Source organism: Arthrobacter sp. Y3221157, from assembly GCF_059089865.1.
In genome coordinates this window covers 1-53,801 of the sequence record NZ_JBNHFD010000002.1, presented here as the reverse complement: position 1 = coordinate 53,801, position 53,801 = coordinate 1, and the positions used below count along the sequence as shown (strand labels likewise).

The window sequence follows — 53,801 nt, the reverse complement described above, 5'->3', positions numbered from 1 at the left end:
TCCGGGGACTTGCCAGGGCAACAAACGCCACGGGTCCCGCCGTCACGGTCGCCACCGACGCGAGCAGGACGGCGAGGGCCAGGACAACCAGGCGGACCGCGCCGATCCGGGCACCGAGCCCGACGGCGGTGTCCTCACCCAGGCTGGTGAGCAGCAGCCACCGGCCGCTTAGCATCGCAGCCAGGAGCAGCACTGCAGCACTGAGTGCCATGGGCTGGACGGTTTCCCAGTCCTTTCCATTGAGCGAGCCCATCATCCACGTGAGCGCCTGGGCGGCGCTTGTCACGTCGCCCAGGGTGAGGATCCACGTGGTGAGGCTGGCTGCCAGGCCGGAGATGCCCAGGCCGGCCAGCACCAGCCGGTAGCTGTCCAGCCCGCGCCGGTAGGAGAGCAGGTAGACGGCGACTCCGCTGATAATGCCTGCGGCGAACGCCGCGGCGGGCATGCCCACCGTCGCGGCCAGCCCGCTCAGGCCCGCGTGGCCCCCGCCCGCAATGACCAGCACGGCCACTGCCCCCAGCGAGGCGCCGGCCGTTACTCCCAGCAGGTCCGGACTTGCCAGCGGGTTGCGCGCTAGGGACTGCGTGATGGCGCCGGCGGCGGCCAGGCAGGCTCCCACTACGACGGCGGCCACCATCCGCGGTGCGCGGAACTCCGTTACTGCCAGGTGGATCCGGGTGTTGGAGTCGTCGCCCAGCAGGGCCCGGAGGACGTCCGGGTAGGCCATGGGTGTGCCGCCGAAGGCAACGTGCAGCGCCATGGCGGCCACCGTTGCCAGAACCAACAGGACCGCCACCACCAGCACGCGGACGTTGAAGCGGACGGAAACGGGGCCTGCCCGCAGCGCCCTGATGCCCGTGGGGCTCGGGGAAGTTTTCCGGAGCTGCGCCTTCTGGAGGACGGTCATAGCGTCTGCAGCCTCTTACGCCGGGCGAGGTAGATGAAGAAGGGTGCGCCCACCACGGCAAGGACCACCGCGACCGAGAGTTCGCCGGGCCTGGCGATCAGGCGTCCCGCCGTATCAGCGAGCAGCACCACGGTGGCGCCGGTGAAGAGCGAAACCGGCACCAGCCAGCGGTAGTCCGGGCCGGTGATGGTACGGGTCAGGTGTGGAACCAGGAGTCCGGCGAAGGCGATGGGGCCTGCCAGGGTCACGGCAGTACCGGCAAGGAGGGTGACCGCGCCAATGCCCACGGCGCGTGCCCGCAGCACCGGGATGCCGAGCGAGACGGCGGTGTCCGTTCCCAGCGCCAGGGCGTTCAGGGCGCGGATGTTGAGCAGGGCAAGCAGCACTCCGGCCGCGATGAACGGCCACACCAGCTCGAGGACGCCGGTCCTGCCGGCCAGGGAGCCCACCTGCCAGAACCGCAGGGTGTCCAGGGCATGGTCGTTGAGCAGGACGATTCCGGCCACAAGTCCGGAGCACAACGCAGTGACGGCGGCACCTGCGAGCACCAGCGTCACGGGGGTGGCCCCGTAGCGGGCCGCTGAGCCGATCATGAACACCAGGACGCTGGCGGCGAGGGCACCGGCGAAGGCCAGCAGTGCCTGGGCCAGGGCGGGAAGGTCACCGGCAAGGGCGGTGGCGGCCACGATGGCCAACGCGGCTCCCTGGTTGATCCCTAGCAGGCCGGGGTCCGCCACGGGATTCCGGGTGTGGCCCTGGACCAGGGTTCCCGCCAGGCCGAGGCAGATACCGGCGCAGATTCCCAGCACGGTGCGGGGCCAGCGAAGTTCCCGGACGGTCACGTCCATGACGTCGCCAGTGGGAGTGAACAGGGCGTGCCAGGCTTCCTGCAGCGAGGAGGGCTGCCCTCCGATGCAGATGCTGAGCACGCTGGCCAGGAACAGGGCCAGCACCGAAGCCAGGAACCAGGCGGCCCGGTTCCGGGGAGCCTTCCGCGGCGGGGAAACGGGCGCAACGGCTTCTGCCGGCGCCCGTTCCAGCGTGGGGCCCGGCTCAAGGTTCAGCGTTTTCACATCGGACTTTCTATTACGTCACGGGTTTGTGAGCTATTTCTCCAAATGCTGCTACAGTCTACGGCAGACGCAGGTAAGCCTTACCTAATGCGTCGCACACCCGTTCCGTTTATGAAGGCATCCCCGTGAAAACTCGCATCTCCAGGCAGCTCACTGCTGCCGCCGCCGGCCTGGTCCTCCTGGCCACCGCGGCCTGCGGCTCCCCGGCCGCCACCACCAGCAGCACCGCCACCACCGCCGCTGCCGAAGCCGCCGGATTCCCGCTGACCATGGAGCACACCATGGGCTCCACCACCATCGAAGAGGTCCCGAAGCGCGTGGTTGCGCTTGACCCCAGCTACATCGACGCGGCGCTCCTGCTCGAGGCTGACCTGGTGGGCTACGTGCAGTACCGGCAGGACCCCAAGGCCCCCTTCGCCCCTTACCTCGGCGACGTTGCCGACGCCACCAAGGATGCGGTGAACGTTGGAACCCTGGCCGAACCCAACCTGGAAAAGATCCTGGAACTGCAGCCGGACCTGATCGTGTCCGCGAAGGTCCGCCACGAGGCGCTCTACTCGCAGCTGTCCAAGATCGCGCCCACCATCTTCTCCGTGAGCACCGGTCCCACCTGGAAGGAGAACGTTGTTTTCCTCGGTGAGGCACTGGGCAAGAAGGCCAAAGCCGAGGAACTGGTCAAGGCGTACGAGGACCGTGCGGCAAAGGTCGGCGCCGAGATCCTGGCAAAGAAGCCGGACGCCACCTACTCGCTGATCCGCTTCACCGGCGGTGACACCGCACGCCTGTACTCCTCGAATTCCTTCATCGGCGAGATCATGGCGGACATGAACATCCCGCGGCCCAAGGACCAGCCGGACAGCGACAAGGAGATCTTCGTCCCGCTCTCCGCCGAGCAGATCCTGCAGGGCGACGCCGGCCTGGTGATGGTCAGCGCCTTCACCCCCGCCGGCGCCGAGGGCGACAAGGCCCGCGCACAGCAGGAGGCCTTCCAGTCCAACCCGCTGTGGCAGCGCCTCCAGGGCGAGGTCAAGAACGTTGACGACGCCACGTTCCTGGCGTCGGTCAGCATCCAGGGCGCCCACGCCGTGATCACCGAGCTGGCCAACCACTACGGCGTGGATCCCCAGCTGCCGTAAGGCCCCTGATGGCTGCTTCAGCACCGGTTTCCGGGCACCCTGTGCGGGTGTTCGAAGCAGTGGTGGCGGAATTGCGGGACCTGTCCCCGCACTTCCGCCCTCCGGCACCAACGCCGGATACCCCTCTATGCCTGGGTGGGCGCCGAAGCGGCAACGGTCAAATCCCTCCGCCGGTGCCTCACGGATTCGAGCGTGGACCCCAGGGCGTCGGAGTTCCGGGGCTACTGGAGTCTTGGCAAGGCCGGCTCGGGCGTCAACGGGATTCCCGTGCCCAAGCCCTGAACCACCGGAACTGTTCGTCGAAGCAGGCAGGGCGGGTTCCCTTGAGCCCACAAAGGGGCGGCGCCTTTTCCCGGCGGACAGTAAGATGGGCCCATGTCGACTTCCGCGGATAACGAGTCAGTACTGCAGCTGCAGGAAGTCCTGGTGGGCGCAGAGAACGCGGTGGAATTCCTCTCCGGACTTTCCGGGTTGGCGGCAGCCGCGGTATCGGAAGCGGCCAACGACCAGATTGAATGCGCGGTCACCCTCAAGCTGCGGCGCAGGCCTGCCACGGCTGCCGGGAGCAGTCCGCGGGCCGTGGAGCTTGACCGTATAGAGCAGGCGTTGGGCGATGGTCCTTGCATCAAAGCACTGCGCGAGATGTCCCCGGTGATAATCGATGACGTTTCCGAGGACCCCCGGTGGCCGGAGTTGAACCAGAAGTTCAAGGAGCACGGCGTGCACAGCAGTTTGGGGGTGCCGCTGGAAATCAGCGGGGACTCCCGTGCGGCCCTCAACTTCTTTGCTGCGAAACCGCGCGCCTTCAACGCGGACGTCTATGACAAGGCTTTGGGATTCGCCGCCGCCGCCCACAACACACTGAATCTCTCCGTCCGGATCAACACTGCCCAGAACCGGGCGGAGGACCTCGAGGCAGCCTTGCAGAGCAGGACCGCAATCAATCTGGCCTGCGGTGTCATCATGGCGCAGAACCGCTGCTCCCAGGCCGAAGCCATGGACATTCTTACCAAGGTCTCCAGCAACCGGAACCGCAAGCTGCGTGACGTTGCCGCCGAACTGATCGAACAACTGTCCGGCGACAGCATCCAGACCCACTTCGACGGGTAGCCGCAGCCCGCTGTCAGCCCGCCCGCAGGACAGAAACGACGGCGGATCCGCCGGCCGCGTTTGCGTCGCCTGACCCACGTCCCCGCACATCCCAGCAATTGCCGCTGCCGATCACCTCGAAGTCCTCCGAGCCCGCCGCGGGCAGGATGAGGGCCGTGCTTTCGTCAATGGCAACAGTCCTCGCCACCAGGCCTGCCGCCACGGCACCGACAGCCCGTCCAAGTGTTCCGGCCTGCGCCGCATGGACGTCCACGGAAAAGGGGGCAAGGCCAAGACCCTCGCGGATGTCCAGCGCGTCCAGTCCTTCCGAGCACTCTTCACCGCACACCTCGATGCCATGCACCCGGTAGCCGCCGATCAGCGCCCGGTCCGGCGCCACCATGGTGCCCGCGGAAAAGCCAAGGTAGGAAGCGCCGCCGGCAACAATGCGGGTAAGTGCCGGCATCGCGGGATCAAGACCCGCCAGGTAGGCCGGCGTCAGTCCGCCGCCCACCACCACCGCATCCACGCCGTCGAACAGCGCCGGGTCCGCGGTCCGCAGCTCGCCAAGGAGCACCGGAACCAGTTCGAACGGCAGCCGTGCACGCAGCGGCTCAACATACTCGGCCAGTCGGCCGGCGGGGTTGCGGGCCTGGTCATGGACCACCACGGCAATCCTCGCGGAGCGGGCAGCGCCCGATTTCTGTGACACTTCCGCGGCAAAGCGGTCAAACACTTCTGGAAAGGCCAACGGGTCCGGCCCGGCACCGGCGAGGAAAATGCTCATGGGCTTCAACCTACCCGCCGGGCGGTGTGGGGACGGCGCAAAAGAGGGGGAAAAGCCTCTTGACCCGCGCCCCGGACGGGAATATCGTACAACCAAATGGTTGTAGATCAGCTCCGTGATTCCGAACTGGACCGCCTCTTCCAGGCGTTCGCCGATTCCACCCGCCGGGACATTGTTCGGCGCGTGACAGTGGGCGAGTATTCCGTCTCGGGTCTCGCGGCCCTCTACGCCATGAGTTTCGCCGCAGTCCAGAAGCATGTGGCGGTGTTGGAGCGCGCTTCCCTGGTCACCAAGGAAAAGCGCGGAAGGGAGCAGATTGTGCGGGGTGACCATGATGGCCTGCAGAAAGCCCGGCGGCTGCTCGACGAATACGAACAAATCTGGCGGCAGCGTGCCGCCCGGATGGCCCACATTCTCACTGAAGGTTAGGAAGGCATCGCCATGACAGTCATCAGTATGGACAAGAATCCCGAGGCCCTGAGCATGACGCTCGTTGCCGAGTTTGATGCCGGCGTGGATCGGGTCTGGCAGCTCTGGGAGGACCCGCGCCAGCTTGAGCGCTGGTGGGGTCCGCCCACGTACCCGGCCACGTTCCACAAGCACGAGTTCGTGCCGGGCGGCAAAGCCAACTACTACATGACAAGCCCCGAGGGGGAGAAGTTCCACGGCTGGTGGGAGTTCACCGCCATCGAAGCGCCGCGGCAGCTGGAATACAACGACGGCTTCGCGGACAGCGACGGCAACCCCACTGGCGAGCATGGCACCTCGCACGCCCTGGTCACGATTGAACCGCTGGGCGAGCGGACCCGGATGACCATCCTGTCCACGTTCGAGTCCGAAGAACAGCTGGAACAGATGGTGGCCATGGGCATGATGGAGGGCATGAGGGAAGCAGCCGGCCAGATCGATGCGATCCTCGCCGAGCACGCCAACGCCTGACGAAAGGAAAGCGTACGACGGCGGGACCTCCCGCCGTCGTACGCTATGCCTTGGGTGCCGCCTGCTTTGGCGCGGCGGCGGCGAAAACCAGGAGCGAACTGGTGGCGGTGGCCAGCAGGCCGCCGTCCGGAGCGAAGACGCGGCCCTCGGCAAAGATGACCCGGGACCCCGACTTCACCACCGATCCTTCGGCGCGCAGGACGGCATGCTGCAGCGTGATGGGGCGCAGATAGCTGATCGAGAGGTCAATGGACGTGTAGCCGAAGCCGGCAGCCAGCGTGCTGTGCGCCGCGCACCCCACCACGGTGTCCAGCAGGGTGCACGCCAGGCCGCCGTGCACCACACCCAGCGGGTTGTAGTGTGCCTCGGCCGGCCGGCACTCGAACTCCACCCGCCCATGTTCAACCGACACCAGGCGCAGGTTCATCAGCGAAGCCATGGGCGGTCGCGGAATGCTGCCGTCCCGCATGCCGGACAGGAAGTCCAGCCCGGACATGGTCGGCAGGTGCGCCAGACCCACTCTCGGATCCGTCCAGCTGAAAGTCTCCGAGCGTTCCGCCTGCCCGCTGGTGTCCATGGGCTTCTCCTCCGCCGTGGCCGCGTTTGTGTGCCAGCTTAGGCGCTGCCCGGGTTAGCCGGCAGGGCGTTCGGCCCTCTCCTGCCATCCCGTCCAGCGCACCATCGCGGGGAACCCTGCAGTAGTGCAGTTCGCCGGACACCGGAATTGCCTGCTGCCCACTCAGGTCGACGTAGCGGCTGGTGATCCGGAACCTTTCGTGGTGGTCCTCCGTGTTGCTCATTGCAGGCAGGGTGAGCGGTGGGTAGCGCTTTCTTGTGCTGTAGCTCAGGAGGCGTTGAACCGTCCGAGGGGCTTCGAAATACTTGAAGAAGGGCGTTGAAGGGCGGTGGACAGGGTGAGCAGCGGGTCAGGAGAATTCCGGAAGCGGCTGGAGCGTGCCGCCGAGGTGCGGTCCTACCGGGGAGCCGGCATCAGCGCCGAAGAGGAAGCAGCCCTTGCTGCCCTTGAAGCCAAGGAACGGGAGAAGCGCCGCAAGGTGGGCGATGCCGCCAGGGCGGACTACCTGATTCGCGACGCCATGGCCCAGGGCAAGTTCGACAACCTCAAGTACGCCGGCAAGCCCATCCCGGGGCTGGGTGAATCCTATGACCCCGACTGGTGGGTCAAGGGCCTGCTACAGCGCGAGAACATCAGCGGCCTCGGCCCGCCGGCCATCCTCCTGCGCACTGAGGACGCGGAGCTGGACGCCAAGCTTGACGCCCAGTACACCGAACAGCAGGTCCGCGACATCCTGCAGGACTTCAACCGCCGGGTGGTCGATGCGCGGCGGCAGCTGCAGGGCGGGCCGCCGGTCATCACCAAGCTCCGGGATGTCGAGGAGGAAGTGGTCCGCTGGCGGCAGCGGCGGGCCTCCCGGACCGTCGAGCCACCGCCGGCGCCTGAAGCGCCGCGTTCGTGGTGGCAGAAGCTGTGGAAGGGCGCGGGTTAGGCAGTCCGCTCGAACAGCTCGCAGAGGGCGTTGTAGTAGCGCCCGGTCTGCCCCTTGTGGACCAGCCCAATCCGGGTGCACACCCTCTGTGAGGCAGTGTTGGCCGGCGCCGTGACTGCCACTACCTTCTGCAGGCCGCTTTCAAAGGCGTAGGCGAGGACCGCGGCCGCCGCCTCGCTCGCGTAGCCGTTGCCCCAGAAACCGGGGTGGAAGTGCCAGCCGATCTCAGTGTCCCCGGAAGGCTGCAGGGGAAGGGAGCCGCCCGACGCCGGGATGGACTTCAGGAGCAGCGTGCCGGCCAACTCCCCGGTGTCTTTGATTTGAACGGCCCAGACTCCATGGACGGGGTAGTCCATCGCCCGCCACACGCGGATCCGTTCCTCCGCCTGCGCCAGGTCCGTCATGACCTGGGGCGGATTGCCGATGAACTGCTGCACCTCCCAGCGCGAGTAGAGATCCAGCACAAAAGTGGCATCCGCCGGCCCCCACTGGCGGAGGACCAGCCGCTCAGTTTCGAGGCTCTTCACGCCGTTCATTGTTGCAGGCCGGGCCCTCAGGATGACTGAGGCTTGGCGTGGAATCAGGGCTTGGGTGTCGGATTTGGTCCGATCATCGATGGGGGAGGGCCAGGGAAGGGCGCTGCCGGGTACAGCGGCGCCACCTTCAGCATGTAGTTGGCCCACTGTGGTCCTGCGATCATGTAGCCGTCGAGCCGGGGGTAGAACGTCCCGTTGATGGTGACGTTCTGGCCGGGGCGCTTCTGGCTTTCCAGGGGGTCTCCGAAGAAGGATGCGGTGGATAGTCCAGTGGTGTAGCCGACGATCCAGGTGGCCCCGTTGTTGTTGGACGTTCCGGTCTTGGCGGCCGTGGGCCACTTGTCATGGACCTTGGGATTGATCCAGAAACCCGATCCCTTTACCAGCACGTCCTGCAGCACCGAATTGACGCCCCGCGCTACGTCGGGCTTCACGGCATCCCGGCACTCGACATTCTGCGCCGGCAGCTTGCCGCCGGCGGCATCCGTGATCTCCACCAGCGCGATCGGGGTGCAGTAGCGGCCGTCATTGGCGAAGGTCGCGAAAGCGTTCGCCATATGCAGCGGAGCCACGTTGGTGGCACCGAGCAGGTTGCCCAGCTGGTGCATGTTGATCGGTGACCCGTCCAGCCCGTTGTGCAGGCCCACGCTGTCCACCATCTTCTGGATGCCGCAGAAATCCAGCTGCGTGGCTGATGCGAAGGTGGCCGTGTTGATGGAGTTGTACAGGCCGTAGTTGATGGCCATCTTCCGGTAGAAGCCCTCTTCGGCGTTCTGCAGGTCATCCGCGGCGCCCAGTTCAGGGTTGTTCTGCGCCGTACTGTAGGCACCCAGCACCTTGCCGCAGCTCGACCGCCACGGGAAGCCCAACGGGTAGACGCGGCGTGAGGCGTCCACCTCCGCGGTGAGCGGCTTGCCCTCGTTCAGCCACTGGGCGAACGTGAACGGCTTCATGGTGGAACCCGTCTGGAACCCGCCCGCACCGTTCAGGTTGTTGCCCTGGGGGTCCTTGGCGTCCACATTGAAGTTCAGGTGGGTGTCGAACTTTCCCGGCTCTGCCAGGAACACCGTGTTCTGGGCCATTGCGAGGATCTTGCCGGTTCCCGGCTGGACCGTGACCAGCGCGGCGCCCCACCGGTCGGGGTTGGCCCCGGCGGTGCCGTCCACCTGCGCCTGGGCAGCGGCCTGCAACCGGCTGTCCAGGGTGGTGATGATGGTCAGGCCCCCGCGGTACAGTTTGCGCTGGCGTTCGGCCTCGTTCTGCCCGAACGCAGGATTGTTCAGGATCAGGTGCGAAATGTAGTCGCAGAAGTACGGGGCCATGGTGGCGTTCGCGCAGCCCTGTCGCTCCGGACTGATCTTGAGTTCAATCGGGGTGGCAACCGCCTGGTCGTGCTCAGCCGGGGTGATCATGCCGAGGTTGCGCATCTCGCCCAAAACCTGGTTGCGGCGGGCCATGGAATTGTCCGGGTTGAGCGCCGGGTTATAGAACGTGGGACTGTTCACCAGCCCGGCCAGCAGGGCCGCCTGGGGGAGGTTAAGGTCCTTGGCGGTGGTGCTGAAGAAATAGCGCGCGGCGGCCTCAACACCGTAGGCGTCACTGTTGAAGAACACGATGTTCAGGTAGCCCTCAAGGATCTGCTCCTTGCTGAACTTCTTCTCCAGGGCTATGGCCAGCTTCATCTCGCGCAGCTTGTCGCCCATGTCCTTCTGGCCGCTGAGGACCACCTCGTCGGGCCGGTCCTGGGACACCCGCGACTCGTTGATGACATTGGTGACGTACTGCTGGGTGATGGTTGAAGCACCTTGCTGGTCGCCCTTAGTCAGGTTGGCCACCACAGCCCGGAGGATGCCCTGCGGGTCCACGCCGGCGTGGTCGTAGAACCTGCTGTCCTCGATGGCGATGACGGCGTCCTTGATGTACGGCGACATCTGGTCCAGCGGGATCCGGACCCGGTTCTCCGCATAGAACGTGGCAATCGGCTGGCCGTCGGAGGTCAGCACCTTGGTGGATTGCGACGGCGGCTCCACGGTCAGTTCCTCGGGCAGGCTTTCAAAGAACCCGATGGAGTTGCTGACGCCGAATCCTGCGGCAGCTACTGCCGGGACCACCAGGCTCGCCACCAGGACACCGCACATGGCAGACGCGGCCAGGAACCCCAGGAGTCGTCCCACGGCACTGCCGTTACCGCGCCTGCGCTTCCTTCTTTTCACCATTTTTCAGCCCTCGGAGCTTGGAGGTGTGAAAAGACTACGCCCGGGTAAGGGGGTCTTCCAGAGCCCGGCAGGTCAGGATTTGGTCACACTTCTCCATTGACGTGTCGATAGTTACCGACATATCGTTAACTATCGCTGAATTGGTCAGTGAAGATAATGATTCTTTGAAAGGACGAGCCACCATGAAAGGCATTGCCGACGAAAAATTCCCCCACCGCGATGTGGGCCGGGGCAGGTTTGAGCGGGGTAGGGGCCGCCGCGGGCCGCACGGCCACCGCGGCGGCGGATTTGGCCCGGTCTTTGGATCCGGTTTCGGCCCGGGCTTCGGTCCGGGATTTGGCCGCGGCTCGAGGCGGGCAAACCGCGGTGATGTCCGCGCAGCCATCCTCTCGCTCCTGGCCGAATCGCCGTCGAATGGTTACGGCTTGATCAAGACCATCGCCGAAAAGACGGACGGCGCGTGGCGCCCGAGCCCCGGTTCCATCTACCCGACGCTGCAGCAGCTCGTGGACGAGGGCCTCATCGAGCCGCTGAGTGAAGGGCGCGGCACCGAGTTTGCCCTGGCCGACGCCGGCAGGGCCTACGTTGCAGAGCACGCCGAGGAGATGGAGAACGCATGGAATGCCGGTCCGGACAGCTCGGACCGGGAATTCCACCAGAGCATCGGCAAGCTGATGGGCGTTATCCACCAGTTCCGCAGCGGCGTCTCGGAGGAGCAGCGTGCAGCGGCGATCGAAAAGCTGGATGAAACCCGCCGTGCCCTGTACAAAATCCTGGCGGACTAGGTAGGGAAGCCCGGCGGCGCCGACACCCTAGGCGAACGCATCCTCCTTGGCCCGCCGGATAACAGCGTCCTTGGTTGTGCCATGAAGTTCGGCAGAACCGGGCCGCAGCGGGTTGAACCCGGCGCCCAGCTCACCGAAGGCGTAGGCGCTCTCTGCGTGCTCGGACAGGTCCACGCCGGCAGTCTCCGCTTCGTGGCTGACCCGGAACCCCATGGTCTTGTTGATGGCCCGGCCGATGACCAAGGTGCCGAGTCCGGAGAGCAGCATGGTGACGACGACGGCCGCCGTCTGGGCAACGAGCTGCTGGACGCCGCCGCCGTAGAAGAGCCCGCCGCCCTGGCCGTCAACGGGCAGGGCAATGAAGCCAAGGGCCAAGGTGCCGATCAGCCCGGCACCGAGGTGGACGCCCACTACATCCAGGGAGTCATCCAGTCCGAACCGGTACTTGAGGTCAACGAAGACGGCGCAGGCCGCACCGGCCACCAGGCCCAGGCCGATTGCGGCCACCGGGCTGATGTTGGCGCAGGACGGGGTGATGGCCACAAGTCCGGCCACCACACCTGATGCCGCCCCCACGGATGTGGGGTGGCCGTGCCGGATCTTTTCCGTGACCAACCAGCTGAGCATGGCCGCGGCCGGGGTCACCAGCGTGTTGACCCAGATCAGGCCTGCCTGTTCGGCCGTGGTGGCAGCGCCGCCGTTGAAACCGAACCAGCCGAACCAGAGGATGGCCGCACCCAGCATGATGAAGGGCACGTTGTGCGGGCGGTGGTTCGGGTCCTTGGCGAAGCCGTGCCGCTGCCCGACGATGAGGGCGAGGACCAGGGCCGCTGTTCCGGAGCTGATCTCCACCACGGCGCCGCCGGCGAAATCAATGACCTGGCCGAAGACCGCGGTGAGGGCGCCGCCAGGGCTCAGGAGCCCGCCGCCCCAGATCATGTAGGCGAGGGGGCAGTAGACCACCGTGATCCAGAGCGGCACGAAAAACGCCCAAGCGCCGAACTTCGCCCGGTCGGCAATGGCGCCGCTGATCAGGGCCACGGTAATGATGGCGAACGTGGAGCTGAAGCCGGCCTTGATCAGGTCCGGGGAGCCCATCAGGTTCTGGAGCCCGAAGCTGGTGAAGGGGTTTCCGAAGAGGCCCAGCACGCCGTCGCCGGTGGTCATCGAGTAGCCCCACAGCACCCACACCACCCCGACGATGCCGGCGGAGATGAAGCTCATCATGATCATGTTGAGGGCGGCTTTGGCGCGCGTCATGCCGCCGTAGAAGAGACCCAGTCCCGGAGTCATCAGCAGTACCATCGCGGCCGACATCATCAACCAGACGTGTTGGGCAGAAATTTCCACCGGCGGTCCCTTCGCACAAGATCCTCCCGGGACGATTCTGACGTCCCGGCAATTCCCCCGGGGACCAATCTTTCGTTGCCTGTGTTTCGGTTACTGCCCTGGAAAGTTGCGGCGAGGTTACGCAATCCGCTTCGGCGTGAAGTTCGCGTGTCGAAGATGTTTCAGCTGTGTTAACGGGCACCCTCCCGGTCTGCGCCGGGAATGAGGTGGGCGGCTCTCGCGCCCCGGAATGGCGGGGAAGGTCCGGGGGAAAAGGTGAGGAACGCCGTCGTATGCTTCCGCCGCCACGTTTCCTGGCCGTGAACGGCGGCTCACTGCCGTGGGCTAGAACTGCCGGGCGTTGGTGAGGACCGGGAGCTTGGCGCGTACGTCCTCAACCGTGGAGGGATCGATGTCCACGACGGCGAGTTCTGGCCTGCCACCAAGCGATGCCAGGGTGGAGCCCAGCGGGGAGATGACGGCGCTGTGGCCGATTCCGGTGGGGGCGCTGCCGGCCGGTCCTGCGCCGGTGGTCTCGGGGTCGCCCTGGCCGCAGGCCACCACGAAGGTGGTGCTGTCCAGTGCCCGGGCGCGGACCAGGAGGTCCCACTGTTCCGCCTTGCCTTCACCGGCACCCCAGGAGGCGCACACGATATTCACCTGGGCGCCGGCCTTCGCATTGGCCGTAAACAGGGCCGGGAACCGGACGTCGTAGCACGTGGCCAGGCCGAAGACGGTTCCGTCCACCTCGAACGTGACGGGGCTTTCCCCGGCGTCCACAGTCTTGGATTCGGTGAAGCCGAAGGCGTCGAAGAGGTGGACCTTGTCATAGGACGTGTCCACGCCGGGGCCGGTCACCAGCAGGGTATTGCGGACCCGGCCGTCTTTCCCGGGGGTGAACATCCCCGCCACAATCACAATCTGGAGTTCCCTGGCGATACCCCTGACCTTGTCGGCCCACGGGCCGTCCAGCGGTTCCGCAATGTCCTTCAGGGAGTGACCAAAGGCCCGCATCGCCGCCTCGGGGAAGACCACTAGTTCCGCGCCGGCCGCCTTGGCCTGTGCGGCATAGTCCCGGATCAGCTCCAGGTTGGCCGCCGGATCGGCGCTGCTGATGATCTGGGCGACTGCAAGACGCATGGAAGAACTCCAATCTGGTGCCGCAGGCAGGTGCGCCGAGCGGGGGGACATTCCCAGCTTATCGAGCTACTGCTTGTAGCCCTCCACCTCGCTGACGGGCCTCGGTTCGGCCTCATTGGGGTTCTCCCCGGAGTCCGACTTCGCCCTGCGCTGGCGCAGCAGGTCCCAGCACTGGTCCAGGCTTTCCTCCACCTGCCTGAGCCGGGCCTGGTCCGGCACTTGCCCGTCACCGGCTGCCTCGCGGAGGGAATGCTCCTCCTCCACCAGGGCCTGGATGCGCGCCAAAATGTCCTGATCGTTCATCATTCCCTCTTTCCCTTGCCTGTCCCTCCGGTCCCCTCAGGGTACGTAGTCGCTGCAGAACCCACCACCCCCTGCGCGGTACCATCAGGTTCATGCCCACTGTGCTTGATATGGCCGGTCCAATCCTGGAAATGCTCACCTGGATGTGCCTGCCCACCGGCCTGGGCCTGCTGTTCTACACCGGATTCCTCCGCCGCTTCGTGCACCCCTGGGCAGTGGCCGACGCCGTGGTGTACTCGGACAGCACCGGCGTGGGTTTCCGCTGGCTGGACCGGAAGCAGCAGATGCACCGGGCACCCATGTCGCCCCATGACATCAAGCACCTAACCGAGGGCGATACGCTGCCCATTTACTACCATCCCAAGCGTCCCACCCAGTGGCAGACCGTGGAGCCGGAGGACGCTGGCCGGACGGCTGCGGTGCTGGGGCGTGTGCTGAGCGGCATCGGGGCCGTGGCCCTGCTGGCCGGTTTTGTCCTGCCGATGTTCTGAGAGCCCGACGGCCGGCAGCTAAGCGGCGAGGACCACGCCGATGCCCAGGCCGCCCAGCACAACCCCCGCGAAAGCCGTCCACAGCACCGCGGCGATGTCGGCGTCGACACGTTCCCGGGCTATGCCGCGGGAGCTGGTGCTGTAGCGCCGGCGCTGGGTGAGGTAGATGGCCAGAGCGGCAGCCGAGGAAACGGCGAACAGCAGCAGGATGGGGAAGCCGTGCACCGGAAGCCAGCGCAGGAAAATCGCGCTGACCGTTACCAGCGCCATCATGGTGCGGCCCCACGCAAGGCTGGTTCGTTCAGGCTGCAGGCCCGGATCACCGTGGGGACCGGGGCGGGAACGTGCCATCGGTCAGCGCCAGAGGATGAAGACAAGCACGACGGCGGCCGCCAGGGCGCCTGCCCCGGCAAGCAGCGGCACAATGAGGGGCAGCGGCAGGGGTGCTTTGTTGCGCATGCTCCGTTCCACCCGGAGCCACCGAACGGCCGCCCCCGCGCTGAGCAGCATGCCCAACAGCAGCAGGACTACGGCCAGGCCCTTGCGGACCGGCTCCACGAACAGGTCGGCGGTGAACGCCTCAATGGCGATCCCGCCCGCCAGCAGCGCCAGGGATGTGCGGATCCAGGCAAGGAAGGTGCGCTCGTTGGCGAGGGTGAACCGGGGGTCCGGTTCCTCCCCGCCCGGCAGCAGCCGCTCCGCGATCTTTCCGCGCGGCGGCGGCGTAGGTTCGCTGGATGCCGGCTGGGAGTTGGTCACGGTGCCAGTTTAGGCGGCGGCCGGACCTCCTTTAACTGCCGCTCCTAACTGCCGCCCCGTGGTGCGAACATGATCACGGCCACGCCCAGCAGGCAGATGAGGGAACCGGCGATGTCCCAGCGGTCGGGCCGGAAACCGTCGAAGACCATGCCCCAGACGAGGGAACCGGCAACGAACACGCCCCCGTAGGCTGCCAGGATCCGGCCGAAGTGGGCGTCCGGCTGCAAGGTGGCCACAAAGCCGTAAGCGCCCAGGGCGATGACGCCCAGCCCTGCCCACCACCAGTCCTTGCCTTCCCGCACGGATTGCCACACAAGCCAGGCCCCGCCAATTTCCGCTGCGGCGGCCAGTGCGAACAGCAGGACGGCCTTGCCGATGGTCAATGTCGTGTCAGGAGTACCCACGCAGCAATCATGCCAGCCGGGAACGCCGCCGGGGTCCCGGAGGTTGGGGACAGGTATGGAGCGCATTGGATTCTTGTCATTCGGCCACTGGGGTCCCGGCCAGGGCTCCCTCACAAGGACCGCGGGTGAGGCGCTGCTCCAAGGCATCGAACTGGCCGTGGCCGCGGAGGAGCTTGGTGTGGACGGCGCGTTCTTCCGCGTCCACCACTTCGCCCGCCAGCAGGCCTCCCCGTTCCCGCTGCTGTCCGCCATCGCGGCCCGCACCAGCCGGATTCAAATCGGCACCGGGGTCATCGACATGCGCTACGAAAACCCCCTTTACATGGCAGAAGAGGCCGCAGCCGCCGACCTGATCAGCGGCGGCCGGCTCCAGCTGGGCATCAGCCGGGGATCACCCGAGCCGGCCCGGCAGGGCGCAGCAGCCTTCGGCTACGTGCCGCAACCGGGTGAAACCGACGCCGATATGGCCCGGCGGCACACGGCCCTTTTCCGGAAGGCGATCAGCGGCGCCGGTGTGGCAGAGGCTGATCCGCGGTACGCCGGCGGTGCCACGGGACTGCTGCCGGTCCAGCCCCAGTCGCCCGGCCTCGCCGAACGCATCTGGTGGGGAGCAGGAAGCCGCAAGACCGCCGTCTGGGCTGCGGAGCAGGGCATGAACCTGATGAGTTCCACCCTGCTGACCGAGGACACCGGCATTCCGTTCCACGAACTGCAGGCCGAGCAGATCCGGCTGTTCCGGGATGCGTGGGCCGCGGCCGCCCACCGGCACGAGCCCCGGATCTCCGTCAGCCGCAGCGTGCTGCCCATCGTGGATGCCGAGGACAGCCGCTACTTCGCGGGCAGCGCCCTGCGGGACAGCCGGGACCAGGTGGGGATCATCGACGGACTCACCGCCAGGTTCGGCAAGAGCTATGTGGGCGAACCCGACCAGCTGGCAGAAGAACTGGCCGCAGACACCGCCGTCCAGGCAGCGGACACCCTGCTGCTGACGGTCCCCAACCAGCTGGGCGTGGAGTTCAACGCCAAACTTCTGAATAACGTGGCCAGGCACATCGCCCCGGCGCTGGGATGGAGCCCCTCCCGCTCCTGACCGGCCGTAATCTCTCCCGGTTGGCACGTAATGTCCGCCCGCCAGAGCCTCGCCAGGGTATATACTAAGCATGCTTACGATAAACGCGGGAACCGTCTGCGCACGCCAACCGTTACTCTTAGAGTGCGGCTTGGGGGCTTAGCGCCCCTTTTACAGCGTGACTGCGGAACGGTCATATGACGGAGAGAGAGAAATATGGCTCGCGCCGCTCTAGGCTTAATCGCATGATCCGGCTAAGACAGCTGGCCCAGGCGGCCTCAGTACTCACCACGCCCCTGGCGCCCGAGGACATCCTTGCCCTGTTCAACCCGGTGTACTCCGCCCGGCAGCTGCGCGGGGTGGTTACGCGCGTGGTGCAGGAAACCGCGCAGTCGGCCACCATCTTCTTCCGGCCCGGCCGCGGCTGGCACTCCCACCTCGCGGGGCAGTGGGCGCGTATCGGCGTCGAACTCAACGGCGTGCGGCACTGGCGCTCCTACTCCCTCAGCGCTCCCGCCGGCAAGGACCCGGCCATCACCGTCACGGACGTGGGCGCCGTGTCCGGAACGTTGGTGCGCACCACGCGTCCCGGCGATGTCCTCTTCCTGGCACCGCCGCAGGGCGACTTCGTGCTCCCGGAGCACCCGCGGCCCCTGCTGATGGTCACAGCGGGCAGCGGCATCACTCCGGTGATGTCCATGATCCGCACGCTTGTTCCGCGGCGCCCGGATGCCGACGTCGTGCTGGTCCACTCGGCCAAGACGCCCGGCGACAGCCTGTTCCGTGAGGAACTTGCCGAGCTTGCCGACCAGTTCCCCAACTTCAGGCTGGCCCACTGGTTCACCGGTGAGCAGGGGCGCATGGACCTCACCAGCACAGACCAGCTGGACGAGCTCTGCCCGGACTGGAGGGAACGCGCGGCCTACGCCTGCGGGCCGGACAGCTTCCTGGATGACGCCGAAGCGCTCTGGAAGCGGGCAGCGCTCACCACCGCGGCGCCCGGCTCCGAGATAGCCGTGGCCGGTAGTGCAGGCAACCTGATGATCGAACGGTTCAACACCACGTTCAATGTCGGTGTAGGACATGACGGCGGCTTGGTCACCTTCGAAACGTCCGACCGGGAAGTGGAAGCCGACGGCGACACCCCCCTCCTGGACGTGGGCGAGGACGCCGGAATCCTGATGCCCAGCGGCTGCCGGATGGGCATCTGCCACAGCTGCCTCACCCCGCTCCGGGCCGGCCAGGTCCGCGACCTCCGCACCGGGGAAGTCCACGGCGAACCCGGCCAACTGATCCAAACGTGTGTCTCGGCAGCCGCCGGACCCGTCAACCTCGAACTCTGAGGAGCATCACGGTATGTCTGTAATTTCACCCAGCAAAGCCACTCCCTCGTCCACCCAGGGCAGCGCCGCCGGCGGGTCCAGGACGCGCCCCGGAAAGCTGGCTGAGTCCGGCAGCCCCACCGTCCGGCCGCCTGCAGCGGCGCACCTGAGCGACGAGCAGGTAGCCGAGCTGGGCCGTGAACTCGACGCCATCCGCGACGAAATCCTGGCCAAGCGCGGCGCCGAAGACGCGGCCTACATCCGCCGGATGATCAAGATCCAGCGCGGACTCGAAATCTCCGGCCGCGCCGCGCTGCTGGTCAGCAAGAACAAGGCCGCCTGGGTCACCGGCACCACCCTGCTCAGCCTCGCCAAGATCCTGGAGAACATGGAGCTGGGCCACAACATCCTCCACGGCCAGTGGGACTGGATGCGCGATCCGGACATCCACTCCACCACCTGGGAATGGGACTTCGTCACCCCCTCGCGCTCCTGGCAGCACACCCACAACGACCTGCACCACCGCTGGACCAACGTGGTGGGCAAGGACAACGACGTCGGATACAACCTCCTGCGCATGGACGAAGCCCAGCCGTGGAAGCCCATCAACCTGGCCAACCCGCTGTTCAACGCCATCCTGGCACCGGTCTTCGAGTGGGGCATCGCCATCTACGACCTCGAACTGACCGAGTATAAGGAAGGCACCAAGTCCAAGGAAGCCCTGCTCAAGGACCTCAAGGCTTTGGGCAAGAAGGTGGTCACGCAGTTCACCAAGGACTACGCGGCCACCCCTGCCGTGGCAATGCTGACCGGTTCCGGGAAACAGGCCCTCTACGGCACCATCACAGCCAACGCCATCCGCAACGTCTGGGCTCATGCGGTGATCTTCTGCGGCCACTTCCCCGAAGGTACCGACACCTTCACTGAGGAAATGGTGGAAGGCGAAACCCGCGGCGACTGGTACGTCCGCCAGATGATCGGCTCGGCCAACATCTCGGGCTCCAAGTTCATGCACATCATGACCGGCAACCTGTCACACCAGATCGAGCACCACCTGTTCCCGGACCTGCCCTCCAGCCGGTATGCAGAGGTGGCTCCGCGCGTCCGCGAAATCTGCCAGCGCTACGGGCTGAAGTACACCACCGGACCGCTGATCAAGCAGGTGGGCTCTTCCTGGGCCAAGGTGTTCAAGCTGGCACTGCCGGGCAAAACCGCCAAGGCCTGACCGTAACCCGGGCCTGATTTCCTTATTGCCGCAGGCTGGGCGACAGGACCATGTCGTCCAGCTTAGGCAGGGCCTGCCGCAGCCGGTGGCCCGCCTGGTCCATGATGCGGGCCGCCGCCGAGAGGGTGGTGTCCTCCAGCAGCACCGTGGCGGCGCCCTGCAGCCGGTGCCCGTTCCAGCGCAATTGCAGCCGCTCTACGGCCAGCACGCCGGGGGTGTCCTCCAGGGCGTGATGGGCCTGCGATACCAGTTCGGGCTCGATGCCGTCCATCAGCCGGCGGCCGATGCTCCGGATGGTGCCCCACAGAAGCACCATGATGGCTGCGGAAATCAGTAGCCCAACAATCGGGTCTGCCAGCGGGAACCCGAGCATGACGCCCACGGCGCCGAGCACCACGGCCAGTGAAGTGAACCCGTCCGTGCGGGCGTGCACGCCGTCGGCCACGAGCGCAGCAGACCCGATCCTGCGGCCCACCTTGATGCGGTACATGGCCACCGCCTCGTTGCCGGCGAAACCGATCAGCCCGGCCGCCACCACCCAGCCCAGGTTTTGGAGGGGCTGCGGGTTCACCAGCCGGTCCACCGACTGCCAGCCGGCAACAACCGCTGAAAGCGCCACCACGCCCACGATGAACAGTCCCGCCAGATCCTCGGCACGCCCGAAACCATAGGTGTACCGGCGCGTGGCGGCCTTCCGTCCCAGGAGGAAGGCCACCCAGAGCGGCACCGCTGTGAGGGCATCCGAGAAGTTGTGGATGGTGTCCGCGAGCAGGGCCACTGAGCCACTGAACAGGACCACCACGAACTGCAGCACGGTGGTGGCCAGCAGTACGAAAAGGCTGACCTTCAGGGCGCGGATGCCCTCGCTGCTTGCTTCCATGGCGTCGTCGATGGAGTCGGCGGCATCGTGGGTGTGCGGCACGAACAGCTCCCTCAGCCAGCCCTTGAAACCCCCTTGATGGTGGTGCCCACGGCCGTGGTCATGGCTGTGGTGGTGGTCATGCTCTGCGGTGTGCCCTTGGTGGTGGTCATGGCCAACTCCGTGGTGACTGCTCACTGCTTCTCACGGCCCAGGCGGTGGTGGGCCGGCTGCCCGCCCAGGGCGTGTTCGGCCTGGAAGATTGCGTCCGCCACGAGCTGCCGGGCGTGTTCGTTCTCCAGCCGGTACAGGACCCGGGTCCCGTCCTGCCGTGTGGAGACCATCCTGGCCAGCCGCATCTTGGCCAGGTGCTGGGAGACGGCGGCGGGTGATTTCCCCACCACGTCGGCCAAGGCTCCCACAGCCATTTCGCCATCGCGGAGGGCCAGGATGATGCGCACCCTGGTGGCATCCGCCAGCATCGAAAACACCTCCACGGCAAGCTCCACGAACTGGCTGTCCGTCCCCAGCGAGCAAATACTCTTATCTGCGTTCATGCGCATATAGTGACACAGCAGCGGCTGCGGCCGCCACTATGGCGGCCGCAGCCGCCGTCGCATAATTGATCCCACAGCCGCCGCGGCCTACGGAGGAATCATGCGGTTCTTGGGAGCACTTCTTGTCATCTGGCTGATCATCGGCGGGGTGGCCGCCTGGCAGCGCGGCTACTTCGGCGGGGCACCGGGAAACTGTGCCGAGGCGGGAACGGTGCTCGTCACCATCGTGGCCGGGCCCTTGAATTACATGGGGGTCAACCCGCAGATCTCCTGCGAGCTGCCACAGCCGTCGCAGTAGCAGGATCGGCACCCAACGCCATTCGCGGCCCTAGAGTAGGGAGTGCGCGGGCTCCGCACAACGTTGCCCGCACCGACCAGCCTCGAAAGGAATCTGCCCGTTATGGCTTTCATCACCGTTGGGACCGAGAACAGCACTGATATCGAGCTCTACTACGAGGACCACGGCTCGGGCCAGCCCGTTGTTCTGATCCACGGCTACCCCCTGGACGGCTCGTCGTGGGAGAAGCAGACAGCTGCCCTGCTGGACGCCGGCTACCGGGTCATCACCTATGACCGCCGCGGCTTTGGCAAGTCCAGCAAGCCCACCGAAGGCTACGACTACGACACGTTCGCTGCCGACCTCAACGAGCTGCTGACCTCGCTGAACCTGAATGACGTGGTGCTGGTGGGCTTCTCCATGGGCACCGGCGAGGTGGCGCGCTACCTGGGCACCTACGGTTCCGCCCGCGTGGCACGTGCTGCCTTCCTCGGTTCCCTGGAGCCGTTCCTGCTCAAGACCGACGACAACCCGGAGGGCGTCCCGCAGGAAGTCTTCGATGGCCTGATGGAAGCGGTGAAAGCGGACCGCTACGCCTTCTTCACCGAGTTCTTCAAGAACTTCTACAACACGGACACCTTCCTGGGCACCCCGAGGCTCAGCCAGGAGGCCGTGAGCGCCAGCTGGAACCTGGCCTCCAGCTCAGGGGCAACGGCATCCGTTGAGGCCCAGCCCACCTGGATCACGGACTTCCGCCAGGACATCCCCAAGATCGACGTTCCGGCTCTCATCCTGCACGGCACCGCGGACAACATCCTCCCCATCGACTCCACCGGCCGCCTCTTCGCGAAGGCACTGCCCAGCGCCGAGTACGTGGAGATCGAGGGCGCCCCGCACGGCCTGCTCTGGACCCACGGCGCCGAGGTGAATGAAGCACTGCTCCGCTTCCTCGCCAAGTAGCGCCCCGAGCAAACAACTTTCGACGACGGCGGGAGGCCGCCGTCGTCGAAAGTGCGCGAGCGTTGGCCTGTCCGGCAGTAAGTCGCCGAAGAATTCGCCCTATATGCGAGGGGCCTGTGAAACGGGAGCGGGCGACAGCTGCAGAGCCAGGTCCCGGAGCTCCGTGGGCCGGAACGGTTTGGTGAGGTACGCCGCGGCACCGGAAGCCATCCCGGCCAGCAGGTCGTCATTTTCAGACCGGGCCGTCAGGAACAGCAGGGGGGCCTGGCTGAACTCCCGGATGGCGCGTGCCACAATATGGCCGTCCATGTCCGGCAGGCCAAGGTCCAAGGTGACAAGGGTAATAGCCGGATCTTCGGCCGCGGCTATGGCCTCGGCGCCGGTCGGGACCGAAAGCACCTCGAATCCGGCGCGCGAAAGCACCACGGTGATCAGTCCAGAGATGTCTTTGTCGTCTTCCACGACAAGGCAGACCCTTTTATTTTCCATCAAAGCCCCCCGGCGAAAGTTTGCCTTATTCTACCTGCGCCGCGGTGCTTTGCGGATGTGTTAATTAGCCGTCGTAATGTGTGCGCGCCGGGCCCTGGCCCAGAGCGTTGACGACGGCGGCCGCCACGTCATGCAGCTTCGAGTTGCGGGTGCTGGACGCGGTCTTGAGGATCTCAAAGGCGTCAAGCTGGCTGCAGCGGTTCTGGGCCATGATGATGCCCACGGCCATGTCGATGACGGTGCGGGATTCCAGCGTGGCGCGCAGGTTGGCTGCCGTCTCGCTGTAATGGGCGAAACGCACGGCCAGGCGGAGCGCGAGCGACGTCTGGCTGACGAAATCCTCAGCGAATTCGAGGACCCGGCTGTCAAAGCGGTTCGGCCTGCGTGAATACAGCAGCAGGGCAGCCTTCGTCTCGCCTTCCAGGTGGAACGGCAGCGCCACCACGGAGCGGACCCCCTCTGCGGCCATGGCGGCGGAATACTCGGGCCACCGACCGTCCGCTTCGAGATCCGGAACGTGCACGGTCTCCCGGGTGGTGGAAGCAGTCAGGTTGGGAGCTTCTGAGAACTGGTGCTCAAGGAGGCCAAGGGCCTTGGCCTCCGGGCTGCTGCTGGCCACCGTGGCGGCCTTGCGCTGCCGGAGCAGGGTGATGGCGCACAGCATTTCGTCGCCGGGCTCGGAAAGATTGCGGGCAGACACCTGCGCCAGTTCGTTGAGGAAATCCTCGACGTCCGAGCTGTTCAGGACCAGCTCGTGCAGGTGCTCTTTGATGGATGTATCGGTTTTTGCTGTTGACTCGCTGGCCACGGTTTTTCTGGTGCCATTCGCTCAGGTCAAAACAACCCGGCAACACACACCGGCCCTGCCGCGAAGACGGGAACCGGTGGAGGTCGCTGGATCGATGAACTGTCCAACGGCCTGCTGCTAAACCGATATTCCGAGTATATACATCCCGGCGTCCGCCCGGGCGTCACATTCACCCGCGCCGGAACACGCCACTCTGGCGCACTGCCGGTGTTCCCGGCAGAATGAAGCAGGTGCCGGCGCCCCGGCGGCAGGCCGGCAGGCCCGCGCCAGCTTCCCCGGAAGGGACACGAACATGCCCAGGCTACTCATCATCGGTCCGCCCGGCTCGGGCAAGGGGACCCAGGCCGAACACCTGGCCAGGCACTTCGGTGTCCCGGCCGTCTCCACCGGGGACATCTTCCGCAGCAACGTGAGCCGGGGGACGGACCTGGGTGCCCAGGCGGCCAGGTACCTCGACGGCGGCGACTTCGTTCCGGACCACCTCACCAACGCCTTGGTAAAAGACCGGCTGCTTGACAGCGACGTCCGGTCCGGCTTCCTGCTGGACGGGTATCCGCGCACGGCCCCCCAAGTGGTGGAACTGGACAACCTGCTCGGCTCCCAGGGACTGGCCCTGGACGCCGTCATCGAACTGCGGGCACCGGACGCCGAACTCGAGCAGCGGATGCGCGGGCGCGCCGATGAACAGGGGCGGACCGATGACACGGTGGACGTGTTTCGCCGCCGGCTGGACCTCTACCACCGCGAGACCCACGAGGTGGTCTCTGTCTATGCGGGCAGGGGGATCCTGGTCTCAGTGGACGGCAGCGGCGACCCAGCGGACATCACCACGCTGGCGATCGCCGCCGTCGAAAAGTTCCTTGCTACACCCCGGGCCTGATTCCGGCCCATCCAACCAACCGAAGGACATCCCGATGAGAATTGCCGTCACCGGCGGAAGCGGAAAACTAGGCCGGCACGTGGTCCGCCGGCTCACCGACGACGGACACCAGGTCCTCAACCTGGACCGGGAAGGAGCCCGGAGCCCCGGACTGCTGGTGGTGGACCTGCGCAACTACGGCCAGGTGGTGGATGCGCTGCTCGGGGTGGACGACAGGCACACCGGGTTCGACGCCGTGGTGCACCTGGGCGCCATCCCCGCGCCGGGCATCCTTCCGGACGCGGCGACGTTCGAAAACAACATGCTCTCCACCTACAACGTCTTCCAGGCGGCCCGGCGCGCGCGCATCAAGAAAGTGGTCTACGCCTCCAGCGAGACGGTGCTGGGACTGCCGTTCGACGTCGATCCGCCTTACATCCCGGTGGACGAGGAATACCCTGCCCGGCCGGAAAGCACCTACTCCCTGGTCAAGCACCTGGAAGAGCAGATGGCGGTGGAGCTGACGCGCTGGGACCCGGAACTGAGCATCGTAGGCTTGCGCTTCTCCAACGTCATGGACGTGGAGGACTACGCCAGCTTTCCCTCGTTCGACGCCGATGCAATGCTGCGGAAGTGGAACCTCTGGGGCTACATCGACGGCCGGGATGGTGCCCAGGCCGTGGCGCGGGCGCTGGAGAACGGCAGGCCCGGGTTCGAAGCGTTCATCATCGCCAATGCAGACACGGTCATGGACCGGTCGAGTGCCAGCCTCGCCGCCGAGGTTTTCCCGGCAGTGAAGGTGACCAAGGAACTGGGCGAGCACGAAACCATGCTGTCCATTGACAAGGCCAGGCGGCTCCTGGGATTCGAACCTGTTCACAGCTGGCGGGACCACCGGCCGTAGCCCCGCGGGCTTGGTCCGGCGCCGGAAAACACGGCGCGCGCAGGAATGCCCAAGGGTTCCCGCAGGATCCTGCGAAGACCCGCCTGCGGGCCTATCCGGGCTCCTATTCTGGTGGTGACAGCGGTGGTTCCCCCGCCCCCGCACCCCCTACGCCATCACCAAGGACCCCAAAATTCGCACCCCATCTCTTGTGCTGTCCGCAGCCGCAGCACTGGTCTCAGCCGTCGCCCTGACCGCCACGTCCGTCCCTGCCACAGCGGCACCCAAAGAGGATACGGGCACCGCGGGCCGCTACATCGTCCAGTTCGCGGCGAATGCCAATGTGGAAGCCGAGGCGGCAAACCTGCGCGGGCAAGGGCTCGCCGTCGGCCGTACCTTCAAAAACGCGCTCCGCGGCGCGGTGATCACGGCCAACCCCGCCCAGGCCGAGGCGCTGGGCCGGTCCGCCCGCGTCCTGTCGGTGGAGGCGGACGCCCCCGTCAGCATCTCCGGCACCCAGCAGCCCTCGCCCTGGGGCCTTGACCGGGTGGACCAGCGCGGTCTGCCGCTGTCCGGCTCCTACTCGTGGACCGCTGCCGGGACCGGCGTGACCGCCTACGTGGTGGATACCGGCGTCCTGGCCTCCCACGCCGATTTCGGCGGCCGGGTGACCCCAGGCTGGAGCGCGGTGACTGACGGCCTGGGCTCCGGCGACTGCAACGGCCACGGCACCCACGTTGCCGGAACCGTGGCGGGATCCACCTATGGCGTGGCAAAGGCCGCAACCGTGGTGCCCGTCCGGGTGCTCGACTGCAAGGGCTCCGGCTACAACTCGGACGTGGTGGCCGGACTGGACTGGATCGCGGCCCACCACCCGGCAGGCGTGCCGGCGGTGGCCAACCTCAGCCTCGGCGGCCCCGCCAGCACGGCGGTGGACACGGCCATCCAGGCAGTGATGAACGACGGCGTCTCCGCAGTGGTTGCCGCCGGCAACTCCGCAGTGGACGCGTGCGGCAGTTCACCTGCCCGGGTGTCCGCGGCCGTCACCGTGGCTGCCAGCGATTCGGCAGACCGGCAGGCCTCCTTCTCCAACTACGGCTCCTGCGTGGACCTGTACGCCCCAGGCGTGGGCATCACGTCCACGTACTACACCTCCGCCACGGCAACCGCCTCCATGTCCGGTACATCCATGGCCGCGCCCCACGCCGCCGGCGCTGCCGCCGTGCTGCTCTCGCAGAACCCGGCCCTCACTCCGGCCCAGGTAGCCGGTTCACTCGTGTCCAACGCGACCGCCGGCGTCATCACCGGCGCCACCGGCGGAACCCCGAACCGGCTGCTGTACGCCGGTAGCGTGGCTGCCGCGCCCGCGCCTGCTCCCGCGCCAGCTCCCGCGCCCGCGCCTGCTCCTGCTCCCACGCCCGCGCCTGCGCCCACCGTCACGGCCGTAGCTCCCGGCGCGAACGCCACCTCGGTGGGGACCGGCAGCAACGTGACGGCCACCTTCAGCACTGCAGTGCAGGGCGTCTCAGCCGCCACCTTCGTGCTCAAGAACGCGGCCGGCAGCAGCATTCCCGCCACCGTCACCTACAACGCCACCACCCGGACCGCAACCCTGGACCCCTCTGCCAGCCTCGCCGCCGACACCATGTACACGGCTTCGCTGGTGGGTGGCTCCGCTGCCATCCGGGATGCGGCCGGAACCCCGCTGGCTTCCGCCAGCTGGAGCTTCCTGTCCGGACCGGCCCCGGTGGTTACCGGCACCACCCCGGGCAGCAATGCTTCACTGGTGCGCCGCGGCAACAACATCAGCGTGAGCTTCAGCGAGGCGGTCCAGGGCGTTAACGGCACCACCTTCACCGTGAAGAACTCCGCCACGGGGGCAGAGGTACCGGCCACCGTTTTCCGGAACGGCACCACCAACCAGTGGATCCTGGACCCACAGCAGGCCCTGGCCGCCAAAACCAAGTACACCGTGACGGTCACCGGCGGCGGGACGGCCGTCCGCGACCTGGCCGGAAACCAGCTGGCCACCCGCACCTGGCAGTTCACCACCGGCTCGTTCTAAGGCGGGGAGGGTTAGGGGATTATCCCGCCCTGCGGGGATAATCTTCACCCTAGGCAATCTTCACGGCGCAGGGATGGCAGAGTGGCACAGCAGGAACCAGCAGGCTCCGGAACAGCTTCCGGAAGAACGGGGAAGCACGCCGGCAAGTGGCGGGCCTTCCACGACAAGTTCGTGGTGGAGGAACGCTACCTGGATCCTGCCGACCGGCGGGGCCTTTACCGGGCGGCTGTCATCCTTGTGACTGCCGGCGTGGCGCTCTTCGTGGCCACCCTCATCAGCGTGCTGCAGGCGGACGGGCTCTCCGCGGCAGACGGCCCGGTCCGCGACTGGCTGCTCGGCCTGAGGTCCGACACCCTGACGGTCATCATGATCTTCCTGGCCGTGGTGTTCGGGCCCATCGCCCTTCCCATCATCATCCTGATAGTCGTTCTCGCGTGGGGCTTCGCCGCCAAGCATGCCTGGCGGCCCATCCTGCTGGCGTCCGCGATGCTGACGGGCGTTATCGTCTCGCAGATCATCCTCCAGATCGTCCGGCGCTCGCGGCCACCCGTGGACCAGATGCTCTTCGGCATCGACCACACTTTTTCGTTCCCCTCCGGCCACGTCCTGGGGGCATGCGACTTCCTGCTGGTGGGTGCCTTCCTGATCTTCTCCCGGCGGAAAAACACCCGCGCCGCGGTATGGGGCTTTATTGGGGCGGGCTTCGGCATTGTCCTCGCGGCGCTGAGCCGGCTGTACCTGGGGTACCACTGGCTCAGCGATGCGCTCGCCTCTGTCTCCCTCTCGCTCATCATCCTGGGCTGCGTGATTGCCGTGGACACCTGGCGGACTGCGCGGATCCCGGGGGAGCGGATCACCGGGGAGCTGTCCAAGGCGGAGACGCAGGGCGAGTAACCCCGCCTATTCAGGCGGGCGGCCGGGACCGGGCCCGCTTCAGGGCGCGGTGCAGTTTCACGTTGGCAGCCTCCAGTTCCAGCACCTTGGCCACGCCTGCAAGGTTCAGGCCCTGTTCCAGGAGTTCGCCAATGCGCAGCAGCACGGCGATGTCGTCGTCGCTGTACTGGCGGGTGCCGCCAGCGGTCCGGGACGGGGTCAGCAATCCCTTGGTCTCGTACAACCGGATGTTCTGCTGGCCCGTTCCCGCCAGCTTGGCCGCAACCGAAATGGCGTAGAGCGCACGCCCGCTGGCTGGGCGCGGCGCCCGTCCTGCTGCGTCTGCCATGGGGCCTCCAAAATCGTCGTGCGCGGTATTGCCTCAGTTTCCCACGGGTGCTATAAAAAATCTATATCCACCACCATAGATCGGCGGGGGATACAGAACCGATCCAACACTTACAAGCTGAAGGAGTGGGAAAAATGATGTTGATGCGTACGGACCCGTTCCGCGAGCTGGACCGGCTCACGCAGCAGGTCTTTGGAACCGCCGCCCGCCCGGCCGCCATGCCCATGGACGCCTGGCAGGAAGACGGTGAATTCGTTGTGGCATTTGACCTCCCGGGCGTCAAGGTTGACTCGCTGGACCTCAATGTCGAACGCAACGTCCTCACCGTCCGGGCCGAGCGCCAGGACCCCACGCAGCCGAACGTTGAGCTGGTGGCTGCGGAGCGTCCCCGCGGTGTCTTCAGCCGCCAGCTGATCCTCGGCGACACGCTGAACACGGACAACATCAAGGCAAGCTACGACCAGGGTGTCCTGACCTTGCGCATTCCCGTCGCCGAGCAGGCAAAGCCGCGCAAGATCGAGATCGACACGCAGCAGGGCCAGAGGCAGCAGATCTCAACCTAGCTCCCGGACACCACCAGGCACGCGCACGGCGCCGCCCTGGCGGCGAAGTCCATGTCCGAAACGGCGGCACCCGGGCCTTTCGTGCCCAGGCGCCGCCGCTGCGGAGGCCAAGATGACTGACACTCCCGATTACTACGCCACCCTGCACGTCCGGCCGGACGCCAGCCAGCAGGAAATATCCAGGGCATACCGGGCCCTGATGCGCAGCCACCATCCCGACATGGAGGGCGCCAGTGACCCGGAGGGTGAACTGCTGCGGATCATGCAGGCGTTCAGTGTCCTGCGCGATCCGCAGCGGCGCGCCGCCTACGACAAACAGCAGGCGGCCTCCGGTCCGCGGGTGATTCCCGTGCGGAAAGTGCCTGCCCGCGGCGGAGACCCCGGACCTGCGTTCAGGGTTACCCCCGTCCGCTGGGAGAGCGGGCCCTGGTCCTAGCAAACGGCGTGCAGGCAGTGTTGCGGGTGTCACCAACGGAAAAGCGGCAGCAACGAAAACCGCGAGGAGGCGGAGATCTGCATGAGCGATTGGCGGCGCTACGATTCACACCTGATTCCGGCATTCCATGAGCGCTTCGAGCAGCGGTGGGGTGTTGGGACGGCACCTTTCCTCGACCCGGAAGCGCATGAGGAACCCCTGCCCCGGGCCCAATGGATCAATCCGGCCACGGGTGCGGCGCTGGCCGTGGTGCCGGTGTGGACGGCCGAAGAGAAGCAGCAAAGGTCGTTTGGCGTGTTCTACCTTCCGCCGGGCGGGGACATCTGGGTCCTGCGCCCCGGCTATACCGGCTACCTGGAACCGGCGGACGGCGAGCCGGAACATCTGGTGACGCTCCGCAATGACGCTTTCCGCAAAGCCGTGGCGCACGCCAAGGAGTTCCTCTTCGGATCCCTGTAGTTGCTGGCCACAGCGGCTGCGGGCAACGGTTTCGCGCCGGAGGCAGGCCTGCTCGTCAGCAGGCTTACTGTATGCCATCCTGAGACGTACTTATTCGACCGTGACGAAGGCCCGCCCCATGCACATCACCGCCAAGGAACTCGCAGCCCTCATCCCTCCGGGGTTCACGCTGGGTGTTGCCACCGCTGCGTTCCAGATCGAAGGGGCACTGGACGAGGACGGCCGCGGACGCGCCGGCTGGGACGTGTTTGCCGCCAAGCCCGGCGCCATCGTGGAGGACCACAGCCCGGTGGTTGCCTGCGACCACTACCACCGGATGCCCCAGGACGTTGCCCTGATGAAGCAGCTGGGCGTGGATTCCTACCGGTTCTCGTTCGCGTGGCCGCGCATCCAGCCCACAGGGAGCGGGCCAGGCAACAAAGCGGGCCTGGCTTTCTACGACAGGCTCCTCGACGAGTTGCTGGCCAATGGCATTTCGCCGATGGCCACTATCTACCACTGGGACACCCCGCTCGCGCTGGACGAGGCGGACGGCTGGCTGAACCGGGACACCGCCTACCGGCTGGGGGAGTACGCCGGGATCCTGGCCGATGCCTTCGGTGACCGGGTTGCCCGGTGGGTCACCATCAACGAGCCCGCAACCGTCAGCACCAACGGCTACTCCCTGGGCCTGCACTCACCGGGCAAGGAGTTGCTCCTGGGCGCCTTTCCCACTGTCCACCACCAGCTGCTGGGGCACGGTTTGGCCGTGCAGGCACTGCGGGCCGCCAAAGTTGCGGGCGAGATCGGCATGACCAATGTCTACTCACCCATGGTCCCCAACTCGATCAACCCGCTGGACCGCATCAGTGCCGGGCTAATGGACCTGGCCCAGAACCGGCTCTACGCGGACCCCGTGCTCACGGGCAAGTATCCAGACCTGATCCGGGCCGCGAAGTTCTTCTCCTCCTTCGACCACCCGGAGGAGGACATGGCAGTCATTTCCCAGCCGCTGGATTTCTACGGCCTCAACTACTACATGCCCACCAAGGTGGCGGTGGGCCCGGGCGGCGGCGCGGTGCCCGCGAGCATGGCCGAAGCCATGGGCAGCGACCTCAGCGCGGCCGGCAGCGGCGGCACCCCCTTCCACGTGGAGACCTGGCCGGAGGCGGACATCACGTCCTACGGCTGGCCGGTGAAGCCGGAGTACATGGCGGTGGCCCTGAAGGAGATGGCCGAGCGATACCCCAACCTGCCGCCGGTGATCCTTACCGAGGGCGGTGCCAGCTTCGAGGACATCATTGTCCGGGACAAGTCCACCAACACCCGGTTCATCCCGGATGAGCGCCGGCTGAAATACCTCTCGGACCACCTGGAAACGGCGCTGCGGGCAACCTCCCCGGGCGGCGAGGCGGAGTCCGTGGACCTGCGCGGCTACTACGTCTGGTCACTGCTGGACAACTTCGAGTGGTCCGCTGGCTACAACCAGCCGTTCGGGCTCCTGCACGTTGACTTCGAGACGCTGGAGCGGACGCCGAAGGCCTCGTACTTCTGGCTCCAGGAGCTGATCGAGGAACGCGACCTGGCCGTGGCGGCAGATGCTCTCATCGCGCAGGCCGTGGTGCCGGAGGAGTTTGAAGCGGAAGCGCCCGACGACGGCGTGTCCCCGCTGGGTGCCAGCGCCTAGGCCTGCACCGGTTTCAGAGCATTCCCAGCATGGCCAGCTGCTTGGCCATTCCGGCGCCGTCCGGGGAGTAGATCCACGGGACCTTGGAAGCGGTGTGGTCGCCGTCCTCCGAGTGGCCGCCGGCAAACACGGACTCGCTGACGGAGAGCTGGCGGATGGCAATGGCCGCCACCTTGTCCGGGTTATCGCTGGCAAAGCCCGAATAGATGGCTTCGTCATGCTGGCCGTTGTCTCCGATCAGGAGCCACTGCATGTCCGGAAACTCCTTGCTCAGCCGTTCCAGGTTGCGGCGCTTGTGCTCCTGCCCGCTGCGGAACCAGCGGTCCTGGGTCAGGCCCCAGTCGGTCAGCAGCAGGGCCCCCTTCGGGTACATGTTGCGGTTCAGGAACCGTGCCAGCGTGGGAGCAGCGTTCCATGGGCCGGTGGACAGGTACACCACCGGCGCGTCGGGGTGTTCAATGGTCAGCCGGTCCAGCAGGACTGCCATGCCGGGGGTAGCCATACGGGCCCGTTCGCTGAGCACGAAGGTGTTCCAGAGGGCCAGGAACGGGCGGGGCAGGGCCGTCACCATGACGGTGTCGTCAATGTCCGAAACGATGCCGAATTTCACGTCGGGGGCGATCACCTGGATAAGGGCCTCGGCGGGCTCCGTCCCTTCGGCCCGCAGCACGGCGGTGTGCCAGCCGGGGGACAGCTGGACGCTGACCTCGGTGTCAATGATCCCGCCCCGGTCCGCACGCACGTGGGTGACAACATCGCCAATGGTGATTTCGACGTCGATGAACTGCAGCGGCACACCGGTGAACGCCCGCCAGCCGCGGATATTCTGGTTACCGTTCTTTGCAGCGGTTTCGGCCTTGCTGCCCGGGAGCGGCTTTTGCGTCATCAGGACCCTGCCCAGCACCCGGACCAGGGTGGTGGACCCGTAACCCTGGTAGGCGATGGTCTGGGGTACGAACTTCCAGCGCCTGGCCAGCTTGAGCCGGACCCCGTTGAAGGCGTCGGAGATTCGGTGGGCCAGGCGGAAAACCTGGTTGCCTGACAGTCCAAGCCGATTGTTTATGTCCTGGCTGGAAGGGTTGGCGGGGTTCCGGTGCGAGTCCTGCGGAGCGGTGTCCATGGCTCCACTCTGCCACAGGGCGCCGGTCGGCGAGGAGGCCGTGGTAACGTGACGCCGCTCCGCGGCGCTGCCCTGCGGCGTTAACCCGTGCCAAGGATGCCGCGCAGGGTCTCCGCGTTCCGCACTGCGTTGCCGCCGCCGTCGTTATTGAAATAGGCGTAAACATCGAGGCCGTCAGCCGCCCATCCGCGGATCCGGTCCGCCCACCAGTGCAGGTCTGCGTCCGAGTAGGAGCCTGCGTAGAGGTGCTGGTGGTCCGGCCCGTGCAACCGTACGTAGGCGAACGGGGCCGTGGTGCGCAGGAGGCAGGGCAGGTTGGCGCCGCTCATGATGCAGTAGGCGGCCTGGTGCCGTTCCAGCAGCGCGAACACCTCCGGGCTGTCCCAGGTGGGGTGGCGGAATTCCACGGAGACCCGGATCCACGGCGGAACCGCCGCCAGGAAGTAGTCCAGTCGGGCATCGTCGCGTTCCATCTGGGGCGGCAGCTGGACCAGCAGGACCGCCCGCTTGTCGCCCAGTTCATGCCAGCAGCGTTCGATCCGCTCCAGCCACACCTCGGGGGAGTAAAGCTTCCTGGCGTGGGTGAGGCCGCGGGGAGCCTTGACCGACATGCTGAAACCCGGGGGCAGGCGCCGGTTCCAGCCGGCGAAGGTGGTGTCCTTGGGCCAGCGGTAGAAGCTGGCGTTGAGCTCGACGGTGTTGAAGCGCGCGACATAGTGCTGGAGCCTGTCCTTCACCGGGAGCCGGGGCGGGTACAGGACGTTCTCCCAGTGGTCGTAGCTCCACCCTGACGTGCCGATATGGACTGCCACCCCTGCAGGCTACACCGAATTGTGCCTTTCAACGGGCCCCCCGAAGGGCGCCACTGTGGCAGGGTAAGGTCATGGCGCGAATAGAGGATTACGCGGTGGTGGGGGACCTGCAGACCGGTGCCCTGGTGAGCAACGAGGGCTCCATCGACTGGCTGTGCCTGCCCCGCTTCGATTCCCCCGCCTGCTTCAGCGCGCTGCTGGACACGCCCGACGCCGGCCGCTGGCTTTTGGCGCCGAAGGACGGGGGGCCCTGCACGCGGCGGGGCTACCGCGACGGCACCCTGATCCTCGAAACGGAGTGGGAGACCCCCGAGGGGACGGTGCGGGTCACCGACTTCATGCCGCCCCGTGACGCGGTGGCGGACATCGTCCGCATCGTCGAAGGCGTCAGTGGCAGCGTGAAGATGCGCGGCGAACTGGTTATGCGGTTCGACTACGGCCACATCATTCCCTGGGTCCGCCGGGACAAGTACGGGCTGCATGCCATCGCGGGCCCGGATGCCGTCTACTTCGTCACCCCCGCGCCCCTCCAAAGCGAGAACATGCACACCATCAGCGAGTTCACCGTCAGCGCAGGGGAGCGGATCCCATTCGTGCTGACCTGGGCGCCCAGCCATGTGGGCCGGCCCCACACCGTGGACGCGGAGAAGGTCCTGGCCACCACCTATGCCTTCTGGCGTGGCTGGGCTTCGCAGTGCACCGTCAAAGGCGAATACCAGGAGGCCGTGCTGCGCTCCCTGGTTACCCTGAAGGCGCTGACCTACGCGCCGACCGGTGGAATTGTGGCAGCTGTGACCACGTCCCTGCCGGAGCAGCTGGGCGGACCGCGCAACTGGGACTACCGGTACTGCTGGCTGCGGGACGCCACGATGACGCTCCAGGCGCTCCTTGCGGCCGGATACAGCGCCGAAGCAGCCGCGTGGCGGGACTGGCTGCTGCGCGCCGTTGCCGGCGACCCCGCGGACCTGCAGATCATGTACGGGATCCACGGCGAACGGCGGCTGCCCGAAATGGAGCTGTCCTGGCTGAAAGGCTACGAAAACTCTTCACCGGTCCGGATCGGGAATGGTGCCGCGGAACAGCTGCAGCTGGATGTCTGGGGTGAGGTGCTGGACTGCCTGGCGCTGACCCGCAACTCGCTGCTCAAGCACACGGACGAGGCCTGGGACCTGCAGTGCGCCCTGATGGCGCACCTGGAGACCATCTGGGACCAGCCGGACAACGGGCTGTGGGAGATGCGCGGTCCGCGCCGGCACTTCACGCATTCCAAGGTGATGGCCTGGGTGGCCGCGGACCGGATGGTGAAAGGTGTCCGCGAATCCGGGCTGCCGGGCCCCGTGGAGCGGTGGGAAACGCTGCGGGAGACCATCCACCGCGACGTGATGGCCAACGGGTTCGACGCCGCCCGCAACACGTTCGTCCAGTCCTATGGCAGGCCGGAGCTGGACGCCAGCCTCCTGCTGATCCCGCGCGTGGGGTTCCTGCCGCCGGACGATCCGCGGGTCATTGGAACCATCGAGGCCATCCAGCGCGAGCTCACCGAAGACGGCCTTGTGCTGCGCTACCGTCCGGCACAGAGCGACGACGGGCTTCCGGGCGATGAGGGCGTGTTCCTGGCCTGCTCCTTCTGGCTGGTGGAGGCGCTCCTGGGGGCGGGCCGGCACGAGGAATCCAGGCAGCTTTTCGAACGCCTGCTGGAACTGCGGAACGATGTGGGGCTGCTGAGCGAGGAGTGGGCGGTCAAGGCAGGCCGCCAGCTGGGAAATACTCCTCAGGCTTTCAGCCACTTCGCCCTTGTGACTAGCGCTTTGGAGCTGCATCAGGATACGGTTCGCCGGAGTGATACCCCCATTCCGCCGGAATCGGCGGAACGGCGCAGAGGCGGCGCCGACAGGGGTACAGCTTCTCCTTCGCAGAATAGATAAGTATACTTACTAATACCTCATGGAGTGCTCCAAAAAGCACAGTGCCGTGACTGACGGAGGAGTGATTTTTATGGCCGGGTATTTTGAGCTCCTGGACGCGCCCGATGGCGGCTACAGGGTCCGGATGATGGATGGAACCGGAAACCTGATGGCCATCTCGGTGACCTTTCCCACCAAGCGGGCGGCAGTGGCCGGTGTGGCGATGGCCCGCGAAATAGCAGGCACCGGCCTGATCAGGGACAAGAGCCACGACGGCGCGGGCACCATCATCCGGGAGCGTGTGCGACCGGTTAACACCGCGAAAGAGGCGGCCGCCCGGCACAAGAGGGTGCCGGAGGCCAAGCGGGCAGCGGTGGGCTGATGGTCCAGCCGCGGAAGTCACCCCCTGGCGGGCAGCGCCGGGGGGTTCTCTTTGACGTCGACGGGACGCTGATCGACTCGTCCTACATCCACACCATTTCCTGGTGGGGAGCCTTCCGCCAGCAGGGCTACGACATACCCATGGCTTCCATCCACCACTTTGTGGGCATGGGCGGGGACCGCCTGGTGGATAACCTCCTGCCCCCGGACCGGGACCGGGAGGCGGACAAGGACGTCATGGCCAGCCACGGCGCGCTGTATGCCTCCCACTGGCCGGCGCTGCGGGCCTTCGACGGCGCCAGGGACCTGCTGGCCCGCTGCCACGACGACGGGCTTGCGGTTGCGCTCGCCTCCTCGGCGCGGAAGAAGGACCTGCAGGTCATGAAGGGCATCCTGGGCGCCGACCCCTTCATCGACGGTGCCACCAGCGCCAACGACGCCGAGAACAGCAAGCCGTCCCCTGACATCCTGGTTGCCGCCCTGGAAAAGATCGGCGTGGAGGCTCGGAATGCAGTCTTCGTGGGCGACGCCGTATGGGACATGAAGGCCGCCGCAGCCCTCGGCATACCCTCGGTGGGAGTCACCTGCGGCGGTATTAACGCTGCAGAGTTGCGCGAAGCCGGCGCTGTTGAGATTTACGAGGGCCCGCGGGACCTTCTGGAGAATCTCGGGTCAAGCGCCATCGGCCAGCTGCTGCGGCAGGATTCCTAGGTTACTCAGACCGTCTGCCCGCCCGTGACCGTATCCTCGTCCCCGGCATTGGCGGGCTTTGCCCAGGACACCGCAACCCGCACGGAACCGTCGTCGTTACGGTCAATGTCTGTGACGATATCTGCCGCGCTGGCGCCCATCTCCAGGATTCTGGTGCGGTAGGTATTGACCAGCGCCTCGAGGCTCTCCTCCGTCCACTCGCCCGGCCGTATGCGGGTGGAGATCTCGACCGGTTCCGGCTGGTACAGCGACATGGTGTTCCTCTTTCACTCGCACGGGCGTAGGGCTGGCCCTTCCTACGCTAGAAGCCCGCGGCCGGGACGACAAGTATTTGATCAGCCTGCTTACTTTTTTTGGCGCAAGCCGATAGCGTCGAAGGACGGGCGTTCCGCTCCGCGGCATCACCAGAAGAGAAAGGGAAACTGTGAAAGCTCTGACCTGGCAAGGGAAACGCTCGGTAAGCGTCGAGGAAGTGCCGGACCCGGTGATCCATGAGCCTACCGATGCGATCGTGCGCATTACCTCGACGGCGATCTGCGGCTCGGACCTGCACCTATACGAGGTGCTGGGCCCCTACATGCACAAAGGCGATGTAATCGGCCACGAACCGATGGGCATCGTGGAAGAAGTGGGCAGCGCAGTCACCAACCTTCGCCCCGGGGACCGCGTGGTGGTGCCCTTCAATATCTCCTGCGGCCGCTGCTACATGTGCGAACAAGGCCTGCAGTCCCAGTGTGAAATTACCCAGGTGAAGGAGAAGGGTTCAGGAGCGGCCCTCTTCGGCTACTCGGAGCTGTACGGCTCGGTCCCCGGCGGGCAGGCCGAGTACTTGCGGGTCCCGCATGCGGACTACGGCCCGGTAAAGGTGGGAACGGAGCTTCCCGACGAGCGCTATCTTTTCCTTTCCGACATCCTTCCCACCGCCTGGCAGGCCGTGGAGTACGCGGACGTCCGGCCAGGCGGCACCCTTGCCGTGTTCGGCCTGGGGCCGGTGGGGCAGTTCGCCAGCCGGATCGGCGTCCACCGCGGCTTCCGCGTGGTGGGGGTGGACCCCGTCCCGGAGCGCCGGGAGATGGCGGCGCGGCACGGGGTGGAAGTGTTCGACTACACCAAGACCATTTCGGACGAACTGCGGGAGATGACCTCCGGCCGTGGCCCTGACGCGGTGGTGGACGCCGTCGGCATGGAAGCCCACGGTTCGCCGGTGGCAGGCTTCGCCCACCAGGCGCTGGGCCTGCTGCCGGACAAGCTGGCCCAGAAGGCGATGGAGACCGCTGGCGTGGACCGCCTGGCGGCCCTGCACACTTCGATCGACGCCGTGCGCCGCGGCGGGACCATCTCGCTGAGCGGCGTGTACGGCGGGCAGGCGAGCCCCATGCCGATGCTGACGCTGTTCGATAAGCAGATCCAGGTGCGGATGGGCCAGTGCAACGTCCGGCGCTGGACCGACGACCTGCTGCCGCTCGTTGAGGACGACGCCGATCCGCTGGGGGTGATGGACCTGGTCACCCACCGCTCAGGCCTGGAAGGTGCCCCTGCACTGTACGAAAAGTTCCAGAAGAAGGAGGACGGCTGCATCAAGGTGGTCCTTAACCCGGGCGCCTGAGCCGTTTACCGGCGGAGGCAGGGGGCCGGGAGGGCTGGATGTCAGCAGAGGTTGTTCATGGCCTCCTGGGCAACCTCCTGCATCTCGAACAGCAGCGGGTTCACCCCGAGGGTGGGCGGCCCGGGAGGGTAGGCCACGGCGATGGCCAGCTGTTTGCTGCCGTCCTCGCTGGTCATGGCGATGGTTCCGTAGCCGTCCACATCCCCGGGAAGCCCGTAGTAGAAGCGGTTGTTGCAGGTGTTGTTCCAGCGCCGCAGGGCAAAGCCGTAGTACTGCGAGTAGCCGCCCTTCATGGCGGTCACGGTGTCAGGTGCCAGCAGCCTGCCCTGCAGCAGCGCCGCGTAGAACCTGTTCACTTCCTGCACTGTGGACACGGCTCCATTGGAAGGTGCCTCGGCCAGCCAGGCGGGCGCGGCCGCGTCCCTGGGGATGCCCTCGATGGTGACGTAGCCGCGCACCATGGCTGCGGGCTGCGGGCCCCCAAGTGTGGTTGCCTGCAGCCCCAGGGGGCCGGCAATGTCGGCTGCCAGGACCCGCCCGATGTCCTGGCCGCGGAGCCGCTCAACAATCAGGGCCAGCGCCGCGTAGTTGGAGCGGGAGTAATCGAAGATCCGTGCCAGCCTGCCGTCCCACGGCAGGGTGGCGGCGAGGCCCAGCTGCTGTTCGAGGGGAAGCGGCCGGCCCGCCAGCTCCTCCCAGTGTCCGGATGCCAGCAGGGGGAGGGAGAAGTCCGGGAGCCCGGATTCATGCGTCAGCAGCTGCCGGACGCTGACGGGACCGGGCGGCTTCAGGACGGCGCCGAACTCCGGCAGGTATTCGCTGGCCTGGCCGTCAAGGTCCAGCCTGCCCTCCTCCACCAGCTTCAGCACCGAGACGGCCACCATGGACTCCGTGATGGTGCCGACGTGGACGGGATCGGCCACCGTTGCCGCTTCACGGGTCTCCAGGTTCCGGACTCCGGCGGCGTGGGTCCACGTGTCCTCGCCCATGGTGACGGCGATGAGGACTGCCGGGGCGCCGTCATCGACCATCCTGGAACTGAAAGCCTCCAGCAGCGCGATGGCGGCGGGCTTGTCCGGGTCCGGGGGCTCTGGCTGCCCGATGCAGCCCTGACCGGCCAACAGGATGACGGCACACAGCACAGCCGTCATGCACTTTGTGATGCGGCCCCTGCGGCTACCCATGGAACTATTCTTCCCCCAACTAAGTAGCGGCACCTGTCGTTTTGGGGTTCCAAAACGACAGGTGGCGCTACCTGGTTGGGGAGTGCGGCTCAGGTGAGGCGGACCTGCCGGTTCATGTCCTTGTAGAGCAGGTACCGGAACTCGCCCGGGCCGCCGGCGTAGCAGGCCTGGGGGCAGAAGGCGCGCAGCCACATGAAGTCGCCTGCCTCTACCTCAACCCAGTCGTTGTTGAGCAGGTACATGGCCTTGCCCTCAAGGACGTACAGGCCGTGTTCCATGACGTGGGTTTCGGGGAACGGGATTACGCCGCCGGGCTGGAACGTCACGATGTTGACCTGCATGTCGTGCGCAAGGTCGTTGGAGTCGGTGAAGCGGGTGGTCTTCCAGACGTCGTTGGTGTCCGGCATCGACGTCGGCTCCACGTCCTTCTCGTTGGTGACGAAGGACTTGGCCTCGTATCCCTCCAGGCGTTCGTAGGCCTTGCGGATCCAGTGGAAGGAGACGATATCGTCCGAAACGTTCTCCAGGCCCCACTGCGAGCCAGCGGCCAGGTAGGCGTAGCCCCCTTCCTCGAGCTGGTGCAGCTCGCCGTCCAGCGTCAGGTTGAGCTTGCCCTTGGTGACAAAGATGACGCCCTCCACGCCTTCCTCGAACTCGGCGCGCGGTGCTCCGCCGCCCGGGGCGATCTCCACGATCAGCTGGGAGAAGGTGGTGGCAAACCCGGAGATGGGGCGGGCGATGATCCACGAGCGGGTGTTGCTGAAGCCCGGCAGGTTGGAGGTGACGATGTCCGTCAGCACCCCCTTGGGAATCACCGTGTAGGCCTCGGTGACGATGGCGCGCTCGGTGGTGAGGTGGGTCTGCGGCGGCAGGCCGCCTTGCGGGTAGTAGTACTTGCCCATGGAGGGATTCCTTTGCTTAGGAGTTGGAGGTGGTGGCGAGCCTCGGGTGGGCCAGCGCGGTGAGCTGGGGAAGCCCGACGCCGGCGAGCGCCTGGACCTCATCGGCCCCCACGGCACCGCACTGGACGCCGCGCAGGACGAACGCGGCCAATGCCCGGGCGGTGGCGGGTTCGTCCATGACGCCGCCCGCGGTCTGTTCCACGTAGTTGCGCAGCCGGGCTGCCGCCGCGGGCAGGCCCTGCCGGTAGAAGGCGTACGTGGCGGCAAACCTGCTGGGCAGCTGGGCAGGGTGCAGGTCCCAGCCCTGGTAGTAGCCGCGTTCCAGGGACCGCCGGACCAACCGGCCGTGCAGCTGCCAGGCGTTCTCCACGTTGTCGCCCACGGGGATGATGTTGGTGGAGCCGTCCGAGAGCCGGATGCCGGTGCCGGCCACCGCGAGCTGCATGACCTCCTTGGCGAAGTCCGCCACGGGGTGCTCCATGGACTGGTACTCCGCGGAGATCTGCAGCGACGCGGAGTAGTCGTAGGTGCCGTAATGCAGGCCGCTGATCCGGCCGGGCACGGCGTGCGGCAGCTGCGCCACCGGTGACGTGCCCTCCGGACCCAGGATGAGCTGGGGCGTTTCCACCTGGACCTCGAAACGCAGCCGGCCGGCGGGCAGCGAGTGCACCTGCTCCAGCCGGGACACGGCGAAGTCCATGGCCTGGACCTGGGCCACGGTGGTCACTTTGGGCAGGGTCAGGACCAGCCCTTCCGGCAGCTCTCCCACGGCGGCCAGGCCGGAGACAAACAGGTCCAGGGTGCGTAGCCCACGGGCCCGGGTGGCCGCTTCGAAGCACTTGAACCTGATACCGATGAACGGGGGAGCGGACCCGGCCGCGACTGCGGCGGCCAGAGCGGAAGCCGCGGCAACCGCCGCTGCGTCCTCGGCGTCGTCGCCCCTGTCCCCGAACCCGTCCTCGAAGTCCAGCCGGAGGTCCTCGATGGGTTCGGAGGCCAGCTTCGCTTCCACCCGCGAGGCTACGGCCTCGGCGAGGCCGGGCTCCTGGCCCAGCAGGCTCCCCAGCTTCCTGAAGCCGCCGTGGGCCTCAACCGCAGCCTTGGCTTCGGTGCCCCACTCGGCAGCGAGCGACGGCGTGAAGCGGTCCGCGGGCACGTACACCGTGTGCACGGGCTGGCGGGAGCCGTCGTCGCCGGGATAGTTGTGTTCCAGGAGCCGGTCCGTGGCGGCCAGCTGGCCGTCGATGTGCGCCAGGTCCCCGGGTGTGAGCGAGGGTCTGGGTGATCCGGACATGCCTCAGCCCACCAGTTCGTAGGCGGGGGTGGTGAGGAAGTCGGTGTAGTCGTCCGAGAGGCAGATGTCCGCGATCAGCTCGCTGGCCGGCTGGTAGTAGCGGCGGAACGCCTCGTCACCGAACTCCGTGCGGAGCCGCTCGGTTTCCTCGCCCAGGATCCGCTCCACCAGCTCCTTGGTCACCGTGTTGCCGGTGTCCGCCAGGACGGACTTGTTCCGGATCTGCTGCCACACCTGGGAACGGGAAATTTCGGCGGTGGCGGCGTCCTCCATCAGGTTATGGATGGCCACCGCGCCGTTCCCCGAAAGCCAGACGGCGGTGTAGGCCACTGCAACGTAGAGGTTCAGCCGCAGGCCGGCCTCGGTGACCTGGCCTTCGGCGGAGGAGACGTCCAGCAGCTGGCCGGCGGTGACGTTGACTTCCGGGCGCTGCTTGTCCAGCTGGTTCGGCTTGTCGCCGAGGACCGAATCGAACACTTCGCGGCAGGTGGGAACCAGGTCCGGATGCGCAACCCAGGAGCCGTCGAACCCGTCGTTGGCTTCGCGGGTCTTGTCCGCCCGGACCTTCGCAAAGGCGGCCTCGGTCACCTCCGGGTGGCGGCGGTTGGGAATGACGGCCGCCATGCCGCCCATGGCGAAGGCGCCGCGCTTGTGGCAGGTCTTGACCAGCAACTCGGTGTAGGCGCGCATGAACGGCGCGGTCATGGCCACCGAAGCACGATCCGGCAGGACGAACTCTTCGCCGGCGTCGCGGAAGTACTTGATGAGGCTGAACAGGTAGTCCCAGCGGCCGGCGTTCAGGCCGGAGGCGTGGTCGCGGAGCTCGTAGAGGATCTCGTCCATCTCGAACGCTGCCGGAATGGTCTCGATCAGCACGGTGGCGCGGATGGTGCCCTGGTGCAGGCCCAGGAAGTCCTGCGCGAAGACGAACACGTCATTCCAGAGCCGGGCCTCGAGGTGGCTCTCCATCTTGGGCAGGTAGTAGTACGGCCCGTGCCCGTTGAGGACCAGCTGCTTGGCCACGTGGTAGAAGTGCAGGCCGAAATCCACCAGTGCGCCCACCGCGGGTTCGCCGTCAATCAGCAGGTGCTTTTCCTGCATGTGCCAGCCACGGGGGCGGGCCACCACGACGGCGAGCGGCGCGTCCGTGCGGAGACGGTACTCCTTGCCCTCGTCGGAGGTGTAGCTCAGGGTGCCCTGGGCTGCGTCACGGAGGTTGAGGATGGCGTCAATGACGTTGCTCCAGGTGGGGGTGCTGGCGTCCTCAAGGTCCGCGAGCCACACCTTGGCGCCGGAGTTCAGGGCGTTGATGGCCATCTTCGCCGGGGACGCCGGGCCGGTCATTTCCACCCGGCGGTCCTGCAGGGCTGCCGGTGCCGGCGCGACCTTCCAGTCGCCGTCGCGCACGGCCTGGGTTTCCGGCAGGAAGTCCAGCTTTCCGGTCTCCGCGACGCGCTGCCGCTTGGCGGCGCGGGCCGCCAGCAGCTCGTTGCGGGTTCCGGCAAAGCGCTTGTGAAGCTCCTCCACGAAAGCCAGCGCCTTGGGGGTGAGGATCTCCTCGGCGCGGTTGATCGGCCGGGGATCTGTGACGGTGATGGCCATTTCTGGTCCTTTCCTATGGCTGGAAGTCGGGCGGTCAGGCGTTGGCGAGGGCGGCCACGGGAACCTCGGCGGCATCCGTGCCCTTGGTTGCCACGTTGGCGGAACGGGCGGCCCCTGCCACTGCTGCAGCCACGTCGGCGGCCACATGGGGATCGAAGACGCTGGGGATAATGTAGCTGGCATTGAGCTCGTCGTCAGCAACCCGGTTGGCGATGGCCTCGGCCGCGGCCACCAGCATGTCCGGCGTGATGTCGCTTGCCCCGGCGTCCAGCAGGCCGCGGAAGAATCCGGGGAAGGCCAGCACATTGTTGATCTGGTTCGGGAAGTCGCTGCGCCCGGTGGCCACCACGGCGGCGTGCTTTGACGCAATGACGGGGTCGATCTCAGGGGTGGGGTTGGCCATGGCGAAGACGATCGCGTCCTCGGCCATGGAGGCCACCTGCTCCTCGCCGATGACGTGCGGGGCGCTGACGCCGATGAACACGTCCGCTCCCTTGAGGGCGTCGTGGAGGCTGCCGGAGAACCCTTCCTGGTTGGTGTTCGCGGCAATCCAGGTGCGGTGCTCGTCGTCGTACTTTTCGCCCGCGTGGATGGCACCCGAGCGGCCGGCTGCAACGATGTGCCGGGCACCCTGCGCCTTGAGGAGCTGGATGATGGCGGAACCGGCGGCGCCGACGCCCGAGACCACGATTTTCACCTCGGAGAGCTTCTTGCCCACCACCCGCAGGGCGTTGACCAGGGCGGCCTGGGTTACGATCGCGGTGCCGTGCTGGTCATCATGGAAGACCGGGATGTCCAGTTCCTCGCGGAGCCGGTTTTCGATCTCGAAGCACCGGGGCGCGGCGATGTCCTCCAGGTTGATGCCGCCGTAGACCGGGGCCATGGCCTTGGCGATTTTGATGATCTCCTCGGTGTCCTGGGTGTCCAGGCAGACCGGCCAGGCGTCCACGTTGGCGAACTGCTTGAAGAGCGCAGCCTTGCCCTCCATGACGGGCAGGGCGGCGGCGGGACCGATGTTGCCCAGGCCCAGGACGGCCGAACCGTCGGTGAGGACGGCGATGGTGTTGCGCTTGACGGTCAGGTTGCGGGCCGCTGCCGGGTCCTCGGCGATAGCGAGGCAGACGCGCGCGACGCCGGGAGTGTAGGCGCGGGAAAGATCGTCGCGGTTGCGCAGGGCAACCTTCGGGACGACTTCCAGCTTGCCGCCCAGGTGCATCAGGAAGGTGCGGTCCGAGACGTGCTGGACCGTCACGCCGTCAAGCGCGTTCAGGGCGTCCTTGACCCGTGCGGCGTGCGCGTCGTCGGTGGTGTTGCAGGTGACGTCCACAACCAGTGTCTCGTGGTGGGACTCGCTGACGTCCAGGGCCGTGATGGCGGCGCCGGCTGCTCCGACGGCTGCGGCCAGTTCGCTGGTGGCGCTGAAGCTTGACGGTGCTTCCACGCGCAGGGTGATCGAATTTCCGGGGCTGGGGTTCGCCATTGAATGTCCTCCTGTTGGGCCATGTCCGGGTTGCTGACCAACTCGAATGTTTTCGTATTATGGATATTATTATCTACTTTGTGGAAAGACAAGCCCTGTTTGTGACTGATCGCATCGGCCCGGCCCGTGCTGTATCTTGAAACAACTAGGGCAACTCTTTTCACGATGCGGATAAGACTTGTCGGAATCCGAGCCACAGGAGACTTGGTTATGGCTGAGAAAGCCGCCGGAGGCGTGCAGTCCGTTGAGCGCGTCTTCGAACTCTTGGAATTGATCACCGACGCTGGCGGCGACGTCACGCTCAGTGAGTTGTCCTCGTCCACGGACCTGCCGCTGCCCACCATCCACCGGCTCCTGCGCACCCTCGTCGCGCTGGGCTACATCCGGCAGTTGCCCAACCGCCGCTACGCCCTGGGCCCGCGGCTGATCCGGCTGGGCGAGGGGGCCAACAAGCAGCTCGGTGCCCTGGCCCGCCCGCAGCTCAAGACGCTGGTTGACCGGCTGGGCGAGACCTCCAACATGGCCGTGCTCGATTCGGACATGGTCATCTACGTGGCCCAGGTGCCGTCCCTGCACTCCATGCGCATGTTCACCGAGGTGGGACGCCGGGCGCATACCCATGCCACCGGCGTCGGAAAGGCCATCCTGGCCCAGCTCGACGACGACGTGGTCCGCGGCATAGTTGCCCGCGCCGGCATGCCTACGCCAACAGTCAAGAGCATCCGCGACGTCGACGACCTCCTTGCCGACCTGAAGCTCATCCGCGAGCGGGGCTACTCCATCGACGAGGAAGAGCAGGAGCTCGGCGTGCGCTGCTTTGCCATGGCCGTGCCCAACGCCCCCACTCCCACGGCGATCTCGGTGTCCGGCCCGGTGTCCCGCGTGGACGAGCACTTCGCCGACAAGGCTGTTCCCGTCCTGCGGGAGGCAGCCGAGGCAATCTCCGCGGAACTCAACCGCTCCTGACCCGCGGGAGTTACGGACGACGGCGGCCCCCTCCTTTCCGGAGCGGGCCGCCGTCGCCGTTTCCAGGCGTCCTAGTGTTCTGACGCCTTCTCCGCGGACTCGATCTTGACTTCCTTGCCGTCGCAGTCGATGAGCTTCCCGCCCTCAAACCGGTCGCCGTCCATCAGGCACTTGATGTCCTGTTCCTGGACTACCCGCTCGGTGCCGGCCACGAATACGGACTGGTTCTCCGAGTTGCCGGCCTTCAGGTGGTTGAACAGCAGGTTCAGCAGGATGGCCATCACGGCGGCGGAGCTGATGCCGGAGTGGAAGATGGTGCCGAACCAGGACGGGAACTGGTCGTAGAACGCGGGGGCGGCGATGGGAATCATGCCGAACCCGATCGAGGCGGCCACGATGATCAGGTTCATGTTGTTCTTGTACTCCACCTTGGCCAGGGTGCGGATGCCACTGGCTGCCACGGTTCCGAAGAGTACGACGCCGGCGCCGCCCAGGACGGGGGTGGGCACCGCTGCGACCACCCGGCCGAGGACGGGCAGCAGGCCGAGGATCACCAGGATCAGGCCGCCGGCGCTGACCACGAAGCGGCTCTTCACCCCGGTGATGGCCACCAGGCCGACGTTCTGGGCGAAGGCGCTCTGGGTGAAGGAGTTGAACAGCGGGGAGATGGCGCTGGAGAGCATGTCAGCGCGGAGGCCGTCGCCGATCCGTTTGGAGTCCACCTTGGTGCCCACGATCTCGCCCACGGCGATGATGTCAGCGGACGTTTCGGTCAGGGTGACCAGGATGACGATCAGCATGGAGATGATGGCCGCAATTTCGAAGACCGGCGGGCCGAAGGCGAACGGAGTGGGGAAGGCGACGATTTCGCCCTGGCCCACCTTGGAGAAGTCGGCCATGCCGAAGGCGAAGGCGATGGCGGTCCCCAGGACCATGGCGAGCAGGATGGAGAGCCGGGAGATCGCGGCGCTGCCCACCTTGCTCAGGAGCAGGACGATGGCCATGGTGGCTGCCGCGAGGCCGATGTTGGCCATGCTGCCGTAGTTGGGGGCCTTGCTGTTGCCGCCCATCGCCCAGTTGGCGGCCACCGGCATCAGCGTGAGGCCGATGGTGGTGATGACCGTACCCGTGACCACCGGCGGGAAGAACCGGATGATCTTCGAGAACAGCGGAGTGATCAGCAAGCCGATCAGCGACGCGGCGATGACCGATCCGAACACCGCCTGGATCCCGCCGCCGCCGTGCACGATGGCCACCATGGTGGACACCCCCGCGAAGGACACGCCCTGGACCAGCGGCAGCTGCGAGCCGAAGAACGGAACGCCGACGGTCTGCAGAATGGTGGCGAGTCCGCCGACGAACAGGCAGGCAGCAATCAGCAGCCCGATGTCCTGCGAACTCATCCCGGCCGCCGCGCCAATGATCAGGGGAGGGGCGATGATGCCGCCGTACATGGTGAGGACGTGCTGGAAGCCGTAGGCGAAGGTGCTTCCGATCGACAGCCGCTGGTCCTCCGGCCGGGCCTGCTGGGCCCCTTTACCGGCGGCCGCAGCGGCCAGTTTCTTCTTGGTGTTCATGGCAGACTTTCTGGGTTCATGGCAGACGTCATCGTCTGGCTAACTGTGTCTGGCTAACGGGTGTAAATCTGTGGGTCCGGAGTTTTTGTCCACTTATGGGGACTTCAGAGGTGCTGAAGTCGACTTATCTGGACAAAAACTCCGGACGGGGTGGGGTGATGCAGGCGGTCTAGCAGAAGCCGGCGATGCCGGACCAGGCGGCGGGGGCCGGGGCGGCATCCTCGCGCTGGACGGTGGCCTCGATCAGGCCGTAAGGACGGTCGGCGGCGTAGAAGACCTCGTTCGGGTTGTCCAGGCCGAACGGGGTGAGGTCCACCAGGAAGTGGTGCTTGTTGGGCATGGAGAACTTGATCTCGTCGATCTCGGTGTGGGCCTCCAGGACCTTCTGGCCCATGTCGAACAGGGTCTGCTGCAGGGCGTGGGAGTACTTCTCGGTGAAGCCTTCGAGCAGGAGTCCCTTGACGTCGTCGTAGCTCTTGTTGAAGTCAAGGTTGCTGAAGTCGGTTCCGGTCCTGAAGCGCCAGCGGGCGGAGACGTCCGTGGCCAGGATGCGGTCCGTGGTTTCCGGCAGGGTGGTGTAGCGGTCCCGCGGGTAGCCGACGAAGCCGGACTCGGTGGACTTCAGGACGGTCAGGTCCTTGAGCCCGGAGACAAGGTGCGTTGTGGCGCCGTCGCGGACCAGGACGGCGGTCCGGACTTCCTGGCCGTTGCGGACGAATGAGTGGTCGTGTTCGCTGCCGTGGGCCTGGATACGGTTCCACGCGTAGGACTCGGCTTCCCAACGGCCGCCGGCCACCCAGTCGAAGCTGGACGTGAAGTGCTCGCCCAGGCGCAGCAGGAAGGCCTCGGGGGAGCCGACGCCGTCACGGGCGAAGGCGTAGATGGTGTTCTTCTGGGTGTCCGTGGCAACCACGTGGGCGTTGTCGCCCTCCAGGTGTGCCGCGGTGAAGTCGCCGCGCAGCTGCGAGGTGACGTTCAGGTCCTCGATCTCGTGGCGGTTGGTGTCGCGGGTGATCTTGACGACGCGGACTTCGGCCTTGCCGTACTGGTTTTCGCCGAGGATGATCTTGCTGCTCATGGTCATTTCCCAATCTCCGGTAAGTGGAACCAAGGTTCCATCACTGAAATTAAGCGCGCGTTTCTGGCGCGTTTCCGGTGGAGCCGACCCAACAAAAAAGAGCCGGCATCCATTGATGCCAGCTCATTACGACCCTGCCTGCTGCTCCCAGGTTACGTGACGTGCGCCACGAGTTGCCTTCCAGCGTACCCCCGCAATCCGGTGGTGTACATCACAAGGCCAAAATTCGTTTTGTGACCGGGCTGGCCTCCGCGCTGCAACAGAAGCTATTGACGCTCCCTGCCCGGCGCATCTAATCTTTCATATAGCAAGATTTATTTTCCGCTATACGAAAACCCGAGGAGGGCCAGATGTACCAGCAGGAGACGACGCCGGCACCAGCACCGGCGGCCGCCCAGACAGCGTCGGAGTTCTACCTCCCGCTTGGTGGCGGAACGGATCCCGATTTCTACGTGCCCGAGGACCGGGTCCACCAACCCAGCCGCTTCTCGCGCTGGATCCACGCGCTGCCGGGATTCAACCGCCGCTGGCGCCGTCAGGAGGCCGGACGTCCCGGCCACTCCTTTCCGGCCCAGGGGTCGTAATCTGCAATGAGCTCCTCCTGGGGCGGCCGCTCCGCCTCGGGAACGTGCTGCAGGTTCACCCGCACCCGGTACCAGAGCGAGCTTGAGCCGCGCATCCCGTCCACCAGCACGTCGGCCGGGGCGAGTGAAGGAACGACGGCGGCGTGCCGGGTTTTCCACTCGTCCAGCGCAGCCAGGGCCTCCGGCTTCGTCCGGGTCCGGGCCACTTCGATCAGCGGCATCGTTGACTGCCGGCGGCCCGAGCCGTTGGCTCCCCGCGGTGCCTTCTCGGCCGGACCCAGCTCCTTGGCGAGGGCCAGCAGCCCGTCAAGGGAACCGGCGGCATCGTCGATGCCCGCGTGCGGGTCGCCGACGTCGGCAAACCGCTCCAGAACCGTGGGAACCGTAAACCGCTCCGGCCTGGCAGTGCGGACCTCTTCCCAGGTGAGCGGCGTTGATACCCGCGCGTCAGGTAATGCCCGGACAGAGTAGGCGGAGGCCACCGTCCGGTCCTTGGCGTTCTGGTTGAAGTCGACGAACACGCTCTCGCCGCGTTCCTCCTTCCACCACCGTGCCGTGGCCAGGCCGGGCGCGCGGTTCTCCACTTCCCGGGCCAGGGTTTCGGCGGCGAGCCGCACATCCCGGTAGGACCACTGCGGCGCGATCCGCACCAGGATGTGCAGCCCCCGGGAACCGCTGGTCTTCGGCCATCCAACCAGCCCCACGTCGTCGAGGACCTCCTGCGCCACGTAGGCGACGTCCACGATCTGCGACCACTCAACGCCCGGCATGGGGTCGAGGTCCACCCGCAGTTCGTCGGGGTGCTCCAGGTCCTCTGCGCGCACCGGATGCGGGTTGAGGTCCAGGCAGCCCAGGTTGATGACCCAGGCCAGGCCTGCCGCGTTCCGGATCACCGCCTCCTCGGCCGACGTCCCCGACGCGTAATGCAGCGTGGTGGTGTCTATATAAGGAGGGTGGTTTTCCGGCACGCGCTTCTGGAAGAAGGGTTCCTCGCCGATGCCCTTGGGAAACCGCTTGAGCACCATCGGCCGGCCGCCCGCCCCGCGCAGCGCGCCGTCGGCAACTGCCACGTAGTACCGCACCAGGTCCAGCTTGGTCAGGCCGGGTTCCGGGAACACCACCTTGTCCGGGCTGGAGATGCGGACCTCTTCACCATCGATGTCCAGGATCTCGGCCGGCGTCTTTGCTGGGGTCATGCGGCCACGCTAGCAACGATGTGATCCCGCGGCATAGGGTCGTCGAAGCGGCGGAACACGCCCTAGCCCTTCACCAGGCGGCGGGCGGCAGCCGAATGCTCGGCGATGAGCCCGGCGACGTCCAGGCCCGGGATCTGCCCGTCCACCACGCGCCACTGCCCGCCCACCATCACCCGGTCGGCCCGGTCCGCCCCACACAGCAGCAGGGCGGCGACGGGATCGTGGCTGCCGGAGAAGCGGAGATCGTCCAGTGTGAACAGTGCAAGGTCCGCCTGCATGCCGGGAGCCAGCTGGCCCAGCCCGCTCCGCCCGAGGACGGCGGCCGAGCCGCGCGTCGCCCAGCCCAGTGCCCGCTCCACCGGGACATCCGCGCCATACCGCAGCCGCTGGAGATACAGCGCCTGCCGGGCTTCCAGGATCATGTTCGAGGCATCGTTCGACGCCGAGCCGTCCACGCCCAGCCCCACCGGAACTCCCGCGTCCTCAAGTTCCAGGACCCGGGCCGTGCCCGAGGCCAGGCGCATGTTGGAGGTGGGGCAGTGCGCGACGGCGGTCCCGGCTGCCCCGAGCCGGCTGATCTCGGTGTCGCTGAAGTGGATGCCGTGGCCCAGCCAGGTGCGGTCCGTCAGCCAGCCGACGCTGTCCAGGTAGTCGATGGTCCGAAGCCCGAACATCTCCCGGCAGAAGTCCTCCTCGTCGAGGGTTTCGGCCAGGTGGGTGTGCAGCCGGACGTCCAGGCGCTCCGCGAGGGCTGCGCTTTCGGCCATGATTTCCTTGGTCACCGAGAATGGCGAACAGGGGGCCAGGGCGATCTGGATCACCGCGTCCTCCCCCCGCTCGTGATACGCGGAGACCAGCCGCTCGCTGTCTTCCAGCACCACCTCCGGAGCCTGCACCGTTGACTGCGGCGGCAGGCCGCCGTCGTCCGTTCCCAGGGTCATGGAGCCGCGGGTGAGCGTGGCGCGCATGCCCAGCCGGCGGACCGCCGCCACCTCGATATCGATGGCTTCCTCCAGCCCGGCGGGAAAGACGTAGTGGTGGTCGGCGGCGGTGGTGCAGCCGGAGAGCAGCAGCTCGGCCAAGGCCGCGGTGGCGGCCAGCTCCAGGTCTTTGGGGGTGAGCCGCGCCCAGACCGGGTACAGGTTCTGCAGCCAGGGGAAGAGCGGGGCGTTGGCCACCGGCCCCCATGCGCGGGTGAGGCTCTGGTAGAAGTGGTGGTGCGTGTTGATCAGCCCCGGCAGCAGGACGTGCCGGCGGGCGTCGAACGTTTCGTGGACGGGTGCCTCCGGCTGCTGCCCCGCAGCCAGGACTTCCTCGATCACGCCGCCGCTGACCACGATTCCGCGCGAGGCGTCGAGGCTGTTTGCGGTGAAGGCGGCCTGCGGATCCTTGATCCAGAGGCGGGAGCTGGTGGCAGGGGAGGAGTTCATGGGGCTGTCCCTATCTGAGCGCAGTTGCAGTAAATCCAGCTCAGTGAAGCCCTGTCTGCTGATCCAGGGCCGCGGCTCCGATGCGGGGCGCGGGTGGCTTCAGCGTAGGGAGCCGGCAGGATTCCGTCAACGCGCGGATTGTGACTGCCGTCCGTTTTCTGCGCCAGTGAAGGGGTGGAAACACAGATTTCACATTGCGGAATAAAGTTTTCAGAAAACTATGGCGCGGACCACAATCCGGTGCTAATCTCGATTTTGCCAAAGGCGGGCACCCGGACCCCGGGAAGCTATCTACCAGGCGCAACTTAACCTTCACAGCACATGCTGAAGCCTGGTAACCGTCGCACCTGGTTCTACTGGTACTGCAAGCGGCACCGGGCTTCCCGGCAAAAGGAAGTCGCATCATGAGTACCACCGTCACGGCCGAGCAGTTCCTGGCCAGATCCATCCGGCTGGCAACGGCCAACGTCCTCAACAGCGGCGGGCCCTTCGGCGCCATGATCGTCACCGCGGACGGCAAAACGTTCGACGGCGTCAACCGCGTCACCGCGGACAACGATCCCACGGCCCACGCCGAAGTCACCGCAATCCGCACCGCCTGCCGCGAGCTCGGCACCTTCGACCTCAGCGGCGCCGTCCTCTACACCAGCTGCGAGCCATGCCCCATGTGCCTCGCCTCGGCGCTCTGGGCCCGCGTGGAGCGGGTGGTGTACGCCGCAGACCGGCACGACGCCGCATCCGTCGGCTTCGACGACGCCGTCTTCTACGAATACTTCGATAACCAGGACAGGGATTCCCTGATGCCGGTCTCCAAGCTGGAACTGGGCGATCCCCAGGCGCCGGCGCCGCTGGAGCCGTTCAACACCTGGAACACGCTCGAAACCAGGATCGACTACTAGGCCCGGCGGCTCACCATGACCATCCTGGATTCCTCCCACGAGGAGCATTCGGCTCCAACACCCCGCACCTCCCAGCCGGCACCGCGTTCCCCCAAGCCGTCGGCGTCGAACTCCATCCTTGACCGTTTCTTCCAGATCACACAGCGCGGCTCAACACTGGCGCGTGAATTCCGCGGCGGCCTGGTCACCTTCTTCACCATGGCGTACATCGTCATCCTGAACCCCCTGATCCTGGGCGGCTTCAGCGCGGACAACGCTCCCACCGATGTTGCCGGCGGCTGGCTCTCCGCAGCGCAGGTCGGGGCGGTCACCGGCCTCACCGCCGGCGTCATGACCATCCTGTTCGGCCTGGTGGCAAACCTTCCCTTCGGCCTTGCCGCCGGGCTGGGCATCAACTCGTTCCTGGCCGTTTCCGTGATCCAGGAAGTCACCTGGGCCGAGGCGATGGGCCTGGTGGTGATCAACGGCATCCTGATCGTGCTGTTCGGCGTCACCGGCGCCCGTACCGCCATCTTCCGGGCCGTCCCCAAGGAACTGAAGGCCGCCATCACCGTTGGCATCGGCCTGTTCATCGCGTTCATCGGCTTCGTGGACTCCGGCTTTGTCCGGGCCACCGCCGGCGGGCCGCCCGTCCAGCTGGGCGACGGCGGCTCCATCACCTCCGTGCCCACCCTCGTGTTCGTCGTCGGCCTGCTCAGCATGGGCATCCTGGTGGCGCGCAAGGTCCAGGGCGGGCTCCTCATCGGCATCGTGGGCACCACCGTGCTCGCCGCCGTCGTCGAAGCCATCTTCAAGATCGGCCCGGCCAGCGCCACCAACCCGGGCGGCTGGCACCTGAACACCCCCGTGCTCTCCGGCCAGCTGGTGTCCGCCCCGGACTTGGGCCTGGTGGGCCAGTTCGACATCTTCGGCTCGTTCGCCCGGATCGGCGGACTCGCCGCTACCATGCTGGTGTTCACCCTGGTCTTCACCAACTTCTTCGACGCCATGGGCACCATGACCGGCCTGGCCAAGAGCGCAGGGGTGGCCCACAAGGACGGAACGTTCCCGCGGCTCAAGTCAGCCTTCATCGTCGAAGGCGTGGGCGCGGTGGCCGGCGGGGCAACCTCCGGCTCCTCCAACACCGTGTACATCGACTCCGCAGCCGGGATCGGCGAAGGCGCCCGTACCGGCCTGGCATCGGTGGTCACGGGCGTGCTGTTCCTCGGCTCGATGTTCCTCACCCCGCTTACCAGCGTGGTTCCGCTTGAGGTCGCCGCCGCGGCCCTGGTGGTGGTGGGCGCCATGATGATGGCGCAGATCCGCGAGATCAAGTTCAGCAAGTTCAGCGTGGCCCTGCCGGCGTTCCTCACAATCGTGACCATGCCGCTGAGCTACTCGATCGCCAACGGCATCGGCGTCGGCTTCGTCAGCTGGGCCATTATCGGCGCGGCATCAGGCAAGGCCAAGAAGATCCACCCGCTGATGTGGGTGGTCAGCGCAGGCTTCCTGGTGTACTTCGCCCGCGGCCCCATCAACGTCCTGATGGGCGCCTGATCCGCCGCTTTTCCCGGCCGTTTGGGACATCCGCACCCGCCATCCGGGTGCGGATGTCCCGGCCATCAGCTTTTCCGAACCAATTGCTTTCCGTACCACCCGACAGGAACGACAATGGACACCACCGCCGCGCGGAAGAAGGAGTGCCGCCATGCTTGACCTGATCCCTTCCCTGGGCGCCTGGCTGCCCCACCTCGCGCACCAGCCGTTCGCGGTGGCAACCATCCTCTCGGCTACCGGCTCTGTTCCGCGGCCCGTGGGCACCTCCATGATTGTCACCGAATCCGGAAACGTGCTGGGCAGCCTGTCCGGCGGCTGCGTCGAGGGCGCCGTGGTGGCGCTCGCCCAGGAGGCAATGGACGACGGCGGGACCCGCCGCCAGGCGTTCGGCTTCAATGCCGCCGACGCCTTCGCCGCC

Annotated in this window: 59 protein-coding genes (1 of these 59 running past the window's edge); 30 read left to right on the top strand and 29 right to left on the bottom strand. The window is 66.6% G+C overall.

Going from position 1 to position 53,801, the window contains the following annotated elements; genetic code table 11:
• Positions 1-907 carry the 5' portion of a FecCD family ABC transporter permease gene (locus tag AC5RTT_RS01210; RefSeq protein WP_494143664.1) on the bottom strand. Its footprint begins 197 nt before the window's first position, so 907 of the gene's 1,104 nt are visible here — the first part of the coding sequence; the start codon lies at positions 905-907; the stop codon falls past the left edge of the window.
• Complete coding sequence (locus tag AC5RTT_RS01205; RefSeq protein ID WP_494143663.1) at positions 904-1,980, bottom strand: FecCD family ABC transporter permease; 1,077 nt, start codon at positions 1,978-1,980, stop codon at positions 904-906. Before AC5RTT_RS01205 ends, AC5RTT_RS01210 begins: the two co-directional genes overlap by 4 nt.
• A gap of 125 nt (positions 1,981-2,105) precedes the next feature.
• Here AC5RTT_RS01205 and AC5RTT_RS01200 point away from each other — a divergent pair, with 125 nt between their 5' ends.
• From AC5RTT_RS01200 to AC5RTT_RS01190, 3 genes are all read left to right on the top strand, one after another.
• Entirely contained in the window at positions 2,106-3,116 is a 1,011-nt protein-coding gene (locus AC5RTT_RS01200) for an ABC transporter substrate-binding protein (RefSeq protein ID WP_354177017.1), read from the top strand.
• Positions 3,117-3,128: 12 nt separating this feature from the next.
• Entirely contained in the window at positions 3,129-3,398 is a 270-nt protein-coding gene (locus tag AC5RTT_RS01195) for an SIP domain-containing protein (protein ID WP_494143751.1), read from the top strand.
• 93 nt (positions 3,399-3,491) lie between these two features.
• Entirely contained in the window at positions 3,492-4,226 is a 735-nt protein-coding gene (locus tag AC5RTT_RS01190; protein ID WP_494143662.1) for a GAF and ANTAR domain-containing protein, read from the top strand.
• Between the two features lie 13 nt (positions 4,227-4,239).
• Here the strand turns inward: AC5RTT_RS01190 and AC5RTT_RS01185 are convergent, their stop codons facing one another.
• Complete coding sequence (locus AC5RTT_RS01185) at positions 4,240-4,992, bottom strand: type 1 glutamine amidotransferase family protein (protein ID WP_494143661.1); 753 nt, start codon at positions 4,990-4,992, stop codon at positions 4,240-4,242.
• Between the two features lie 96 nt (positions 4,993-5,088).
• Here AC5RTT_RS01185 and AC5RTT_RS01180 point away from each other — a divergent pair, with 96 nt between their 5' ends.
• Together AC5RTT_RS01180 and AC5RTT_RS01175 are read left to right on the top strand one after the other, a co-directional pair.
• Positions 5,089-5,421 carry an ArsR/SmtB family transcription factor gene (locus AC5RTT_RS01180; protein WP_494143660.1) on the top strand — a complete coding sequence of 111 codons (333 nt, stop codon included), beginning with the start codon at positions 5,089-5,091 and terminating at the stop codon, positions 5,419-5,421.
• Positions 5,422-5,433: 12 nt separating this feature from the next.
• Positions 5,434-5,931 carry an SRPBCC family protein gene (locus AC5RTT_RS01175; protein WP_494143659.1) on the top strand — a complete coding sequence of 166 codons (498 nt, stop codon included), beginning with the start codon at positions 5,434-5,436 and terminating at the stop codon, positions 5,929-5,931.
• Positions 5,932-5,974: 43 nt separating this feature from the next.
• On the opposite strand, the gene AC5RTT_RS01170 is transcribed toward AC5RTT_RS01175, so the two are convergent.
• Positions 5,975-6,508, bottom strand: coding sequence for a PaaI family thioesterase (locus AC5RTT_RS01170; RefSeq protein WP_494143658.1), 534 nt, complete (start codon positions 6,506-6,508; stop codon positions 5,975-5,977).
• 337 nt (positions 6,509-6,845) lie between these two features.
• On the opposite strand from AC5RTT_RS01170, the gene AC5RTT_RS01165 reads away from it, so the two are divergent.
• A complete protein-coding gene (locus AC5RTT_RS01165) occupies positions 6,846-7,439 on the top strand; it encodes a DnaJ family domain-containing protein (RefSeq protein WP_494143657.1) in 594 nt (197 codons plus the stop codon).
• On the opposite strand, the gene AC5RTT_RS01160 is transcribed toward AC5RTT_RS01165, so the two are convergent.
• Entirely contained in the window at positions 7,436-7,975 is a 540-nt protein-coding gene (locus tag AC5RTT_RS01160; protein ID WP_494143656.1) for a GNAT family N-acetyltransferase, read from the bottom strand. The genes AC5RTT_RS01165 and AC5RTT_RS01160 overlap by 4 nt on opposite strands.
• Positions 7,976-8,019: 44 nt before the next feature.
• Positions 8,020-10,191: a transglycosylase domain-containing protein gene (locus AC5RTT_RS01155; protein WP_494143655.1), complete on the bottom strand. Its 2,172-nt coding sequence runs from the start codon at positions 10,189-10,191 to the stop codon at positions 8,020-8,022.
• Between the two features lie 182 nt (positions 10,192-10,373).
• Here AC5RTT_RS01155 and AC5RTT_RS01150 point away from each other — a divergent pair, with 182 nt between their 5' ends.
• Complete coding sequence (locus AC5RTT_RS01150) at positions 10,374-10,976, top strand: PadR family transcriptional regulator (RefSeq protein ID WP_494143654.1); 603 nt, start codon at positions 10,374-10,376, stop codon at positions 10,974-10,976.
• Positions 10,977-11,003: 27 nt separating this feature from the next.
• Here AC5RTT_RS01150 and AC5RTT_RS01145 read toward each other — a convergent pair whose 3' ends face one another.
• The 3 genes from AC5RTT_RS01145 to AC5RTT_RS01135 form a co-directional block, all read right to left on the bottom strand.
• Positions 11,004-12,326 (bottom strand): ammonium transporter, encoded by a 1,323-nt coding sequence (locus AC5RTT_RS01145; RefSeq protein ID WP_494143653.1) that lies wholly within the window; start codon positions 12,324-12,326, stop codon positions 11,004-11,006.
• Positions 12,327-12,650: 324 nt separating this feature from the next.
• A complete protein-coding gene (locus AC5RTT_RS01140; RefSeq protein ID WP_494143652.1) occupies positions 12,651-13,445 on the bottom strand; it encodes a carbon-nitrogen hydrolase family protein in 795 nt (264 codons plus the stop codon).
• 66 nt (positions 13,446-13,511) lie between these two features.
• Entirely contained in the window at positions 13,512-13,748 is a 237-nt protein-coding gene (locus AC5RTT_RS01135; RefSeq protein ID WP_494009500.1) for a DUF2630 family protein, read from the bottom strand.
• A 92-nt stretch (positions 13,749-13,840) separates the two neighbouring features.
• Between AC5RTT_RS01135 and AC5RTT_RS01130 the strand changes: the two genes are divergently transcribed.
• Positions 13,841-14,239, top strand: coding sequence for a hypothetical protein (locus AC5RTT_RS01130; RefSeq protein WP_494143651.1), 399 nt, complete (start codon positions 13,841-13,843; stop codon positions 14,237-14,239).
• 18 nt (positions 14,240-14,257) lie between these two features.
• On the opposite strand, the gene AC5RTT_RS01125 is transcribed toward AC5RTT_RS01130, so the two are convergent.
• The 3 genes from AC5RTT_RS01125 to AC5RTT_RS01115 are packed head-to-tail and all read right to left on the bottom strand — an operon-like array spanning position 14,258 to position 15,381.
• Positions 14,258-14,590 carry a DUF202 domain-containing protein gene (locus tag AC5RTT_RS01125; RefSeq protein ID WP_494009498.1) on the bottom strand — a complete coding sequence of 111 codons (333 nt, stop codon included), beginning with the start codon at positions 14,588-14,590 and terminating at the stop codon, positions 14,258-14,260.
• Between the two features lie 3 nt (positions 14,591-14,593).
• Positions 14,594-14,998 (bottom strand): YidH family protein, encoded by a 405-nt coding sequence (locus AC5RTT_RS01120; RefSeq protein ID WP_494143650.1) that lies wholly within the window; start codon positions 14,996-14,998, stop codon positions 14,594-14,596.
• A gap of 44 nt (positions 14,999-15,042) precedes the next feature.
• Entirely contained in the window at positions 15,043-15,381 is a 339-nt protein-coding gene (locus AC5RTT_RS01115; protein WP_494143750.1) for a YnfA family protein, read from the bottom strand.
• 76 nt (positions 15,382-15,457) lie between these two features.
• Between AC5RTT_RS01115 and AC5RTT_RS01110 the strand changes: the two genes are divergently transcribed.
• The 3 genes from AC5RTT_RS01110 (at position 15,458) to AC5RTT_RS01100 (ending at position 19,018) form a co-directional block, all read left to right on the top strand.
• Complete coding sequence (locus AC5RTT_RS01110; RefSeq protein WP_494143649.1) at positions 15,458-16,492, top strand: LLM class flavin-dependent oxidoreductase; 1,035 nt, start codon at positions 15,458-15,460, stop codon at positions 16,490-16,492.
• Positions 16,493-16,716: 224 nt separating this feature from the next.
• Positions 16,717-17,814, top strand: coding sequence for a ferredoxin reductase (locus AC5RTT_RS01105; RefSeq protein WP_494051761.1), 1,098 nt, complete (start codon positions 16,717-16,719; stop codon positions 17,812-17,814).
• Between the two features lie 13 nt (positions 17,815-17,827).
• Positions 17,828-19,018, top strand: coding sequence for a fatty acid desaturase family protein (locus AC5RTT_RS01100; RefSeq protein ID WP_494143648.1), 1,191 nt, complete (start codon positions 17,828-17,830; stop codon positions 19,016-19,018).
• A 22-nt stretch (positions 19,019-19,040) separates the two neighbouring features.
• Here the strand turns inward: AC5RTT_RS01100 and AC5RTT_RS01095 are convergent, their stop codons facing one another.
• Together AC5RTT_RS01095 and AC5RTT_RS01090 are read right to left on the bottom strand one after the other, a co-directional pair.
• Positions 19,041-19,940 (bottom strand): cation diffusion facilitator family transporter, encoded by a 900-nt coding sequence (locus tag AC5RTT_RS01095; protein WP_494143647.1) that lies wholly within the window; start codon positions 19,938-19,940, stop codon positions 19,041-19,043.
• A 131-nt stretch (positions 19,941-20,071) separates the two neighbouring features.
• A complete protein-coding gene (locus AC5RTT_RS01090; RefSeq protein WP_494143646.1) occupies positions 20,072-20,434 on the bottom strand; it encodes an ArsR/SmtB family transcription factor in 363 nt (120 codons plus the stop codon).
• Positions 20,435-20,534: 100 nt separating this feature from the next.
• Between AC5RTT_RS01090 and AC5RTT_RS01085 the strand changes: the two genes are divergently transcribed.
• A complete protein-coding gene (locus tag AC5RTT_RS01085) occupies positions 20,535-20,732 on the top strand; it encodes a hypothetical protein (RefSeq protein ID WP_494009493.1) in 198 nt (65 codons plus the stop codon).
• Positions 20,733-20,834: 102 nt separating this feature from the next.
• Positions 20,835-21,671: an alpha/beta fold hydrolase gene (locus AC5RTT_RS01080; RefSeq protein ID WP_494143645.1), complete on the top strand. Its 837-nt coding sequence runs from the start codon at positions 20,835-20,837 to the stop codon at positions 21,669-21,671.
• Positions 21,672-21,770: 99 nt separating this feature from the next.
• Here the strand turns inward: AC5RTT_RS01080 and AC5RTT_RS01075 are convergent, their stop codons facing one another.
• On the bottom strand, positions 21,771-22,133 hold the full coding sequence (locus AC5RTT_RS01075; RefSeq protein ID WP_494143644.1) for a response regulator transcription factor: 363 nt from the start codon (positions 22,131-22,133) through the stop codon (positions 21,771-21,773).
• A 91-nt stretch (positions 22,134-22,224) separates the two neighbouring features.
• A complete protein-coding gene (locus tag AC5RTT_RS01070) occupies positions 22,225-22,968 on the bottom strand; it encodes a GAF and ANTAR domain-containing protein (RefSeq protein ID WP_494143643.1) in 744 nt (247 codons plus the stop codon).
• Between the two features lie 292 nt (positions 22,969-23,260).
• On the opposite strand from AC5RTT_RS01070, the gene AC5RTT_RS01065 reads away from it, so the two are divergent.
• The 4 genes from AC5RTT_RS01065 to AC5RTT_RS01050 all read left to right on the top strand — a co-directional run bounded on the left by AC5RTT_RS01065 (position 23,261) and on the right by AC5RTT_RS01050 (position 27,669).
• Positions 23,261-23,848, top strand: a complete 588-nt coding sequence (locus AC5RTT_RS01065) for an adenylate kinase (protein WP_494009489.1) — start codon at positions 23,261-23,263, stop codon at positions 23,846-23,848.
• Positions 23,849-23,882: 34 nt separating this feature from the next.
• A complete protein-coding gene (locus tag AC5RTT_RS01060; protein WP_494143642.1) occupies positions 23,883-24,731 on the top strand; it encodes an NAD-dependent epimerase/dehydratase family protein in 849 nt (282 codons plus the stop codon).
• A 190-nt stretch (positions 24,732-24,921) separates the two neighbouring features.
• Positions 24,922-26,775, top strand: coding sequence for a S8 family serine peptidase (locus AC5RTT_RS01055; protein ID WP_494143641.1), 1,854 nt, complete (start codon positions 24,922-24,924; stop codon positions 26,773-26,775).
• Positions 26,776-26,856: 81 nt separating this feature from the next.
• A complete protein-coding gene (locus AC5RTT_RS01050) occupies positions 26,857-27,669 on the top strand; it encodes a phosphatase PAP2 family protein (RefSeq protein WP_494143640.1) in 813 nt (270 codons plus the stop codon).
• 10 nt (positions 27,670-27,679) lie between these two features.
• Here the strand turns inward: AC5RTT_RS01050 and AC5RTT_RS01045 are convergent, their stop codons facing one another.
• The gene (locus AC5RTT_RS01045; RefSeq protein ID WP_494143639.1) at positions 27,680-27,997 is read right to left on the bottom strand and encodes a MerR family transcriptional regulator; all 318 of its coding nucleotides are present in this window, start codon (positions 27,995-27,997) and stop codon (positions 27,680-27,682) included.
• 137 nt (positions 27,998-28,134) lie between these two features.
• On the opposite strand from AC5RTT_RS01045, the gene AC5RTT_RS01040 reads away from it, so the two are divergent.
• The 4 genes from AC5RTT_RS01040 to AC5RTT_RS01025 all read left to right on the top strand — a co-directional run bounded on the left by AC5RTT_RS01040 (position 28,135) and on the right by AC5RTT_RS01025 (position 31,121).
• The gene (locus tag AC5RTT_RS01040) at positions 28,135-28,560 is read left to right on the top strand and encodes an Hsp20/alpha crystallin family protein (protein ID WP_494009902.1); all 426 of its coding nucleotides are present in this window, start codon (positions 28,135-28,137) and stop codon (positions 28,558-28,560) included.
• A 112-nt stretch (positions 28,561-28,672) separates the two neighbouring features.
• Complete coding sequence (locus AC5RTT_RS01035; RefSeq protein ID WP_494143638.1) at positions 28,673-28,996, top strand: J domain-containing protein; 324 nt, start codon at positions 28,673-28,675, stop codon at positions 28,994-28,996.
• Between the two features lie 81 nt (positions 28,997-29,077).
• Positions 29,078-29,455, top strand: a complete 378-nt coding sequence (locus tag AC5RTT_RS01030; protein WP_494143637.1) for a hypothetical protein — start codon at positions 29,078-29,080, stop codon at positions 29,453-29,455.
• Between the two features lie 118 nt (positions 29,456-29,573).
• Positions 29,574-31,121, top strand: coding sequence for a glycoside hydrolase family 1 protein (locus AC5RTT_RS01025; protein WP_494143636.1), 1,548 nt, complete (start codon positions 29,574-29,576; stop codon positions 31,119-31,121).
• Positions 31,122-31,134: 13 nt separating this feature from the next.
• Here the strand turns inward: AC5RTT_RS01025 and AC5RTT_RS01020 are convergent, their stop codons facing one another.
• Positions 31,135-32,241: an App1 family protein phosphatidate phosphatase gene (locus tag AC5RTT_RS01020; RefSeq protein WP_494143635.1), complete on the bottom strand. Its 1,107-nt coding sequence runs from the start codon at positions 32,239-32,241 to the stop codon at positions 31,135-31,137.
• An 80-nt stretch (positions 32,242-32,321) separates the two neighbouring features.
• Positions 32,322-33,053, bottom strand: coding sequence for a DUF72 domain-containing protein (locus tag AC5RTT_RS01015; protein ID WP_494143634.1), 732 nt, complete (start codon positions 33,051-33,053; stop codon positions 32,322-32,324).
• A 71-nt stretch (positions 33,054-33,124) separates the two neighbouring features.
• Between AC5RTT_RS01015 and AC5RTT_RS01010 the strand changes: the two genes are divergently transcribed.
• The 3 genes from AC5RTT_RS01010 (at position 33,125) to AC5RTT_RS01000 (ending at position 36,049) form a co-directional block, all read left to right on the top strand.
• Complete coding sequence (locus AC5RTT_RS01010; protein ID WP_494143633.1) at positions 33,125-34,978, top strand: glycoside hydrolase family 15 protein; 1,854 nt, start codon at positions 33,125-33,127, stop codon at positions 34,976-34,978.
• 70 nt (positions 34,979-35,048) lie between these two features.
• A complete protein-coding gene (locus AC5RTT_RS01005) occupies positions 35,049-35,339 on the top strand; it encodes a hypothetical protein (protein ID WP_494143632.1) in 291 nt (96 codons plus the stop codon).
• Entirely contained in the window at positions 35,339-36,049 is a 711-nt protein-coding gene (locus AC5RTT_RS01000; RefSeq protein WP_494143631.1) for an HAD family hydrolase, read from the top strand. The genes AC5RTT_RS01005 and AC5RTT_RS01000 overlap by 1 nt, the downstream gene beginning before the upstream one ends.
• Positions 36,050-36,054: 5 nt before the next feature.
• On the opposite strand, the gene AC5RTT_RS00995 is transcribed toward AC5RTT_RS01000, so the two are convergent.
• Positions 36,055-36,303 (bottom strand): hypothetical protein, encoded by a 249-nt coding sequence (locus tag AC5RTT_RS00995; protein WP_494009477.1) that lies wholly within the window; start codon positions 36,301-36,303, stop codon positions 36,055-36,057.
• A 170-nt stretch (positions 36,304-36,473) separates the two neighbouring features.
• On the opposite strand from AC5RTT_RS00995, the gene AC5RTT_RS00990 reads away from it, so the two are divergent.
• On the top strand, positions 36,474-37,655 hold the full coding sequence (locus AC5RTT_RS00990; protein ID WP_494143630.1) for a zinc-dependent alcohol dehydrogenase: 1,182 nt from the start codon (positions 36,474-36,476) through the stop codon (positions 37,653-37,655).
• A 41-nt stretch (positions 37,656-37,696) separates the two neighbouring features.
• Here the strand turns inward: AC5RTT_RS00990 and AC5RTT_RS00985 are convergent, their stop codons facing one another.
• The 5 genes from AC5RTT_RS00985 to AC5RTT_RS00965 form a co-directional block, all read right to left on the bottom strand.
• Positions 37,697-38,839, bottom strand: coding sequence for a serine hydrolase domain-containing protein (locus AC5RTT_RS00985; protein WP_494143629.1), 1,143 nt, complete (start codon positions 38,837-38,839; stop codon positions 37,697-37,699).
• Positions 38,840-38,928: 89 nt separating this feature from the next.
• Positions 38,929-39,741, bottom strand: a complete 813-nt coding sequence (locus tag AC5RTT_RS00980; protein WP_494009474.1) for a bifunctional allantoicase/(S)-ureidoglycine aminohydrolase — start codon at positions 39,739-39,741, stop codon at positions 38,929-38,931.
• Between the two features lie 16 nt (positions 39,742-39,757).
• Positions 39,758-41,035, bottom strand: a complete 1,278-nt coding sequence (locus AC5RTT_RS00975; RefSeq protein ID WP_494143628.1) for a DUF6986 family protein — start codon at positions 41,033-41,035, stop codon at positions 39,758-39,760.
• Positions 41,036-41,038: 3 nt separating this feature from the next.
• Positions 41,039-42,637, bottom strand: coding sequence for a malate synthase A (gene aceB / locus AC5RTT_RS00970; protein WP_494143627.1), 1,599 nt, complete (start codon positions 42,635-42,637; stop codon positions 41,039-41,041).
• A gap of 34 nt (positions 42,638-42,671) precedes the next feature.
• Positions 42,672-44,117: an NAD-dependent malic enzyme gene (locus AC5RTT_RS00965; RefSeq protein ID WP_494143626.1), complete on the bottom strand. Its 1,446-nt coding sequence runs from the start codon at positions 44,115-44,117 to the stop codon at positions 42,672-42,674.
• Between the two features lie 210 nt (positions 44,118-44,327).
• Here AC5RTT_RS00965 and AC5RTT_RS00960 point away from each other — a divergent pair, with 210 nt between their 5' ends.
• Positions 44,328-45,083, top strand: coding sequence for an IclR family transcriptional regulator (locus AC5RTT_RS00960; RefSeq protein WP_494143625.1), 756 nt, complete (start codon positions 44,328-44,330; stop codon positions 45,081-45,083).
• 71 nt (positions 45,084-45,154) lie between these two features.
• On the opposite strand, the gene AC5RTT_RS00955 is transcribed toward AC5RTT_RS00960, so the two are convergent.
• Together AC5RTT_RS00955 and pucL are read right to left on the bottom strand one after the other, a co-directional pair.
• Positions 45,155-46,660, bottom strand: a complete 1,506-nt coding sequence (locus AC5RTT_RS00955; RefSeq protein WP_494051736.1) for a nucleobase:cation symporter-2 family protein — start codon at positions 46,658-46,660, stop codon at positions 45,155-45,157.
• Positions 46,661-46,829: 169 nt separating this feature from the next.
• Positions 46,830-47,744, bottom strand: coding sequence for a factor-independent urate hydroxylase (gene pucL, locus AC5RTT_RS00950; RefSeq protein ID WP_494143624.1), 915 nt, complete (start codon positions 47,742-47,744; stop codon positions 46,830-46,832).
• A 344-nt stretch (positions 47,745-48,088) separates the two neighbouring features.
• Between pucL and AC5RTT_RS00945 the strand changes: the two genes are divergently transcribed.
• Positions 48,089-48,322, top strand: coding sequence for a hypothetical protein (locus AC5RTT_RS00945; protein ID WP_494143623.1), 234 nt, complete (start codon positions 48,089-48,091; stop codon positions 48,320-48,322).
• Here the strand turns inward: AC5RTT_RS00945 and ligD are convergent.
• Together ligD and AC5RTT_RS00935 are read right to left on the bottom strand one after the other, a co-directional pair.
• A complete protein-coding gene (gene ligD, locus AC5RTT_RS00940) occupies positions 48,274-49,518 on the bottom strand; it encodes a non-homologous end-joining DNA ligase (RefSeq protein WP_494143622.1) in 1,245 nt (414 codons plus the stop codon). The two genes, AC5RTT_RS00945 and ligD, sit on opposite strands and share 49 nt — an antisense overlap.
• Positions 49,519-49,580: 62 nt before the next feature.
• Complete coding sequence (locus tag AC5RTT_RS00935; RefSeq protein WP_494143621.1) at positions 49,581-50,948, bottom strand: 8-oxoguanine deaminase; 1,368 nt, start codon at positions 50,946-50,948, stop codon at positions 49,581-49,583.
• Between the two features lie 404 nt (positions 50,949-51,352).
• Between AC5RTT_RS00935 and AC5RTT_RS00930 the strand changes: the two genes are divergently transcribed.
• From AC5RTT_RS00930 to AC5RTT_RS00920, 3 genes are all read left to right on the top strand, one after another.
• Positions 51,353-51,847, top strand: a complete 495-nt coding sequence (locus AC5RTT_RS00930) for a nucleoside deaminase (protein ID WP_459791214.1) — start codon at positions 51,353-51,355, stop codon at positions 51,845-51,847.
• A gap of 15 nt (positions 51,848-51,862) precedes the next feature.
• On the top strand, positions 51,863-53,383 hold the full coding sequence (locus AC5RTT_RS00925) for an NCS2 family permease (RefSeq protein WP_494143620.1): 1,521 nt from the start codon (positions 51,863-51,865) through the stop codon (positions 53,381-53,383).
• A 151-nt stretch (positions 53,384-53,534) separates the two neighbouring features.
• The coding region (locus tag AC5RTT_RS00920) for an XdhC family protein (protein ID WP_494143619.1) at positions 53,535-53,801 on the top strand (267 nt) is incomplete at its 3' end.

Coding starts and splice junctions, on each gene's coding strand:
- AC5RTT_RS01190 (WP_494143662.1), top strand. CDS start 3,492: ATGTCGACTTCCGCGGATAACGAGTCAGTACTGCAGCTGCAGGAAGTC.
- AC5RTT_RS01185 (WP_494143661.1), bottom strand. CDS start 4,992: ATGAGCATTTTCCTCGCCGGTGCCGGGCCGGACCCGTTGGCCTTTCCA.
- AC5RTT_RS01180 (WP_494143660.1), top strand. CDS start 5,089: ATGGTTGTAGATCAGCTCCGTGATTCCGAACTGGACCGCCTCTTCCAG.
- AC5RTT_RS01175 (WP_494143659.1), top strand. CDS start 5,434: ATGACAGTCATCAGTATGGACAAGAATCCCGAGGCCCTGAGCATGACG.
- AC5RTT_RS01170 (WP_494143658.1), bottom strand. CDS start 6,508: ATGGACACCAGCGGGCAGGCGGAACGCTCGGAGACTTTCAGCTGGACG.
- AC5RTT_RS01160 (WP_494143656.1), bottom strand. CDS start 7,975: ATGAACGGCGTGAAGAGCCTCGAAACTGAGCGGCTGGTCCTCCGCCAG.
- AC5RTT_RS01155 (WP_494143655.1), bottom strand. CDS start 10,191: ATGGTGAAAAGAAGGAAGCGCAGGCGCGGTAACGGCAGTGCCGTGGGA.
- AC5RTT_RS01150 (WP_494143654.1), top strand. CDS start 10,374: ATGAAAGGCATTGCCGACGAAAAATTCCCCCACCGCGATGTGGGCCGG.
- AC5RTT_RS01140 (WP_494143652.1), bottom strand. CDS start 13,445: ATGCGTCTTGCAGTCGCCCAGATCATCAGCAGCGCCGATCCGGCGGCC.
- AC5RTT_RS01135 (WP_494009500.1), bottom strand. CDS start 13,748: ATGAACGATCAGGACATTTTGGCGCGCATCCAGGCCCTGGTGGAGGAG.
- AC5RTT_RS01130 (WP_494143651.1), top strand. CDS start 13,841: ATGCCCACTGTGCTTGATATGGCCGGTCCAATCCTGGAAATGCTCACC.
- AC5RTT_RS01125 (WP_494009498.1), bottom strand. CDS start 14,590: ATGGCACGTTCCCGCCCCGGTCCCCACGGTGATCCGGGCCTGCAGCCT.
- AC5RTT_RS01110 (WP_494143649.1), top strand. CDS start 15,458: ATGGAGCGCATTGGATTCTTGTCATTCGGCCACTGGGGTCCCGGCCAG.
- AC5RTT_RS01105 (WP_494051761.1), top strand. CDS start 16,717: ATGATCCGGCTAAGACAGCTGGCCCAGGCGGCCTCAGTACTCACCACG.
- AC5RTT_RS01100 (WP_494143648.1), top strand. CDS start 17,828: ATGTCTGTAATTTCACCCAGCAAAGCCACTCCCTCGTCCACCCAGGGC.
- AC5RTT_RS01090 (WP_494143646.1), bottom strand. CDS start 20,434: ATGAACGCAGATAAGAGTATTTGCTCGCTGGGGACGGACAGCCAGTTC.
- AC5RTT_RS01085 (WP_494009493.1), top strand. CDS start 20,535: ATGCGGTTCTTGGGAGCACTTCTTGTCATCTGGCTGATCATCGGCGGG.
- AC5RTT_RS01080 (WP_494143645.1), top strand. CDS start 20,835: ATGGCTTTCATCACCGTTGGGACCGAGAACAGCACTGATATCGAGCTC.
- AC5RTT_RS01065 (WP_494009489.1), top strand. CDS start 23,261: ATGCCCAGGCTACTCATCATCGGTCCGCCCGGCTCGGGCAAGGGGACC.
- AC5RTT_RS01060 (WP_494143642.1), top strand. CDS start 23,883: ATGAGAATTGCCGTCACCGGCGGAAGCGGAAAACTAGGCCGGCACGTG.
- AC5RTT_RS01045 (WP_494143639.1), bottom strand. CDS start 27,997: ATGGCAGACGCAGCAGGACGGGCGCCGCGCCCAGCCAGCGGGCGTGCG.
- AC5RTT_RS01040 (WP_494009902.1), top strand. CDS start 28,135: ATGTTGATGCGTACGGACCCGTTCCGCGAGCTGGACCGGCTCACGCAG.
- AC5RTT_RS01035 (WP_494143638.1), top strand. CDS start 28,673: ATGACTGACACTCCCGATTACTACGCCACCCTGCACGTCCGGCCGGAC.
- AC5RTT_RS01030 (WP_494143637.1), top strand. CDS start 29,078: ATGAGCGATTGGCGGCGCTACGATTCACACCTGATTCCGGCATTCCAT.
- AC5RTT_RS01025 (WP_494143636.1), top strand. CDS start 29,574: ATGCACATCACCGCCAAGGAACTCGCAGCCCTCATCCCTCCGGGGTTC.
- AC5RTT_RS01020 (WP_494143635.1), bottom strand. CDS start 32,241: ATGGACACCGCTCCGCAGGACTCGCACCGGAACCCCGCCAACCCTTCC.
- AC5RTT_RS01010 (WP_494143633.1), top strand. CDS start 33,125: ATGGCGCGAATAGAGGATTACGCGGTGGTGGGGGACCTGCAGACCGGT.
- AC5RTT_RS01005 (WP_494143632.1), top strand. CDS start 35,049: ATGGCCGGGTATTTTGAGCTCCTGGACGCGCCCGATGGCGGCTACAGG.
- AC5RTT_RS01000 (WP_494143631.1), top strand. CDS start 35,339: ATGGTCCAGCCGCGGAAGTCACCCCCTGGCGGGCAGCGCCGGGGGGTT.
- AC5RTT_RS00995 (WP_494009477.1), bottom strand. CDS start 36,303: ATGTCGCTGTACCAGCCGGAACCGGTCGAGATCTCCACCCGCATACGG.
- AC5RTT_RS00985 (WP_494143629.1), bottom strand. CDS start 38,839: ATGGGTAGCCGCAGGGGCCGCATCACAAAGTGCATGACGGCTGTGCTG.
- AC5RTT_RS00980 (WP_494009474.1), bottom strand. CDS start 39,741: ATGGGCAAGTACTACTACCCGCAAGGCGGCCTGCCGCCGCAGACCCAC.
- AC5RTT_RS00975 (WP_494143628.1), bottom strand. CDS start 41,035: ATGTCCGGATCACCCAGACCCTCGCTCACACCCGGGGACCTGGCGCAC.
- aceB (WP_494143627.1), bottom strand. CDS start 42,637: ATGGCCATCACCGTCACAGATCCCCGGCCGATCAACCGCGCCGAGGAG.
- AC5RTT_RS00965 (WP_494143626.1), bottom strand. CDS start 44,117: ATGGCGAACCCCAGCCCCGGAAATTCGATCACCCTGCGCGTGGAAGCA.
- AC5RTT_RS00960 (WP_494143625.1), top strand. CDS start 44,328: ATGGCTGAGAAAGCCGCCGGAGGCGTGCAGTCCGTTGAGCGCGTCTTC.
- AC5RTT_RS00955 (WP_494051736.1), bottom strand. CDS start 46,660: ATGAACACCAAGAAGAAACTGGCCGCTGCGGCCGCCGGTAAAGGGGCC.
- pucL (WP_494143624.1), bottom strand. CDS start 47,744: ATGACCATGAGCAGCAAGATCATCCTCGGCGAAAACCAGTACGGCAAG.
- AC5RTT_RS00945 (WP_494143623.1), top strand. CDS start 48,089: ATGTACCAGCAGGAGACGACGCCGGCACCAGCACCGGCGGCCGCCCAG.
- ligD (WP_494143622.1), bottom strand. CDS start 49,518: ATGACCCCAGCAAAGACGCCGGCCGAGATCCTGGACATCGATGGTGAA.
- AC5RTT_RS00935 (WP_494143621.1), bottom strand. CDS start 50,948: ATGAACTCCTCCCCTGCCACCAGCTCCCGCCTCTGGATCAAGGATCCG.
- AC5RTT_RS00930 (WP_459791214.1), top strand. CDS start 51,353: ATGAGTACCACCGTCACGGCCGAGCAGTTCCTGGCCAGATCCATCCGG.
- AC5RTT_RS00925 (WP_494143620.1), top strand. CDS start 51,863: ATGACCATCCTGGATTCCTCCCACGAGGAGCATTCGGCTCCAACACCC.